Origin of the sequence: Streptomyces sp. NPDC058678, assembly GCF_042714835.1 — a bacterium.
GTDB lineage: Bacteria > Actinomycetota > Actinomycetes > Streptomycetales > Streptomycetaceae > Streptomyces.
In genome coordinates this window covers 1-48379 of the sequence record NZ_JBHXSG010000066.1, presented here as the reverse complement: position 1 = coordinate 48379, position 48379 = coordinate 1, and the positions used below count along the sequence as shown (strand labels likewise).

At 68.9% G+C, this 48379-nt stretch carries 39 protein-coding genes and 8 pseudogenes; 24 read left to right on the top strand and 23 right to left on the bottom strand.

Going from position 1 to position 48379, the window contains the following annotated elements; all coding sequences use genetic code 11:
• Nucleotides 1–409: 409 nt before the first annotated feature.
• Together ACFWWR_RS39425 and ACFWWR_RS39420 are read right to left on the bottom strand one after the other, a co-directional pair.
• Nucleotides 410–715, bottom strand: coding sequence for a hypothetical protein (locus ACFWWR_RS39425; protein WP_383868389.1), 306 nt, complete (start codon nucleotides 713–715; stop codon nucleotides 410–412).
• Nucleotides 716–781: 66 nt separating this feature from the next.
• A complete protein-coding gene (locus ACFWWR_RS39420) occupies nucleotides 782–1783 on the bottom strand; it encodes a LacI family DNA-binding transcriptional regulator (protein WP_383868518.1) in 1002 nt (333 codons plus the stop codon).
• A gap of 236 nt (nucleotides 1784–2019) precedes the next feature.
• On the opposite strand from ACFWWR_RS39420, the pseudogene ACFWWR_RS39415 reads away from it, so the two are divergent.
• From ACFWWR_RS39415 to ACFWWR_RS39385, 7 genes and pseudogenes are all read left to right on the top strand, one after another.
• Nucleotides 2020–2271: pseudogene (locus ACFWWR_RS39415) on the top strand (5-dehydro-2-deoxygluconokinase); the annotation flags it as partial.
• A 279-nt stretch (nucleotides 2272–2550) separates the two neighbouring features.
• A complete protein-coding gene (locus ACFWWR_RS39410; protein ID WP_384308521.1) occupies nucleotides 2551–3501 on the top strand; it encodes a TIM barrel protein in 951 nt (316 codons plus the stop codon).
• 9 nt (nucleotides 3502–3510) lie between these two features.
• Complete coding sequence (locus tag ACFWWR_RS39405) at nucleotides 3511–4932, top strand: sugar porter family MFS transporter (RefSeq protein WP_383868385.1); 1422 nt, start codon at nucleotides 3511–3513, stop codon at nucleotides 4930–4932.
• Nucleotides 4933–4989: 57 nt separating this feature from the next.
• Nucleotides 4990–6006, top strand: a complete 1017-nt coding sequence (locus ACFWWR_RS39400) for a Gfo/Idh/MocA family oxidoreductase (RefSeq protein WP_383868383.1) — start codon at nucleotides 4990–4992, stop codon at nucleotides 6004–6006.
• Complete coding sequence (locus ACFWWR_RS39395; protein ID WP_383868381.1) at nucleotides 6003–6872, top strand: sugar phosphate isomerase/epimerase family protein; 870 nt, start codon at nucleotides 6003–6005, stop codon at nucleotides 6870–6872. The genes ACFWWR_RS39400 and ACFWWR_RS39395 overlap by 4 nt, the downstream gene beginning before the upstream one ends.
• A 413-nt stretch (nucleotides 6873–7285) precedes the next feature.
• A complete protein-coding gene (locus ACFWWR_RS39390) occupies nucleotides 7286–8290 on the top strand; it encodes a sugar ABC transporter substrate-binding protein (protein WP_384308518.1) in 1005 nt (334 codons plus the stop codon).
• A pseudogene (locus ACFWWR_RS39385) lies at nucleotides 8290–8604 on the top strand (hypothetical protein); the annotation flags it as partial. The gene ACFWWR_RS39390 and the pseudogene ACFWWR_RS39385, both read left to right, overlap by 1 nt.
• Nucleotides 8605–8611: 7 nt before the next feature.
• Here the strand turns inward: ACFWWR_RS39385 and ACFWWR_RS39380 are convergent.
• The 4 genes and pseudogenes from ACFWWR_RS39380 to ACFWWR_RS39365 form a co-directional block, all read right to left on the bottom strand.
• Nucleotides 8612–8704, bottom strand: a pseudogene (locus ACFWWR_RS39380) (IS5/IS1182 family transposase); the annotation flags it as partial.
• An 89-nt stretch (nucleotides 8705–8793) separates the two neighbouring features.
• On the bottom strand, nucleotides 8794–9486 hold the full coding sequence (locus tag ACFWWR_RS39375; RefSeq protein WP_383868377.1) for a 3-oxoacid CoA-transferase subunit B: 693 nt from the start codon (nucleotides 9484–9486) through the stop codon (nucleotides 8794–8796).
• Complete coding sequence (locus ACFWWR_RS39370) at nucleotides 9483–10178, bottom strand: 3-oxoacid CoA-transferase subunit A (protein WP_383868375.1); 696 nt, start codon at nucleotides 10176–10178, stop codon at nucleotides 9483–9485. The genes ACFWWR_RS39375 and ACFWWR_RS39370 overlap by 4 nt, the downstream gene beginning before the upstream one ends.
• Nucleotides 10175–11380: a thiolase family protein gene (locus ACFWWR_RS39365; RefSeq protein WP_384308516.1), complete on the bottom strand. Its 1206-nt coding sequence runs from the start codon at nucleotides 11378–11380 to the stop codon at nucleotides 10175–10177. Before ACFWWR_RS39365 ends, ACFWWR_RS39370 begins: the two co-directional genes overlap by 4 nt.
• A gap of 71 nt (nucleotides 11381–11451) precedes the next feature.
• On the opposite strand from ACFWWR_RS39365, the gene ACFWWR_RS39360 reads away from it, so the two are divergent.
• Entirely contained in the window at nucleotides 11452–12333 is an 882-nt protein-coding gene (locus ACFWWR_RS39360; RefSeq protein WP_383868371.1) for a LysR substrate-binding domain-containing protein, read from the top strand.
• 408 nt (nucleotides 12334–12741) lie between these two features.
• Here ACFWWR_RS39360 and ACFWWR_RS39355 read toward each other — a convergent pair.
• Nucleotides 12742–13809, bottom strand: a pseudogene (locus ACFWWR_RS39355) (RNA-guided endonuclease InsQ/TnpB family protein).
• A 309-nt stretch (nucleotides 13810–14118) separates the two neighbouring features.
• Here ACFWWR_RS39355 and ACFWWR_RS39350 point away from each other — a divergent pair.
• Both ACFWWR_RS39350 and ACFWWR_RS39345 read left to right on the top strand, forming a co-directional pair.
• Nucleotides 14119–15183: a ferritin-like protein gene (locus tag ACFWWR_RS39350; protein ID WP_384308515.1), complete on the top strand. Its 1065-nt coding sequence runs from the start codon at nucleotides 14119–14121 to the stop codon at nucleotides 15181–15183.
• Between the two features lie 656 nt (nucleotides 15184–15839).
• Nucleotides 15840–16268 (top strand): VOC family protein, encoded by a 429-nt coding sequence (locus ACFWWR_RS39345; protein WP_383868367.1) that lies wholly within the window; start codon nucleotides 15840–15842, stop codon nucleotides 16266–16268.
• 17 nt (nucleotides 16269–16285) lie between these two features.
• Here ACFWWR_RS39345 and ACFWWR_RS39340 read toward each other — a convergent pair.
• Nucleotides 16286–17092, bottom strand: a pseudogene (locus ACFWWR_RS39340) (transposase family protein).
• A 134-nt stretch (nucleotides 17093–17226) separates the two neighbouring features.
• Complete coding sequence (locus ACFWWR_RS39335) at nucleotides 17227–17685, bottom strand: carboxymuconolactone decarboxylase family protein (RefSeq protein WP_384308512.1); 459 nt, start codon at nucleotides 17683–17685, stop codon at nucleotides 17227–17229.
• Nucleotides 17686–17771: 86 nt separating this feature from the next.
• Between ACFWWR_RS39335 and ACFWWR_RS39330 the strand changes: the two genes are divergently transcribed.
• Complete coding sequence (locus ACFWWR_RS39330; RefSeq protein ID WP_384308509.1) at nucleotides 17772–18647, top strand: sigma-70 family RNA polymerase sigma factor; 876 nt, start codon at nucleotides 17772–17774, stop codon at nucleotides 18645–18647.
• Nucleotides 18648–18746: 99 nt separating this feature from the next.
• On the opposite strand, the pseudogene ACFWWR_RS39325 reads toward ACFWWR_RS39330, so the two are convergent.
• Nucleotides 18747–19109: pseudogene (locus ACFWWR_RS39325) on the bottom strand (IS5/IS1182 family transposase); the annotation flags it as partial.
• Between the two features lie 103 nt (nucleotides 19110–19212).
• On the opposite strand from ACFWWR_RS39325, the pseudogene ACFWWR_RS39320 reads away from it, so the two are divergent.
• Nucleotides 19213–19523 (top strand): annotated as a pseudogene (locus ACFWWR_RS39320) (GNAT family N-acetyltransferase); the annotation flags it as partial.
• A 241-nt stretch (nucleotides 19524–19764) separates the two neighbouring features.
• Here ACFWWR_RS39320 and ACFWWR_RS39315 read toward each other — a convergent pair.
• Nucleotides 19765–20121: an antibiotic biosynthesis monooxygenase family protein gene (locus ACFWWR_RS39315; RefSeq protein WP_384308506.1), complete on the bottom strand. Its 357-nt coding sequence runs from the start codon at nucleotides 20119–20121 to the stop codon at nucleotides 19765–19767.
• A 355-nt stretch (nucleotides 20122–20476) separates the two neighbouring features.
• Between ACFWWR_RS39315 and ACFWWR_RS39310 the strand changes: the two genes are divergently transcribed.
• A complete protein-coding gene (locus ACFWWR_RS39310; protein ID WP_384308504.1) occupies nucleotides 20477–20713 on the top strand; it encodes an XRE family transcriptional regulator in 237 nt (78 codons plus the stop codon).
• A 332-nt stretch (nucleotides 20714–21045) separates the two neighbouring features.
• Here the strand turns inward: ACFWWR_RS39310 and ACFWWR_RS39305 are convergent, their stop codons facing one another.
• The 5 genes and pseudogenes from ACFWWR_RS39305 to lgt form a co-directional block, all read right to left on the bottom strand.
• A complete protein-coding gene (locus ACFWWR_RS39305; protein WP_384308502.1) occupies nucleotides 21046–21609 on the bottom strand; it encodes a VanZ family protein in 564 nt (187 codons plus the stop codon).
• A gap of 438 nt (nucleotides 21610–22047) precedes the next feature.
• The gene (locus ACFWWR_RS39300; RefSeq protein WP_384308499.1) at nucleotides 22048–22863 is read right to left on the bottom strand and encodes an SAM-dependent methyltransferase; all 816 of its coding nucleotides are present in this window, start codon (nucleotides 22861–22863) and stop codon (nucleotides 22048–22050) included.
• 99 nt (nucleotides 22864–22962) lie between these two features.
• Nucleotides 22963–23346, bottom strand: a pseudogene (locus ACFWWR_RS39295) (transposase); the annotation flags it as partial.
• Between the two features lie 266 nt (nucleotides 23347–23612).
• The gene (locus tag ACFWWR_RS39290) at nucleotides 23613–25418 is read right to left on the bottom strand and encodes a protein kinase (RefSeq protein ID WP_384308496.1); all 1806 of its coding nucleotides are present in this window, start codon (nucleotides 25416–25418) and stop codon (nucleotides 23613–23615) included.
• Between the two features lie 450 nt (nucleotides 25419–25868).
• On the bottom strand, nucleotides 25869–26741 hold the full coding sequence (gene lgt / locus ACFWWR_RS39285) for a prolipoprotein diacylglyceryl transferase (RefSeq protein WP_384308493.1): 873 nt from the start codon (nucleotides 26739–26741) through the stop codon (nucleotides 25869–25871).
• Nucleotides 26742–26919: 178 nt separating this feature from the next.
• Between lgt and ACFWWR_RS39280 the strand changes: the two genes are divergently transcribed.
• Entirely contained in the window at nucleotides 26920–28167 is a 1248-nt protein-coding gene (locus tag ACFWWR_RS39280; RefSeq protein WP_384308490.1) for a sensor histidine kinase, read from the top strand.
• Nucleotides 28164–28811 (top strand): response regulator, encoded by a 648-nt coding sequence (locus ACFWWR_RS39275; RefSeq protein WP_383860246.1) that lies wholly within the window; start codon nucleotides 28164–28166, stop codon nucleotides 28809–28811. Before ACFWWR_RS39280 ends, ACFWWR_RS39275 begins: the two co-directional genes overlap by 4 nt.
• A 432-nt stretch (nucleotides 28812–29243) precedes the next feature.
• On the opposite strand, the gene ACFWWR_RS39270 is transcribed toward ACFWWR_RS39275, so the two are convergent.
• Together ACFWWR_RS39270 and ACFWWR_RS39265 are read right to left on the bottom strand one after the other, a co-directional pair.
• On the bottom strand, nucleotides 29244–30671 hold the full coding sequence (locus ACFWWR_RS39270; RefSeq protein WP_384308488.1) for an RICIN domain-containing protein: 1428 nt from the start codon (nucleotides 30669–30671) through the stop codon (nucleotides 29244–29246).
• Nucleotides 30672–31298: 627 nt separating this feature from the next.
• Complete coding sequence (locus ACFWWR_RS39265) at nucleotides 31299–31565, bottom strand: hypothetical protein (RefSeq protein WP_384308485.1); 267 nt, start codon at nucleotides 31563–31565, stop codon at nucleotides 31299–31301.
• Between the two features lie 387 nt (nucleotides 31566–31952).
• On the opposite strand from ACFWWR_RS39265, the gene ACFWWR_RS39260 reads away from it, so the two are divergent.
• The 5 genes from ACFWWR_RS39260 (at nucleotide 31953) to ACFWWR_RS39240 (ending at nucleotide 36104) form a co-directional block, all read left to right on the top strand.
• Complete coding sequence (locus ACFWWR_RS39260) at nucleotides 31953–32081, top strand: ATP-dependent DNA ligase (RefSeq protein WP_383860237.1); 129 nt, start codon at nucleotides 31953–31955, stop codon at nucleotides 32079–32081.
• 827 nt (nucleotides 32082–32908) lie between these two features.
• Nucleotides 32909–33391 (top strand): hypothetical protein, encoded by a 483-nt coding sequence (locus ACFWWR_RS39255; protein ID WP_383860234.1) that lies wholly within the window; start codon nucleotides 32909–32911, stop codon nucleotides 33389–33391.
• 259 nt (nucleotides 33392–33650) lie between these two features.
• Nucleotides 33651–34028: a hypothetical protein gene (locus tag ACFWWR_RS39250; RefSeq protein WP_384308482.1), complete on the top strand. Its 378-nt coding sequence runs from the start codon at nucleotides 33651–33653 to the stop codon at nucleotides 34026–34028.
• A 241-nt stretch (nucleotides 34029–34269) separates the two neighbouring features.
• On the top strand, nucleotides 34270–35100 hold the full coding sequence (locus ACFWWR_RS39245; RefSeq protein ID WP_383860231.1) for a transglutaminase-like domain-containing protein: 831 nt from the start codon (nucleotides 34270–34272) through the stop codon (nucleotides 35098–35100).
• A gap of 149 nt (nucleotides 35101–35249) precedes the next feature.
• A complete protein-coding gene (locus tag ACFWWR_RS39240; protein ID WP_384308479.1) occupies nucleotides 35250–36104 on the top strand; it encodes an alpha/beta hydrolase in 855 nt (284 codons plus the stop codon).
• Nucleotides 36105–36298: 194 nt separating this feature from the next.
• Here the strand turns inward: ACFWWR_RS39240 and ACFWWR_RS39235 are convergent, their stop codons facing one another.
• The 4 genes from ACFWWR_RS39235 to ACFWWR_RS39220 form a co-directional block, all read right to left on the bottom strand.
• Complete coding sequence (locus ACFWWR_RS39235) at nucleotides 36299–36577, bottom strand: DUF6959 family protein (protein WP_384308476.1); 279 nt, start codon at nucleotides 36575–36577, stop codon at nucleotides 36299–36301.
• A gap of 175 nt (nucleotides 36578–36752) precedes the next feature.
• Nucleotides 36753–37619, bottom strand: a complete 867-nt coding sequence (locus ACFWWR_RS39230; RefSeq protein WP_383860221.1) for a GyrI-like domain-containing protein — start codon at nucleotides 37617–37619, stop codon at nucleotides 36753–36755.
• Between the two features lie 479 nt (nucleotides 37620–38098).
• Nucleotides 38099–38995: an RNA polymerase sigma-70 factor gene (locus ACFWWR_RS39225; protein ID WP_383860218.1), complete on the bottom strand. Its 897-nt coding sequence runs from the start codon at nucleotides 38993–38995 to the stop codon at nucleotides 38099–38101.
• Nucleotides 38996–39287: 292 nt separating this feature from the next.
• Nucleotides 39288–40493 carry an NAD(P)/FAD-dependent oxidoreductase gene (locus tag ACFWWR_RS39220; protein ID WP_383860215.1) on the bottom strand — a complete coding sequence of 402 codons (1206 nt, stop codon included), beginning with the start codon at nucleotides 40491–40493 and terminating at the stop codon, nucleotides 39288–39290.
• A gap of 910 nt (nucleotides 40494–41403) precedes the next feature.
• On the opposite strand from ACFWWR_RS39220, the gene ACFWWR_RS39215 reads away from it, so the two are divergent.
• A complete protein-coding gene (locus ACFWWR_RS39215; RefSeq protein WP_383860213.1) occupies nucleotides 41404–41565 on the top strand; it encodes a hypothetical protein in 162 nt (53 codons plus the stop codon).
• Entirely contained in the window at nucleotides 41566–42471 is a 906-nt protein-coding gene (locus tag ACFWWR_RS39210; RefSeq protein WP_384308473.1) for a helix-turn-helix domain-containing protein, read from the top strand. It abuts the gene before it with no gap.
• Nucleotides 42472–42879: 408 nt separating this feature from the next.
• Here ACFWWR_RS39210 and ACFWWR_RS39205 read toward each other — a convergent pair whose 3' ends face one another.
• Nucleotides 42880–43560, bottom strand: coding sequence for a cinnamyl alcohol dehydrogenase (locus ACFWWR_RS39205; protein ID WP_383860207.1), 681 nt, complete (start codon nucleotides 43558–43560; stop codon nucleotides 42880–42882).
• Between the two features lie 241 nt (nucleotides 43561–43801).
• Here ACFWWR_RS39205 and ACFWWR_RS39200 point away from each other — a divergent pair, with 241 nt between their 5' ends.
• Both ACFWWR_RS39200 and ACFWWR_RS39195 read left to right on the top strand, forming a co-directional pair.
• A complete protein-coding gene (locus ACFWWR_RS39200; RefSeq protein WP_384308524.1) occupies nucleotides 43802–46138 on the top strand; it encodes a Tat pathway signal sequence domain protein in 2337 nt (778 codons plus the stop codon).
• 191 nt (nucleotides 46139–46329) lie between these two features.
• Nucleotides 46330–48246 carry a glycoside hydrolase family 97 catalytic domain-containing protein gene (locus tag ACFWWR_RS39195; RefSeq protein ID WP_384308471.1) on the top strand — a complete coding sequence of 639 codons (1917 nt, stop codon included), beginning with the start codon at nucleotides 46330–46332 and terminating at the stop codon, nucleotides 48244–48246.
• The last annotated feature ends 133 nt before the right edge of the window (nucleotides 48247–48379 follow it).

Sequence of the window (48379 nt, the reverse complement as noted above, 5' to 3'; positions counted from 1 at the left end):
CACGGCTTCCGCCGTGCCATGGTCACCCCCAAGCAGCACGAGATCACATACCTCTCCACCGTGCCACAAGAAGATCATTCTGCAAGGAACCCTTATCGGTCGGCAGGGCCTGTCCGTCCGGCCCGAGACGCGCCGACGCGTCCGCCTGGGCGCTCGGCTGCCGACCGCACCCCGGGGCCCGGGCGCCGACCGGCGCGGCACCCACGCCATGGCGCTGCCGGTCCCCGCCCTCGGTAACCCCACGTACGTACCATCGCCCGCGGCGCTTACCAACGGGCCCGCGAACCTGTCGGTCTCTCCCTCTCTGCCTGCCGGCCGAGGACTTCGACAGGCGGAAAGCTGCCCGCCCGAGCCGCAGCTCAGTCCCCCATGTTTCCTCAACCGCCCCGTCGAGGGACCGGCCGCAACGTCACCATGGGCGTCGCCCGCTCCAGCCCCAGCAGGAGGTGGCCGGGGCGTGGGGCGAGGCTATGAGCAGCCCGTCGACCCCGCTCTCGCCGCCCGGGTCGGTGAAGGACTCGTCGGCTTCCTCCCTGCCGAAGTCCTCGGCCTCCCGAGTCGGCAGCCGAGCAGGTCGCCAAGGGCATGACGGCGGTCGAGCCGAACCCATGAGGCCGGCTGCAGCCGCTCCCGCCGCGATCAGCGCGATCGCGGCGGGAGTGAGCGCGGCCGCGAGGCCATCGGGCCGGAGCGCGACCTGGCGCTGAACTTCCACGGCCGCTTCAGCGGCCGCCCTCCGCAGACAGAAGCAGCAACGTCTCCTCAGGGAGAACCACGCAACTCAGACTTGCGACACCGGAGCCGGCCCGCTGGTTCCCCTGATGACCAGTTTCGGATCCAGCACAGCCTCCCGCGGTGACACGTCCCCGTCTTCCAGCCGTTCCACGGCGAAGCGCACCGCGTGCTCTGCCATGAGGACCGCGTCCTGGCGCACCGTGGTCAGGCCGATCGGCATCAGGTGGGACAGATGGCTGTCGTCGTAGCCGACGACCGACATGTCACGGGGGACGTCGACCCCCGCCCGCGTCAGCGACATCAACAGGCCCCAGGCACACCGGTCGTTGCCCGCCAGGACCGCGGTAGGCAGGGGCTGCCCGCGGTCGCGCTCCGCCAGAAGCGACTTCCCCGTCTCGATGCCCGACAGCTCGGTGTGGTCACCGGGAATGACCCGCGCCTCGGCCTCCAGCCCGTGACGGCGCATCGCGGCCCGGTAGGCACGCCGCCGCTCGGCCGACCCCGGGCCACGGCCGCCGTCGATGTGCACGATCCGACGGTGCCCCAGCTCGACAAGGTGATCCATCGCCTGTCGCACTCCCTTGCCCTCGGCGGAGTGCACGAAGTCGACCTGGGCATGGGGCACTCGGCGACTGATCGACACGGTGACCGTGCGACGCCCGAGTTCGTCGAGGTAGGCAGCCTCCGCGTCTGGGCCGAGCAGGATCACCGCCTCACAACGGTGGCCGAGGAGCGCCTCGATCGCCTTGGCCTCCGCCCGGCTGTGCGTGGCCGCGGAGAGCAGCACGTCGTAGCCGCGTCGTTCGGCCTCGGGGTAGATGCCCGCGATGAGGTCCGAGTGGAAGGTCTGGTGCACGGTGAACATCACGCCGAGGGTGCGGCTGCGGCCCCGGGCGAGCAGCCGGGCGGCGCTGTCGGGGTGGTAGCCGATCTCGTCGGCGACGCGCAGGACGCGTTCCCGGGTCTCCTGGCTGGCACCCGGCTGGCCGCGGAAAATGATCGACACCAGGGCCCTGGACACGCCCGCCTTCGCGGCGACGTCCGCCATCGTGGGCCGCTGCTTGGCCGACGCATCCACCCGTGAACCTCCCCGTTCGACGCGCCCCACCTTACGGCCGACCGCGAAATCTCCCAGCAACACGCTATTGACATGACATTTGGACTGGGCTCATCGTACTTGCCTAGAGCGCGCTAGTAGAGCGCGCCAGAACGAAAACATCCCCCGAGAACTCCCCGGTGTCTCCGGAGCGAAGGGAACCAGCGTGATGCCGTTCGAAGTGCTGACCATGGGCCGTCTGCGAAATCTTCCCGCCGGACGACTTCCCGCTGTACTTCTACCGGCTGCCGAAGGCACCAGACCTGGACGTCGACCCCGGCGACCTGGACGGGGACACCGTGCGCGACGCGCGGATCTCCTGGGTCACCGGCACGGGCCTGAGCGAGGAGCCGAGCCGCTCGGCCACGCTCGCCGCGCCCACGTACCGGGCGAAGGCGGGGCCGACGGTCTTCGACCTCGACTGGCGGCCGATCTTCTGGTTGATCGGCATGATCGGCGCCAAGGTGCCCGTGCCCGTGCCGATGTCGCACTACTCCTTCGGCGGCTGGAAGGACTCCCTCATCGGCGACTCCCCCATCCACGGACCCCAAGGCATCCGGCGGTGAGTCCGCCGACGGTCCCGAACAGACCGCGGCGGCGTTCTGCACCCGCCCCGAGGTCGTCACCACCCGCCGGCCCCAGCCGACCCAGCAGGTCGCCGCCGGGTTCGGCTTCCCCACCTCCCTGAAGGCCTCGCCCCTCCCCGCAAAGGACACACCATGGCAACGGCGCCATCCTCCCTCCGCACCACCGCGGGCAACCTGTGCCTGGGCTCCGCCCCCGACTCCTGGGGCGTCTGGTTCCCCGAGGACGAGCACCAGGTGTCGTACACCCGCTTCCTCGACGAGCTGGCCGAGGCCGGCTACCAGTGGCTCGAACTCGGGCCGTACGGCTACCTCCCCACGGATCCGCAGCGGCTGAAGGCCGAGCTGGCCTCCCGTGGGCTGCGGGTCTCAGGCGGCACCGCGTTCGGCGCGCTGCACCGGCCCGAGGTGTGGGACGCGATGCTCGCCCATGTCCGGCAGGTCGCCGCCCTGACCGCCGCCGCGGGCGCCCACCACCTGGTCCTCATCCCGCCGATGTACCGGGACGAGAAGACCGGCGCGTTCACCGAGTCGCCGGAGCTGACCGCCGAGCAGTGGGCGGGCTTCGGCCGGAACGCCGACCGGCTGGGCAGGCTGCTCCTGGACGAGTACGACGTACGGCTCGTCGTCCACCCGCACGCCGACAGCCATATCCAGACGCAGCCGGAGATCGAGCGGCTGCTCAACGAGTCGGACTCCCGCTACACCAACCTCTGCCTGGACACCGGCCATGTGGCCTACGGCGGCGGCGACAACCTCGACCTGATCCGCCGCTTCGGCGAGCGGGTGGGCTACGTCCACATCAAGCAGATGGACCCCGAGATCCTCGCCCAGGTCGCCGCCGAGGACCTCTCCTTCGGCGAGGCCGTCAAGCGCGGGGTGTGCGTGTCGCCCCCGGCCGGTGTGCCGAACCCGGCCGACGTCGTAGCCGAACTCGCCGAGCTCGACGCCGAGTTGTTCGTGATCGTCGAGCAGGACCTGTACCCGTGCGCACCCGAGGTACCGCTGCCCATCGCGGTCAGCACCCGTGAGCACCTGACCGGCTGCGGGCTGACGGGTACCCGGCGCCCGACTCACGACAGGTAGGAGGCGCCCATGGACGTCAGGGACGACATCACACAGGCCACCCCGGGAGCGGAAGACTCGCCGCCGGCGGTTTCCCGCCGGCTTCGGCTCATCACCGTCATCGCCACCTTCGGCGGGCTCCTCTTCGGTTACGACACCGGCGTCATCAACGGCGCCCTGCCCTACATGACCGACGATCTGGGCCTGACCCCCTTCACCGAGGGCATGGTCACCAGCTCGCTGCTGCTCGGCGCCGCACTCGGCGCGGTCACCGGCGGCAGGCTGTCGGACGCGCGCGGACGCCGCAGTACGATCCTGATCCTCGCCGTGGTGTTCTTCGTCGGGGCACTCGGCTGCACGCTCGCGCCGAACACGGCGGTCATGGTCGTGGCCCGGTTCGTGCTCGGCCTCGCGGTGGGCGGCGCCTCGGTGACGGTGCCCGTCTACCTGGCGGAGGTCTCGCCCGCCGAGCGGCGCGGCGCCCTGGTCACCCGCAACGAACTCATGATCGTCAGCGGCCAGTTGCTCGCCTTCACCTCCAACGCGATCATCGCCCGGGTCGGCGGCGAGTCCGGCGGTGTATGGCGCTGGATGCTCGTCCTCGCCACCGTCCCGGCCGTGGTGCTGTGGTTCGGCATGCTGGTGATGCCGGAGAGCCCGCGGTGGCTGGCCTCGCAGACCCGCTTCAGCGAGGCCCTCGAAGTACTCAAGCAGGTCCGCTCCCGGCAGCGGGCCGAGGCCGAGCTTGCCGAGGTGTCCGCCCTCGCCGTCAAGGAGGAGCGGGAGAATCTCGGCGGCTGGCAGGACATGAGGGCCACACCGTGGGTGCGCAGGCTGATGTTCGTCGGCTTCGGCATCGCGATCGTGCAGCAGATCACCGGCGTCAACACGATCATGTACTACGGCACCCAGATCCTCACCGATGCCGGTTTCGCCTCCGACAGCGCCCTCACCGCGAACATCGCCAACGGCGTGATCTCGGTACTGGCGACCTTCGTCGGCATCTGGCTGCTGGGCCGGGTCAACCGCCGTCCGATGTTGATGACCGGTCAGATCGGCACGACGGCCGCCCTCTTGCTGATCGGCGTCTTCTCCCTGGTACTGCCCTCCGGCGACGGCCGCGCCTACGCCGTACTCGCCATGACCGTCACGTTCCTCGCGTTCCAGCAGGGCGCCATCTCCCCGGTGACCTGGCTGATGCTCTCGGAGATCTTCCCGATGCGGATGCGCGGCTTCGGGATGGGCGTGGCCGCGGTGGTGCTGTGGCTGACCAACTTCGCGATCGGGCTGGTCTTCCCGTCCCTGGTCGACGGGATCGGGATCTCCAACACGTTCTTCCTCTTCGTGGTGGCGGGTGTCCTCGCCCTCACCTTCGTCAAGCGCCACGTCCCCGAGACCAGGGGCCGCACCCTCGAAACCCTTGAAGCCGAACTCCGTACGCGCTTCTCCTGACTCCCCCTGTCCCCGGGCCGACGGCGGTCCGGGGAGCGCAGAAAGGAACCACCACCCATGACTGTGCGCGTAGGCGTCATCGGCGCCGGCTGGATCGGCAAGGAACACATCCGGCGCCTCACCGACACCGTCACCGGCGCCCGCGTCACCGCGGTCACCGACCTCGACGCCGCCCGCGCCGCAGAGGCAGCGGCGCCGGTCGGCGCCCGAGTGCTGCCCGACGGCTCGGCCCTGATCGCGGCGCATGACGTCGACGCCGTCCTCGTGACGTCCTGGGGCCCGACCCACGCCGAGCACGTGCTGAACGCGATAGCCTCCGGGAAACCGGTGTTCTGCGAGAAGCCGCTGGCCACGACCGCCGAGGACTGCCTGAGGATCATCGAGGCCGAGACGGCCCACGGCCGCCGCCTGGTCCAGGTCGGCTTCATGCGCCGCTACGACGCCGGGTACCGGCAGATGAAGCAGGTCATCGACTCCGGCCGCATCGGCGAGCCGCTGATCGTGCACTGCGCCCACCGCAACCCGACCGTCCCGGAGTCCTACACCTCCGCGATGGCCGCCCTCGACACAGCCGTGCACGAGGTGGACGTACTGCGCTGGCTGCTCGACGACGAGATCGTCTCCACCCAGGTGATCACTCCACGTTCCACGAGCAAGCGGTTCGCGCACCTCAAGGACCCGCAGATCATGCTCTTCGAGACCGCCAAGGGCGTCCGCATCGATCTGGAGGTCTTCGTCAACTGCCAGTACGGCTACGACATCCAGTGCGAGGCGGTCGGCGAGGAAGGGCTGGTCCGGCTGCCGGACCCGGCCGCGGTCGGCCTGCGCAGCGCGGGACAGCACAGCACGGAGGTGCTTGAGGACTGGGTGGGACGCTTCGCGGACGCCTTCGACACCGAGTTCCGCGAGTGGATCACGGGCCTCACCGCCGGCCATGAGCCCACCGGTCCCTCCGCCTGGGACGGCTACGCCGCCACTGTCATCACCAGCGCGACCGTCGAGGCCCTTGAGTCGGGCCGCGTCGTCGCCACGGACCTCAAGCCCCGCCCCACGCTCTACGGAGGTACCGCATGAAGATCGCCCTCGACCCGTACATGTTCCGCGCCCTGCCCATCGACGACATGGTGCGCACGGTCGCCGAACTCGGATACGGGTACATCGAGTTGTCTCCGCGCGAGGACTTCATGCCGTTCTTCCTGCACCCCCGAGCGGACGACGAGCGGATCGCGCAGCTGAAGAGCTCCCTACGCACCCATGGCGTCAAGCTCTCCTCGGTCCTGCCCCTCTACAAGTGGTCCTCACCCGACGAGAGCGAACGGCAAGCCGCCGTCCGCTACTGGAAGCGGATGATCCAGATCACCGCCGAGCTCGAATGCCCCCTGATGAACTCGGAGTTCAACGGCCGCCCCGAGCACGCCGCAGCGAGCGAGGCCGCCTTCTGGCACTCGTTGGAGGAACTGCTGCCGATCTTCGAACGCGAGGGCATTGCCCTCAATCTGGAAGCCCATCCCGACGACTTCTGCGAGGAGAACACCCCCGCGGTCGACCTCGTCCGCGCGATCAACAAGCCGTGGGTGAACTACCTCTACTGCGCCCCGCACAGCTTCCACCTCTCGGGCGCCTCGCAGGTCGGTGCGGACATCGCGGCGATGATGCGCTACGCCGGCGACAAGCTCCAGCACGTTCACATCGCCGACTCCTTCAACCACAAGGGCTCCTCGGGCCTGCGCTACATCCTCAACCCACCTGGCACCACGGCCCGTATCCACCAGCACCTCGACATCGACCAGGGCGAGGTCGACTGGGACGTCTTCTTCGGCACCCTGCGTGAGTTGGACTTCGACGGCGTCGCCACCGCGTGCGTCTTCGCCTGGGAGGAACGGGCCCGCGACTCCTCTGCGTTCATGCTCGACCGCATCATCAAGGAACTGGCCGTCTGAACGAGACCTGTCGTGTCCTCAGGACCGCGATCAGCAAGACGCAAGCCATGTCGATACGTCCTGACAAGGATATTGACACCGCCGATGAGCCGATCCATAGTACGAGCCACAGAGCCACTAGAGCGCGCTAATAAAGCGCTCTAGTGACGTACCGGTGATCCCTACCAGGACCGCCGAGCACCGTATGCGCCACCAGAAGGGTGCGCTCGTTCCACTGCCGGCCCCACAGGCCCCGCATGACACCCCTTGGTCACGGATACGGACCCACAGCTCAGGGTCCGTCGCTGGACCCCGCGGCATCAGCCCCGCGTCCGCCATCCACCCGGCCGCAGCGACCGGCCCACCTGCACCCCGAGCCGTTCCACACCAGCCGGCACAAACCATCCTGACCAGCACAGTGAGGTGCGAGGGACATGCACAGACACCACCGAGCCGCCACCCTGGCCGCCACCGTTCTCACCGGCGCACTGCTCGCCACCGGATGCTCCAGCAGCTCCGGCGGCAAGAAGTCCGAAGAAGGCGAAGCCGCCGTCTCCGCGGGCAAGGCCACCACTCCGCGCATGACGGTGGCCGTGATCACCCACGCCGCCCCGGGCGACACCTTCTGGGACCTCATCCGCAAGGGTGCCCAGGCCGCCGCCGCCAAGGACAACATCAAACTCGTCTACTCCAGCGACCCCAGCGCCGGAAACCAGGCCAACCTCGTGCAGAACGCCATCGACCAGAAGGTCGACGGCATCGCGCTCACCGCCGCCAAGCCGGATGCCATGAAGGACGTGGTCGCCAAGGCCAAAGCGGCCGGCATCCCGGTCGTCGGCTTCAACTCCGGGGTGGACGACTGGAAGAGGCTCGGCATGCTCGAGTACTTCGGCCAGGACGAGAACATCGCGGGCCAGGCCTTCGGCGAACGCCTCAACGAGCTCGGAGCCAAGCACGCCCTCTGTGTCATCCAGGAGCAGGGGCAGGTCGCCCTGGAGGCCCGCTGCGCCGGCATGAAGAAGGGCTTCAGCGGCCAGACGGACATCCTCTACGTCAACGGCACCGACATGCCGTCCGTGAAGTCGACGATCACCGCCAAGCTCAAGCAGGACTCCTCCATCGACCAGGTGGTCACCCTCGGCGCCCCGATCGCGCTCACCGCCGTGCAGTCACTGTCCGACGCGGGCACCAAGGCCAAGATCGCGACCTTCGACCTCAACAAGCAACTGGTCAAGGCTGTCCAGGACGGCACGATCGAGTTCGCCGTCGACCAGCAGCCGTACCTCCAGGGCTATCTCGCCGTCGACTCCCTGTGGCTCTACAAGAGCAACGGCAACGTCAGCGGCGGCGGCACCGCGCCCGTCCTCACCGGTCCGGCCTTCATCACCAAGGACAACGCCGACAGCGTCGCCGAGTTCGCCGCGAAGGGCACGAGGTGATGAGCGTAACCCCGCTCGCCGAGCCGGCGGTGAACCACACCGCTGGCCTCCGGCGAAAGACCGACGGCCGGACCTCCCAACGGCCCCTGGCGCTACGGCTGTTGGACCGCCCCCAGGTGGGTGTTTCCCTCGGCGCCATCGCGATGTACGTGTTCTTCCTGATCGCGGCACCGCCGGTGCGCGACGGCAGCTCCATGGCCAACGTCCTGTACCAGTCGTCGACCATCGGCATCATGGCCCTGGCGGTCACCAAGCTGATCAGCGGCAACGTGGCCACCGATGACATCAGCGACATGGACGGCTTCGACCGGGCCTCGCGCCCGCCCTCACGTGGGCGGCGTCGAGGACGACGCGGGTGACGTCGGTCAGACCGGCGTCGTCCAGTCTGTGCAGGACGGCTTGGTGCAGGCTGCCTCGCGATGTCCCACGATCCGTCCGGCACGATCCAGTTCCGTGTCCACGGCCCCGTACCGGGTCGACGTCCACGTCAGCAAGGACACGGGTCAAGACAGCGTGATGCCGAGTCCCTCCGCGAGTTCGTGGGCGCTGACGCCGTACGTCTCCCGGATCCGCACCCCGTCGGGGCCGACGTCGAAGACGCCGCAGTCGGTGTAGACACGGCTGACGCAGCCGACGCCGGTGAGCGGGTAGGTGCACTGCGGCACGAGCTTCGGCTCACCGGAGCGGGTGAAGAGCGTCATCATCACGTAGACGTCCTTGGCGCCGATGGCGAGGTCCATGGCGCCTCCGACGGCGGGGATGGCGTCGGGCTTGCCGGTGTGCCAGTTGGCGAGGTCGCCGTCGAAGGCGACCTGGTAGGCCCCGAGGACGCAGACATCGAGGTGCCCGCCGCGCATCATCGCGAAGGAGTCGGCGTGGTGGAAGTACGCCGCGCCCGGCAGCTCGGTCACCGGGACCTTGCCGGCGTTGGTCAGGTCGGGGTCGACCGCGTCGCCCTCGGCCTTCGGCCCCATGTTGAGCATGCCGTTCTCGGTGTGCAGTACCACCCCGGAGTCGGCCGGCAGGTGATCGGCGATCTTGGTGGGCTGCCCGATTCCGAGGTTGACGAAGGCGCCGGCCGGAATGTCGCGTGCGATGACGGCGGCCAGTTCGTCCATCGAGAGCCGGTGTTCGGCGCTCCTCGGCGCCCCGGCGTACGCCTGGCCGCTCGACGTGGTGGTTGACGTGGTGGTCATCGGGCCCCCTGCACGGTGTAGTGGCGGGCCTTCACCTGGACGACCCGGTCGACGTAGATGGACGGGGTGACGACGGCCTCGGGGTCGAGCGTTCCGGGCTCGACGACCTCGTCGACCTGGACGATGGTCGTCGTCGCGGCCGTGGCCATGACCGGTCCGAAGTTGCGGGCCGTCTTTCGGTAGACGAGGTTGCCCATCGCGTCCGCGACGTGCGCGCCGATCAGTGCGTAATCGCCCTTGATGGGGTACTCCAGCAGATACTTGCGACCGTCGATCTCACGCTCCTCCTTGCCCTCGGCCAGCGGCGTGCCGACCGCGGTCGGGCAGTAGAACGCGCCGATACCGGCACCGGCCGCGCGCATCCGCTCGGCGAGGTTGCCCTGCGGCACCACCTCGAGCTCGATCTTTCCCTCGCGGTAGAGGCCGTCGAAGACCCAGGAGTCGGCCTGGCGCGGAAAGGAGCAGAGCACCTTGCGCACCCGGCCGGCGGCCAGCAGCGCGGCCAGCCCGACGTCACCGTTACCGGCGTTGTTGGACACGATCGTGAGGTCTTTCGCACCCTGCCGGATGAGCGCGTCGATCAGATCGAACGGCATGCCCGCCAGGCCGAAGCCGCCGACGAGAATGGTGGAGCCGTCTTCGATACCGGCAACCGCCGCGTCGGCGCTCTCGACAATCTCCGCCCGGCTCACTGGGCCGTCTCCGTGACATCGCAGTTCTCGAGCACGACGGCCAGCCCCTGACCGACCCCGATGCAGATCGCGGCGACGCCGTAGCGCTGCTTCGTCTCGCGCAGCACCTTGGCCAGCGTGGCGAGGATGCGGCCGCCCGAGGCGCCCAGCGGATGCCCGATCGCGATGGCGCCGCCCTTCTGGTTGACGATGCCGGGGTCGACCTTCCACGCGTCGAGGCAGGCGAGCGACTGTACGGCGAAGGCCTCGTTGAGCTCGACCGCGCCCACCTGGTCCCAGCCGATCCCGGCCCGCGCCAGCGCACGGTTGGCGGCCTCGACCGGGGCGTAGCCGAAGGCCTGCGGCTCCAGCGCCATCACGCCGCGGCCGGCGATACGGGCGATCGGGTCGGTGCCCATGGTGGCCGCGGCCTTCTCGCTGCCCAACAGCACCACGGAGGCACCGTCGTTGAGCGGGCTGGCGTTGCCCGCGGTGATGGTGCCGCCCTGCTCCGCCGTACGGAAGACCGGCTTGAGCCCGGCCAGGACCTCCGGCGTGGATCCGGCTCGGATGCTCTCGTCACCCGAAAGGGCGACGCCTTCGACCGGCACCACCAGGTCGTCGTAGAAGCCCGATTCCCATGCCTGGTGGGCGAGTCGGTGGGAGCGGGCGGCGAACTCGTCCTGCCGCTCGCGGGAGATCCCGAAGCGCTCCTGGAGCTGCTCGTTGGCCTCGCCGAGGCTGACGGTCCACTCCTTCGGCATCCGCGGGTTGACCAGCCGCCAGCCGAGCGTGGTCGAGACCGCGGTGACATCGCCGGCCGGGAACGGCTTCGCCGATTTGGGCAGCACCCACGGCGCACGCGTCATCGACTCCACGCCGCCGGTCAACACCACTTCGGCGTCGCCGGACTCGATCGTGCGACTGGCCGTCATCGCCGCGTCGAGGCTCGATCCGCAGAGCCGGTTGACCGTGGTGCCGGGCACGCTGACCGGAAGCCCGGCGAGCAGCGCCGCCATGCGGCCGACGTTGCGGTTCTCCTCACCGGCGCCGTTGGCGTTGCCCCACACCACGTCGTCGATCGCGGCAGGGTCGAGGCCCGGCACCCGGCCGAGCGTCGAGGTGATCGCGGCGGCGGCGAGGTCGTCCGGGCGGACGCCGGCCAGCGCGCCGTTGAAGCGGCCGAACGGCGTGCGGGCCGCGGCGTAGATGAAAGCACTCATGGGAGCGACGCTATCCCCGGGTCACGATATTCTGAAGTACGCATATCCGAGCCAATTGATACGGACAACATATGGATCTGCGCCACCTGCGGTATTTCGTGGCGGTGGCCGAGGAGCGCCACTTCGGTCGCGCCGCCGAGCGGCTCCACATGGCCCAGCCGCCGCTCTCCACCCAGATCCGCCAACTCGAGGCCGAAATCGGCGTCGAACTGCTCCACCGCACCACACGCCGCGTCGACCTCACCGAGGCCGGCCGGGCCTACCTCGAGCGAGCGCGGGCGATCCTCGCCGACGTCGACGAGGCCGCCCACCACGCACGGCTCGTCGCCGCCGGCACGGTGGGCCACCTCGCGATCGGATGCGTGGGCTCGGCGACGTACAGCCTCCTGCCCGCGCTGTCGCGGCGGCTCACGGAGGAACTTCCCGGCGTCGACTTCTCCTTCCGCGGGGAGATGCTCGCGCCCGACCAGGTCGAGGCGCTGCGCACCGGCGCGATCGACGTCGCACTGCTGCGCCCTGTGGCGGCCAACCTCTCCCTCACCGTGCACACCCTGCGCCGGGACCGGCTCGTCGTCGCCGTACCGGTCGACCACCCTCTCGCCCGCCGGAAACGGCTGCGGGCGGCGGACCTGGCCGGTGCCGACCTGATCGTGCACTCCGCCGACCGCCGGTCGGTGATGTACGACGTGGTACTGGGCCTTCTGCGCGACGCCGGCGTCGAGCCGCACATCCGCCACGAGGTCGGCGAGACCTCGACCCTGGTCACGCTAGTAGCCGGCGGCCTCGGCGTCGCAGTCGTGCCCGAGCCCGTGACCGCGTTGGCGCTCGACGGCGTCGCCTACCTACCGCTGGCTGGGCCCGACGCACGCGTGGAGCTGGCCGTCGCCCACCGCGCGGACCGCTCCGAGCCGCACCTGGCGCGCACCGTGGGGATCATCCGGGCGATGTTCTGAGCTTCCACCGACGCCGCCAAGGTTCCCCGCCTGGCGCGACAGCCTTGCTTGGCGACGTCGGGTGGCTCAGGGGGCCCGGTGGGCACCGGCCTGCGGAAGCGCCGCCCTAAAGCCGGCCTCCTCCTGCTCCGGACAATGAGTCCAATAGAGCTCACCTGCTGAACAACCGGATGCGGAGCAACGGCGCCGTGTGGCCGGACGCGGATGGGTTTTCGTCCCCCGCGGCGTGGCGTGCTTTTGTGGAGGGCAGTTCTGCTGGGCTTCATGCCGCGGTGTGGAGGTCAGTTGGCGAACACACCGCTCTGAACATTCCCAGAGGGGCGGTCGAGTCGGGTGACCTTCCTGTGGCGTTGCTACTGGATCCGTTCATTTGAATCCTCCCTTCCCCGAAGGGAGGGGATTCCTGGCTCAGGCCGCCTCCCGGAGCAGCGCTCCAGGAGCTCTTCCGCCATCAGCACCAGCCGGGTTGAAACCAGCCCGGACGAGCATCACGCGTGCGGAGTTCTTGTCCCGTGGGGACACGGCCTGGCACGCGGTGCAGGTGTAGGTGCGCTCACCCAGCGGCAGTGCGTGCTTGGCTCTCGCATCGCAATGCCCGCAGTCCATCGTGGTGTACGCGGGGTGTACGAGGCGGATGTCCCGCCCGTGCTTACGGCCCATCTCGATCAGAGGCCTTGGTGGCGCCGATGGCGGCGTCAGCGGCCTTGCGGGACATGGTGGTCTTGGCCAGGAACTTCGGGCGGAAGTCCTCGACAGCGATGGCGTCGTGGTCGCGGACAACCCTCTTGGCCCACTTGCGGCCGGTGTCGTCACGCTGCCTCGCGACCTTGTTGTGCACCTTCGCCCGTAGCTTCTACGCCTCGCGGTAGCCCTTCGATGCCGGTTGTCCCTTCTTCAGCTTGCGGCGGGCCATCATCCGGTCGTACCGGGCCAGCTTCGCCCGGGCCCTCTTGCCGTGCTCAGCGTGCGGCAGGTCGTGCGCGTCGGACGTGGTGGTCGCGGTCTCCACCACACCCCAGTCGACGCCGAGTGCGTGGCCGGTCTGCGCCAGGGCTGGACCTGGGCGGGGACGACGAACGACCAGTACCAGTACCAGTGCCAGTGCCAGTGCCAGTGCCAGTGCCAGTGCCAGTGCCAGTGCCAGTGCCCGAGGCTGTCCCCTCTTCGATGCCCTTGGGGCGCCTTAACGCGGGAGCGGCCAGAGCCGCGGATGACCTGCTGCTGACCGATGAGCCTGCACGCAGCCACTGCGTACGGCGCGGGCTTCGGTCAGCATCCTGTCCATCTGGGCTGGGCAGCACATGGCCTTGTGGCCGGTGGCCTTGTTGTGCAGGTGCCGGCCCTGGACTTGGCGGCACATTCGTTCCACCCCCAGCGGCACCGACCCCACTCCGCCGCCAGAGCGGTGCGGGCAGCGGACGGCACTCGCAGCCGGTAGCGGTACCGGGCATGCCCGCCCTCCGCAGCCACCCCAATGAGTCGAGTCTCCTTTGAGCGTCGCCGTCCCAGAAGTTGCAGTGGTCGGTGCGCCGTAAGTCACAAGCGCCCGCCGTCCGGGCCACAAAGTGATCGCCATATCCTCGACGCGCCACCGCTGCCTCACTGACGTAACGTGGAAAGTACCTGCTCAGCTCGTCGCGCTGTCGAGGCAGACGATCCATTCCGTCCCCTTCGGCTGTGACGCTGGTGCATGTGGATGGTGCACCATCGCGCACCGGCTCCCGCGCCGTCTTCACGGGCACGCTAGGTCGCACTGGCATCGACGCGGACGGAAGGGGACTCTCCATGACCACACTTCCCGGATACAGAAGCAACAGGATCGTCGAGTTGTTGGACGAACCTGCCGAAGTGCGCGGCGCCGACTGGCTCAAGGACGCGTTGCAGCAGGCCGTCATGCTGGAACTCGCCACGCTGCCGCCGTATTTGTGCGCGATGTGGTCCATTGAGGACCAGGACGGGGACGTATTCTCGGCGCTTCAGGAGATCGTCTTTGACGAGATGTCCCATCTGGGGCTTGCCGGGAATCTGCTCACCACTATCGGCGGCGCTCCACGTCTCGCCGACGTGAGAACAGTCCCGACGTATCCGGGGCCGCTGCCCGGCGGGGTCCGGCCCGGACTGATCGTCTCCCTGAGCGGGCTGACGAAGGAGTCCGTGGACCTATTTTCCCGGATCGAGGAGCCCGACGTCCCGGTCGCGAAGGCAAGGACACACACCTCCATCGGTGCGTTCTACACGGCGATCCTCGACGTACTCCGCGACCATACGGATCTGATCAGCGGTACCCGGCAGCTCGTCCGAAACATGGCGCACCACGGCGCGGGCAACAGCATCGTGGCGATCACCTCGTTCGCTGACGCCGACATGGCCATCGACGTCATCAAGGAGCAGGGCGAGGGAACGACGGCGTCACCGGAGAATCCGCACCCCGGGGAGCAGGGCGAGCTCGCCCACTTCTATGTCTTTCGGGAAATCTTCCACGGCCGCAGACTGATCAGGACTTCGGAAGATCCCGATCGGTGGGAATTCGCCGGAGACGCGATTCCGATGCCCCCCACGTTCCCCATGGGCACGGTGCCGCCCGGCGGCTGGGGCGCATCGGGCAGTGCTGTGCCCGACGCTGAGACCAAGGAGCTCCTCGACGCCGGCAACCACGCATTCAGCACGATGCTCCGGCTATTGGAACAGGCATGGCACGCTGATGAGCCCGCTGCGGCAAAGCAGCTGCTCAACAAGGCCGTCGCTCAGATGTTCTCCCTGCAGGACCCGGCCCGGGCGCTGATGAGCCGCGAACTAAGCGACGGTAGCGGCAGGACCTACGGACCGGAATTCCGGTACACGGACGCATAGAGGCAATGGAGCCCCCCACCGACCCCGCGGTGGGTGGCCGGAGTTGAGAGGCGGCGGCCGCCGGAGCCGGCATCCGACCGCACGACTGTGCGGTCCACGGCGCCGCCGCCACCCGGGGATCTATGGCATCTACAGCCCCCCCCCCCCCGGAGCAGAAGCTCCGCCTCCCGCTCCGCCTCTGCCGCGATCTCGGCTTCCGTCTGGATGGCCTCGCCTCGATCACTTCGCGTCGTTCTCCGCGACCGTCGCGGCTATGTGCACGGCCAGGGCGCTGCTGCTGCCGGGCTGTCCCCGGTGATGTCCGGCAGCAGCGCACCGCAACCGGCTCCGGCCGTGCACACGCGTCACTGGGCGCTCATGGCGGGCTCAACACGACGGTGGCGCGACAACAAGATGGACGTCGGTATCCGCCGAGGCGTCCGCAAGAGAGGTACCTCACGATGAGGCAGAGGGTGGCGCGCTGGTGGCCAAGCGCGCTTCCGGACTCTCCCGCCCAGAGCCAACGACAGCACACACGGTGCCTCACCTGATCTTTGGCACGCGGGTAGTTGGGCAGGGCTGCATCCCTGGGGCCAGCCGTGGGATCCGCCACGAGGGTTGCGTCGTCCTCGTGGGCCGTCCGGCAGAGTCCTGAGTCCCCTTGTTACGGTGCACCAATGTCAGCGATCAAAAAGTTCCAAGTCACCTTTGACTGCGCAGAACCTGAGCGACTCGCTCGTTTCTGGTGCGAGGTGCTGGGCTACGTCGTACCGCCGCCACCAGAGGGGTTTGCCACTTGGGATGATTTCAAGCGTTCGCAGCCACCCGAGCAGAGGGATTCATGGTTCGCCTGCATAGATCCCTCAGGTGTGGGCCCGCGGCTGTACTTCCAGCGCGTCCCCGAAGGGAAGACCGTCAAGAACCGGGTGCATCTTGACGTGCGGGTCGGCACCGGACTCGTGGGTGAAGAACGCCTCGCCGTACTTGAGGCCGAATGCGCACGACTGGTCCCGCTCGGCGCAGTACACGTGCAAACGCTGTATGACGGCAATGATTCGTGCATCCCGATGCTGGACATCGAGGGCAACGAGTTCTGTATCGACTGAGGTTTTCTCAGTGAAGATCATTTCCAGTGCCCATCGAGAACGAGTGCGGCGCGGGCTATGTCGCCGATTCTGCTCGGGCTGAGGGTGACGTACTCAAGGGCTCGCCAGCGTTCCTTCAGTTCCGCCGCGGTCCGCTCGCCGCGCGCTCTCACGTGTCTGATCAGCGCATTCGTGGCGCGGGTTCCTCGGTCCAGGCGGTCTCGGAGTGGCCTTTGGGGCGGCGTACGGGCACGTGAATGCCGATGCCGGCGCCGATGTAGCCCTTGTCGGCGAGCGTGGGAAGTCCGTCGGCGGCGGCCTTGTCCAGCGCGGGCAGCACGTGGATACGGGCCGCGGTGACGTCCGGGGTGGAACCCGGCTCGACATCGGAGACCCACAACGGGGTGCTGTCCGGCGCGGCCAGGAACCGAATTGTGCCGCCGAAGCTCTTGTGTTTCTGGGAGAACCACAGCTCGTTGCCGTTCTCGCGGACCCGGCCGGCCGGTCGCAGGCGATCAGCGTGCCGTCCAGCACCACGTGTGTCATCCCCTCGGCGCAGCAGAGGTGCAACACCTCGTGCAGAGCAGGAGATTGGGCGGCCAGCACGCTGATGCCCTCATGGAGATGGCGGTACCGGTGGCCTGCGAGATCCCGGCGTCCCGGGCCAGGCAGTGCACGCAGCCGTGTTCTCGGAACCAGCGCAGCACCAGTACCGCCTGGCGGAACGGGCCCAGGGCGCGAGAGCCCTTCGGCGTGCCGATCCCCGCGCCGGTGGCGGCCAGCAACCGCGCGAGGAACTCCACGACGTGGCGTGGGACGTCGAGCGCGGCAGCATAGGTGACCAACGTGAAGCCTCTGGTTCGAGCGGACATGATCTTGGCAGACCAGTCCTACCAGGGGCTTCACGCCTGCCCGGCCTCGTGGGCCACCCGGAGATCATTTCGCTGGCGAAGCCTCAGGCGTAAGAGCCGCGCTGGGCTCAGCCCCAGGTCTTGCCGGCCTGTTCCTTGATGGTGCGGTTGATCCGGTTGAAGAAGTTGGTCAGCGCGATCTCCAGATTGATCGCGCCGATCTGCTCCTCGGTGAAATGGGCGCTGGCCTCTTCCCAGATCTCGTCGGTGACGCCCGGTGCACCGTCCTGCAACCGGGTGGCGGCCTCGGCCAGCGCCAGTGCCGCGCGTTCCCCGTCGGTGTAGAACGGCGCCTCGCGCCACGCTGCGACGTTGTGCAGCCGCTCGTCGGTGTCACCGGCCTTCTTCCCGCCGGCGACACTGGCGTAGACGCACGCCGAGCAGCTGTTGATCTGGCTGGCGCGCAGGTGGACCAGCGCGAGCAGCTTCGGGTCGACGCCCCCGGCGGCGATCGCCTTCTGGAGGTGCTGGATCGCGGTCCACACATCGGGGTTGTTCGTGTTCTTGTTCTTGAGCCGGTTTTCCATGTGGGAGTGCTCTCCTTCATCGGGTTACGTTGTGGCGCCTGTGCGCGTCATCCCTATGACGGAGCAGCTCCCACGGAGGTAACAACATGGCCGGCACCCATCCCGCGGACCCGATCGTCGATGCCTTCGAGTCCCACCGTGACCGGCTCAGCGCCGTCGCCTACCGCATGCTCGGATCACATGCCGATGCGGAAGACGTGGTCCAAGAGGCGTGGCTGCGTCTCTCCCGCCAGGACACCGACACCATCGACAACCTCGGCGGCTGGCTGACCACCGTGGTCGGCCGCATCAGCCTCGATGTCCTGCGGTCGGGCCGGACGCGCCCAGAAGTCTCCTTCGACGACCAACTGCCCGAATTCACCGTGACGCTCGACGACGCTCCCGCTCCGGAAGACCTTGTGGCACTCGGGGACTCCGTCGGCCTCGCGCTCCTCACGGTCCTCGACTCGCTGCGCCCTGACGAACGACTGGCGTTCGTGCTGCACGACGTGTTCGCCGTGCCCTTCGCGGAGATCGGCACCATTCTCGGAAAATCCGCCGACGCGACCAAAATGCTCGCCAGCCGCGCCCGCAGGAAGGTACAGGCCGCCCAGCAGCCGGCAAGCGCCGGACGACAACAACGCGAGGTGGTCCAGGCCTTCCTGGCCGCGGCCCGCGACGGCCGGTTCGAGCAGCTGCTGCAGGTTCTCCACCCCGAAGTGAAGTTCACCGTCCACACCCCGAATGGCAAGTTCGTCACGCTCGGAGCCACCGAAGTCGCCACTCGCGCGCGGGTGGCCGGCAGTGCGGCACGAGGACATGCGGCGACCGTCAACGGCCTCCCCGGCGTCATCTCCTGGAGCGAGGACGGAACCCCGCTTTCCCTCCTGGCCTTCACTGTCGCCGACAGCCACATCACCGAGATCACCGCCGTGGTCGACCCGGCCAAACTCGCGCTCATGGACCTGCCGGACCCGGTGTGACCTCTACCGGCGAAGGCCGCGCATACTCGAAGTGGACCACGCCTGATCCCGCAGAGACGTTGGCCTCTGAGTCAACCTCACTGAGCGTACGGGGCGGAGTCATCCCGTGAGGGCGAGGTTGTGCAGCCGTGCGATGCCGAGCATGGCGGTGTGAACGCCGCCGCCTTTCAGGCGGCAGTCGCGAAGGATCTTCCAAAACTTCATCCGCGCGAAGACGTGCTCGACGCGGGCCCGGACTTTGCGGTGGCAGGTGTTGTGCTCCTCCTTCCAAGGCCGGTACCCCGGTAGCCGCCGTCCGCAATGACCGTGGCCCGACCGACGGCGGCTTCGCACCGGAAGTCCCCAAGCCTTGCAGCATTGCGGTTGCCTGTGACCGACCGACCGACCGACGGCGACGACGACGAGTCGGGTGTCGGCGTCGATGACGACCTGATGGCTGGTCGAGTACCGGTAGTTCTTGCTAGTTCATCGGTGAGCTCGAGTGAGTGAGTGCAAGGGCCGCCGGGCGAGGTGGAAGCTTGGGCTCCACCTCGCTCGCGCCCTGCCGGGCGGAGACGGTGCACGGTTGCACCGCGGCTACCTCTTGCCCAAGCATCGCCGCCAGGGCATGGGTTCAGCCATGCTGAACTGCGTGGAAGAGCGGATCCGCCAGCTCGTCGAACAACATGGAACGGCGCGGACGGCAGTGATCGGCGCGAACGCCATGGCCTCCGAGCAGGACGCCACGCCGCTTCTCCTCGCAGTCGGCTACCGACGTGTCTTCAGTGCCTGGTCGAGCTGCAGCTGGGCGATCTGCAGCAGTTGCCCGAGCACGGCAGCGAACTGCCAGCCGGGACAAGAACGGGACTGATCGGGACAACCCACTACCGTGCAGCCTGAAGGACGATCGTCGATTCGTATGCGGACACCTGTTTCACTCAGATACCTGGAATCCGCTGAATGACCATGCGCTGCGGACCATGGTGACGCCCCTGCGCGACAACGCGTACCGGCCTTCACAGCCAGTGCGTCTGTTCTCCCTGCCGGTGTGATGGGGGGTCCTGCCGCACCGTCCCCGAAGGAGACCCGGGGCGTGACCAGCTCCACGTCCCCGGACCTTCGGCCGACAGGCTCCGCGTCAACTGGCGGTCGGGGCCCCTCCCTGGTCGCGGGTGTAGGCGTAGGCGCGCTCCACTCGCGCGACTTCCACGCTGTATGAGGAGTACCAGCGTTCACGTCCGAGCCGCTGTGCCTGGAGATGTTCGGGGTGGGCCTTCCACGCCGCTATCGATGCCTCGTCTGCGTAGTAGATGACGACGAGGTCCCGGCCGTCCTCGTCCGTCAGCGACTCGCGGCCGAGATAGCCGGGCTGCACCTCGCCAAGTTCGGCCATGCGCTCGCTCATCGCCGCATAGCCTTCGAGATCCGCGGTCGGCCGGGAGGTGATGATCACTGCGTAGTACGGCGGTTCAGGACGGACGAACGAGGTGGTCATGCTGGAAGCCCTTCGACAGTAAGGAGCGAATGGCGCCAATGCTACTGACGTGATTCTTCGGTGGCCACCGCGTTACACGATGAGCAGTCAGGTCCGCCGACGGAACTGGCCGGCGAGCCGGCCCGGCTCCTGGTCGTGGTCGTCCTCCGGCTCCGGCGTCGCGGCGGACTGAGGCGAGCGGCTCCGGCAGCGGCTTCGTTCCAGGCGGCGAGCGAATCTGACCACCACGCCGCCCGTGACACTGCGGCGGGATGCCCGCGCTCCGCACGGGTCAATGGCCGGTCGGCCGTGTCTCAGAGTCACCCATGCAGGTGAAGGCGGCTATAAGTCGGAGAGTTCAGGGCAGGTGAATGAAATGGCGGAACTCTCACAGCTGTTGAAACAGACCATGCGACGCAGGCACCTGAACGCACAGGACCTCGCCGACCGTACCGGTATTCGCACCCCGCGGATCCGCGTCTTCGCCGAGGACGGGGCCCTCGGTCCCGTGCGGCCCACTCCGGCGGAACTGGCGGAGCTCGCTGACGCTCTGGCGCTGCCCCTCTCCGATGTCCAGGAAGCTGCCCGCACCACTGCACCGGCGCCGGCCTGACCGCTGCCACGGGACTCCCCGTCGAGCCGGAGGCCCCAGACCTCAAGATGCCGTTGTTCGCATTCGGGGCCTGATCACTTCGCCCCGCCGGTTGGCCGGCGGGGTGAGGTACTGCCAGGTGGGGGCTGGGCCGGGGCGTGTTAGCGGTGGTCCATGCGTCGAGGCGGCGCAGTTGCTCGCGGCTGCGGTGTGCTGGTCCTGGAGCCGGATTTCGGCGAGTCCCGCGATATTGCCCGCACGGAGCGCGGCCGACCGGAGTTGCCCCGCCCCTCGGGAGGCCCTCCGGCCGGATGCGACGTGACAGTTGCCTCACTCCGCCTGTCGGCCGGACCTCAGTGGGCGGCCGTGGTCGGCCGTTTGGTGAAGCGGTGCCACCAGTGGCGGCGCCTGGGGTGCACAGCGCGGCCGAGCCGACGGCCGATCAGCAGGTAGCCCAGCAAGGCGCCCGACGTGTTGAGCAGGACGTCGTCGATGTCGAAGGCCCGCCCGGTTATCAGGGCGCCTTGGACGAGTTCGACCAGCATCATCACCAGCGCCGTGAGCGCCGCCACCCGCAGCAGCCCGCGGACTCTGGGAACCAGCACCGGCAGCAGCACGCCGAACGGGATGCCCAGCACGATGTTGCCGCCGAGCTGCTTGACCGTGTCACGGAAAGCGGGCTGCGCGAGGTAGTTGCGGATGGAATCTCCGGGGCGCAGATTGCTGTGCGTCAACGACGCGGAGGCGGCCGACGGTTCCAGAGTCAGCCGGGCCAGCACCACCGCGAAGGCCACCGCCGCCGCGAAGGCCACCAGCATGGCAACCCCCCGGCCCCACCACGAGAGAACGGGCTTGCCAGGTCCCGCCCGTCTCCTTGCTTTCTTCGCGGCTTTGTCGAACAGAACTGTGCGCGCCATCAAGGCCCCCAGTCAGGGTTGGTTGCACGTCCGTTACCCCCGATGAGAAACGACACGCACTCGGCGGTTCACACGCGTTCCGTACGGCCGACAAGCCGACGTGCCCCGGCGGGGTCGGCGATCGCGGACGAGATTGTCGGGCGCGGCTGCTCGTCCTCAAGGAAGTCGCCACGGCGATCCCCGATCCGGCGGTCGGCGAGGTCGCCGAGGCGATGCTCATGCTCGGGCAGAGGACGGCGCGGTGCCGCGCGGGTATGGCATCCGCACGGCAACGGGCGTCGGAAGCTCGGCCCGGCCGCGCACCCGCGATCGGCGGCCCGCGCGTGATCGGCTTTACGGAACAGGCCACCGACGTCCCTGACCAGCGATCTACACGGCGGTGGTCTACATCGACCACGAGCGGCTGCCGTACGGCAGCGGCTTCCCTCCCGGTGTCAGTTACGCCTTTCGAGCGAGTCCGCCGTGCTCGGCGATGACCTCCGGGGTGGGCGAACCGGGCTCCGGGCGCCACTGCGTCACCGAGACGACGCCAGGTTCGAGGAGTTCCAAGCCGTCGAAGAACGTGGTGATCTCGTCGACGGTGCGCAGGTTGTACGGGACGGCGCCGCTGTTGTTGTAGGCGTCCTGGGCCTGCTCGAAGATCGGGTCGATGCCGCGTGACCCGTCGTTGATGGAGAGGTGACTGCCCGAGGGCAGAGCCTCCATCAGCCGGGTGACGATGGAGCGGGCCTGATCGTAGTCGGCGACGTGACCCAGGATGTTGCTGAGGATGAGCGCGGTGGGGCGGCCGAAGTCCAGCGTCTCGGCGGCGGCCGCGAGGATGTGATCCGGGTCCGTCACATTGGCGTCAATATAGGCCGTCGCGCCCTCATGAGTGGAGTAGAGCAGGGCGCGGGCGTGGGCGAGGACCATCGGATCGTTGTCGACGTAGACGACCCGTGTCTCGGGGGCGAGCCCCTGCGCGACCTCGTGGGTGTTCTGAGCGGTCGGAAGGCCAGTGCCGATGTCCAGGAATTGCCGGATGCCCGCCTCGGACACTAGATAGCTGATGTTGCGGCGCAAAAAGGCACGGCTGCAGCGAGCGATGGTGACGATGCCTGGGAAGACTGCGGTGTACGCGTCACCCGCCTCCTCGTCGACGGGATAGTTGTCCTTACCGCCGAGCCAGTAGTTCCAGATGCGGGCGGAGTGCGGAAGCGACGTGTCGATCTTCTGATGCTTCGCTGGTTCGGGCGTCGTCACAGGGTCGGTCATCACTCGCCGTCCTTCAACCGAGGGGGTGGATCATTCACGGCACAACCTACGTCCGAACACCGGGCATCTACCTACTAGTTCAGGTTTTCCGGCTGGTCCGTCAACGACGCCTGGACCCCCGACCGACCCGAGCCGTTCCGCCGCTCCAAGGACTCCTGACAAGACCGCCGCCCGGGAGAAGTCCAGGGCGTTCGCGCCGCGCAGCCGGGCGAGCCGAACCTCGTGCAGCCGGGGCCACACCCCGGCCTCGGTCCACTCGGCCAGCCGACGCCGGCAGGTCATGCCCGAGCCGAAGCCGAGTTCCTGCGGCAGGTTCTCCCAGGAGATCCCGGTGTGCAGTACGAACAGGCTGTCCTGGAACACCGGCCGGTCCGGATGCCGCTTGCGCCCGGGATGCCGGGCCTGACGCTCCACCTTCGGCAGCAGCGGCTCCATCGCCGCCCACAGCTCGTGGTCGACTTCCCACGGCTTCGACCGCACCACCCTGCGCCCCCGGATCATCAGTGCCGGAGTGATCCGGCCACCTCGAAGATCATTTCGTTAGGAGTTCTGAGTCACCTCGGCGACGGGCGACCTGGCTGAACCGTCGCGCCCCGTGGCGAGGCGTCACGCCACTGGCTTGTACGAAGAGCACTCCGATGGGACGCGCTCGGCACTGCTCTGCCGTGGCTGCGTCTCCCGGGCAGCGATCCCATTCGCAGGCGACGGGCGCCCGGAGCAGACGGGGCGGCTGCGTGAGCGGTGAGTCGTCAGTCCTCCGCGGGCAACACCCTGGTCACCTTGCCTTGGGTGTCGGTCTCCAGGTAGCCGGCCTCGTTGTACTGGCCCGTCAGGTAGACGGCCATTCCGGCCGGGGTGTCGAAGGCGTCGTTGGGCTGTCTCACCATCAAGTAGCGGGACTCCGGATCGTCGACGTTGAGTTTCCTTTCCGCCTCTTCGAGGAGCGCCGGCACCTTGTCCCAGTTGAATCCGTCGAGACTGACGGGCAGTTCGGAGCCGGGCAGGGTCCCCGAGATGATGCTCTTCTCGACACCCTGTTGGGGGCGGTAGGTATAGGAGTCGAACTTGCTGGTGCTTCCGTTGACCATCAACCGGGCCGACACGTACTCCGGGTAGACGGTGAAGTCGCCGAACGTGTCCCGGCCGGTCTCCTCCTTGAACGCTGCGATAGCGGTGCGAATGCCGTCCGGGGTCAGCATGTTGGTGGTCTCGGACTCCTGCGACTGCTGTGCGGCCGGGGACGCGGTGGTCGGTGAAACGGTCGCCTTCGGAGCTGACCTGGAAGGCGAGGCACCCGCATCCGGGCCACCTGAGTCGCCCCCGAAGGGCAGCGCCCACCACAACAGGGCCAGGGTTCCGGCGAGCGAGGTCCCCGAGAGGCTCAGCAGGACAGTCGAGCGGGGGTTGCGTCGGCGTCCGGCTCGAAAAGGTGCGGTCACCGGCTGGGGCGTGGCCTGTCCCGGTCCGGGGTGGACGGGCGGCGGCCCGAACCCAGCGGGGGTGGCCGCACGCGCAGGAACGGCCGTGCCGAAGCCGACCGGAGTGCCCACTCCGGCCCCGGCAACCGGCAGCGCTGGGAAACCTGTTGGGCCGAACACGGGCGGCGGGGCAGGAACCCCAGGGAGTGAATCAGCCGGGGAGGTGGAGACCGACGGCGGGTTCAGCGGGTAGGAGGTGGGCTCCTCGCGCGAGGCCGCCGGACCGGCCGGCCCCGACTCGGCCTGGGCCAGCAGGCGGTCCAGCACGGCGGCGGACGGCCGCGCCGACGGGTCCCGCACGAGCACCCTCGTCAGGGCGTCCTGCAGGGCACCGGCCTGCACCGGCGGCGGCACGTCGTCATGGAGGACCGCGGCGAGGGTGGCCAAGGTGGTGCCCCGGCGCAGTGGGTGGTGACCCTCTACGGCGGTGTACAGCATCATCGCCAGCGACCAGAGGTCGGAGGCGGATCCGGCCTCGTGCCCCGAAATGCGCTCCGGCGCCATGAAGTCGGGCGTACCGATCATGGACCCGGTGGCCGTGAGGCTGGTCGTCTCGCGGATCGCGGCGATGCCGAAGTCGGTGAGGACGGGACGCCCGTCCGGCCGGAGCAGAACGTTGGCAGGTTTGACGTCCCGATGGTGGACACCGGTGTCGTGCGCGGCGACGAGCGCGGCCAGCACTCCCCTTCCCATCCGCGCCGCCTCGATCGGCGGCATCGGTCCCTGGGCCAGCCGGTCGGCCAGCGAGCCGCCGCTGACCAACTCCATGACGATCCACGGGTACGTGCCGTCGCCGCCGTCGACTATGTGGTGGATGGTGACAACGTTCGGATGGTCGATCCGGGCGAGGGCCCTGGCCTCGCGCAGCACCCGTTCCCGCAGCATCCGCGCGCTTTCGGGATCGTATTCGGCCAAGTCCCGGTCGGGCGGGCGGACCTCTTTGACCGCCACCAACCGGTGCAGCACCAGGTCCCTGGCCCGCCAGACCGTTCCCATCCCACCGCCACCGAGGCGGCCCTCCAACTCGAAACGGCCGTCGACGACTCGTCTACCGGCGCTTCTGTCTGCCTCACTCATGGGCGGGAGCTTAGTTCCCGCCACCGACACCGATCGCCGCCCCGGACGGGTCCAGCGAGCGGACCGGCTCTGCACGGTTCGGCTGATGTGCGCCGCCTGATCCGGCCATCATGCGTGGGGGGGGCGGGATCAGTCCACGATCAGGATGGTCCTGCCGCACACGCCAGGCGCGGTCTGAGCCGAAAGCCCCTGCCGGATACGGCGACGGGAATGCTGCCCCCCGGGCCCGTCCGCACGGAATCAGTCCCGGGGCACGCGGGTAGACGGCGCGGGCGCTGACCAGGCGGGCGGCTGCTGTGCCGGTGAGGGCAGCGGACAGCAGGCAGGTCAGCCAGAAGGCGAAGCGGTGGCCGGTCCAGCTCGGGGTGCCCGCTGGCGGGATGGCCAAGCCGTTGAGGCATAGCAGCACTGCACGGCCGTGCCCGGGACGGGGTTCCGAAGGGGACACGGTCAGCTCGTGGGACTACTGGTCGCGTCCACGCTCTGAAGGAGACGGTCGGCGTCGGCGCGGGCGTCGCCACGACTGTCGGCCGCCCGCCGTGTCGCAGCGATGAGGTAGGCGACGGAGACCACGAAGACCAGCAGCGCGGTCCAGTCGTTCAGGCGCAGGCCGAGGATGTGGTGCGCCTCGTCCACCCGCAGGTACTCGATCCAGAAGCGGCCGACGGTGTAGGCCGAGGCGTACACCGCGAAGGTCCGGCCACGGTCGAGCCGGAAGCGGCGGTCCGCCCACATGACCAGCGCGACCACGGCGAGACACCACAGCGACTCGTACAAGAACGTGGGGTGGTAGGTGGCCAGTTCGGGAGTGGCCTCGGGCCGGTGCGCGGGGTCGATCTCCAACGCCCAGGGGAGGGTGCTGGCCCGCCCGTGGAGTTCCTGGTTGAACCAGTTGCCCCAGCGGCCGATGGCCTGGCCCAGGGCGATGCCGGGGGCTACGGCGTCGGCGAACGCGGGCAGGGGGATGCCGCTACGGCGGCAGCCGATCCAGGCTCCGACGGCACCGCCGGCGATGGCGCCCCAGATGCCGATGCCCCCGTCCCAGATGAAGAGGGCTTTGAGGGGATCGCCGTCCTTGCCGAAGTACGGCTCGCTGGATGTGACCACGTGGTAGAGGCGAGCGCCGACCACACCGAAGGGAACGGCCCACAGGGCGATATCCGTCACGACGGTCTTCTCCCCACCGCGGGCGGCCCAGCGACGGCCGCCCAGCCATACCGCCGCGGCGATCCCGAGGATCAGCATCAGCGAGTAGCCGCGCAGCGGGAGCGGGCCCAGGTGGATCTCGCCGATGGAGGGGCTGGGAATGAGGGCCAGGGGCACTGTCGGTTCCTCACTGGGTGCGGTGGAGCTCGGGCGGCCGGGTGCGGGGCTGATCTTCGCCGCCCGCACGGGCCTCGCACATCGACCGATCGACGCATCATCCGCCCACCGATCGGTGGATGCGTTCGCACTGATCGGTTGATCCTCCGGCTACTCGGCTGCGCGTACGCTCAGGCCCATGGCACTGCAACGGGTATGGGAGCGGGAACGGTGGAAGGCCGTGGGCCAACACGCCTTCTTCGCCGTCGTGCTCACCCTGTCCGTGCTGGGTGCGCTGGCCGGAACGGACCTGACGACCGGCACGGCACTGCCGCGGATCGGCCCGGCGATGGGACTCGCCGCCTGGTACGCGTACTGGATCGTGCTGCAGGGCGGCGCCAACAGACCGCCACTGCCCTACCTCGTCGGGGCGTTGGCGGGGTGGGTGGCCATGTCCGTGGTGGACCCCGCGCTGCTCCCGGTCGCCGTGGCCGTGCTGATCCCGTACTGGCTGCGAAGGGCCTGGTGGTCCGCCGGAGGGGTACTGATGCTGGGCGGCGCCTGGTCGTGGCAGCGCTTCACCACGGACGGCTCCGTCGGCCTGCGGACGCTCACGGGCTGCGTGCTCGCCACCGCGGTGGCGGTCACCATCGTCTGCTACGTCGCCACCCTCGACCACGAGAGCCACAAGCGCCAGCGGCTCCTGGACGAACTCACCGCCACCCAGGCCGAACGAGCAGCGGCGGAACGTCAGGCGGGCACCCTGGCCGAACGTCAACGCCTGGCCCGAGAGGTCCATGACACGCTGACCCAGGGCTTCGCGTCCATCTCCCTGCTGCTGGACGCCGCACGCGACGACCTGCCACCCAACTCCTCCGCGGCCCGGCGCGTCGAGCAGGCGATGCGGACGGCCCGGGACAACCTGGCCGAGAGCCGCCGCCTCGTGCAGGCCCTTCGCCCGGCACCGCTGGACCGCACGCACCTGGCGGAAGCGGTCCGCGAACTCACCGCCCGACTGACGGAGGAGACCGGCATCGAGGCTTACGCGGTCGTCACCGGCGAACCGATTGCTCTGCCTCCCGGCAGCGAGGGCGAGTTGCTGCGTGTCGTGCAGGAGGCACTGACCAACGCCCGGCGCCATGCCCACGCGGTGAGCGTGTCGGTCACGCTGTCCTACCTCGGAGACCTCCTGGCCATCGACATCCAGGACGACGGCACCGGTTTCGCACCCGCTGCCCGGCATGCCGGCATCGGGCTGACCACCATGCGGGAGCGCATCGCTGCTCTGGACGGCACGTTCGCGGTGGAAAGCGGCGTGGGCGAGGGTACGACCGTCGCTGTCACGGTGCCGCTCCCGGTCGCGCCTTCGGTGACCGTCCCGGTCGCCCCTTCGGCCGCCGAAGCCTCACCCGTGGCCGGTACGGAGCGGATGGTCCCGGCACCATGAGCACATCGGCCGGTCCCAAGATTCGTGTCCTCCTGGCAGATGACCACCTCGTCGTCCGCGAGGGGCTTGCCGCCATACTCGCCACCCAGTCCGACCTCACGGTCGTCGGCGAAGCAGCCAGCGGTACCGAGGCAGTGCACCAGACCACCTCACTCGCACCCGACGTCGTCCTGATGGACCTGCAGATGCCCGGCATGGACGGCACCGCCGCGACCGCCGCCATCCGGGCCGCTCACCCTCAGGTCCAGGTCGTCGTCCTGACCACCTACGACACGGACGCCGACATCACCGCAGCCATCGACGCCGGCGCGGTCGGCTACCTGCTCAAGGACACCGGACGACACGAGCTGTGCGAGGCCGTGCGCACCGCCGCCCGGGGAGGAGCGGCACTGTCACCCACGGTGGCAGCCAAGGTCCTCGCCCACATACGCGGCGACCGGGGCGCCGGCCTGTCCGGCAGGGAACTCGAAGTTCTGTCCGCCCTGGCCCGCGGGCAGAGCAACAAGCAGATCGCCCGCGCCCTGCGCCTGTCCGAGGCAACGGTGAAAACGCATCTGCTGCACATCTACGCCAAGCTCGACGTCGCCGACCGCACCGGTGCCGTCACGGCCGCACTGGGCCGGGGCATCATCCGCATTGACTGAACGCCTCATCCCGTCAACCAGGCACGGGATGTGCCGGATCCATCCGGCGGATCGCCGTGCGCGCCGACGTACCGGGAGCCGTCCTGTCCGAGGATCAGCCGCGCGCTCATACACAGCGTGCTTCGGCGGACCTTCGGGCAGGAGTCGGGCGACCACGGGGTCGCATCCCCGCTCCAGCAGCAACTGATCTCCTTCCGCCGATCAGCGCACTGAGCGTTCGCCGTTCGGCGGCGTCGGGAACCTTCAACGCTGTGAAGCACACCGGCGCGGTGCTGGGCAGCGCGGCTTGTGCCCTTCGCCGCGCATCAGGACGGTGTCTGCGATCAATAAGGCCAGGGGGGCGAACGCAACTTTCAGCAGACCCGGTCCGGTCAGGACCCTGTGGGCGGCCCGCCGGAGGTCCGGTCGGGCCGCCCTGGTGCGGTGGCGGGGTCAGCTGCCGCGCGTGAACTGCTGGTTGGTGCCGGTTCCGCAGGTGTACTGCACGAGCTTGGCGCCGTTTGCGGTGGAGGCGCCGCTGACGTCGAGGCACTTGCCGCTCAGCCGGGAGACGAGGCGGACGTAGCCGTCGCCGGCGTCCTGCAGCTGCCACTGCTGGTTGGTGCCGGTGGAGCAGGGCCACTGGATGATCGGGTTGCCGTTGGCGGTGGAGTTGTTGGCCACGTCGATGCACTTGCCGCTGTGCTTGGCCATGAGCTGGACGTATCCGCCGCCCATGTCCTTGAACCAGAACGCCTGGTTCATGCCGCCGTTGCAGGTGTACTGGGTGAACTGGACATTGTCGTCCACCGACGAGCTGGGCATGTCGACGCACTTGCCGCTGTGACGTGCGGTGAGGGTTTCCCACGGGCCGCCCACACCGTCGACCTTCCCGGTCGCGGTGTCGACGTTGACCTGCGGATACCAGTCCATGGTCATGGTGGTGTCGGTGGGGAACTCCAGCGGCAGCCAGACGTACTTCGAGGCGTTGACGTTCTGGCCGAACGAGTTGCCCCAGCGGTCGCCCATGTAGAGGTACTCGGTGCCGGAGGTGCCCTGGACGGGCAGGACGAACGTGGTCTGGGAGCCGTACGCGGTGGAGTCACCGACGTTCTGCAGCCCGCTCCAGGTGCCGGTGATGCTGGAGGCGGTGGCGTACTTCTGCTGGTTGGGTCGCCAGCCGGTGGCGCCGGAGGTGAGCAGGAAGTAGACGCCGTTGCGTTTGAACATCGCGGGGGCCTCGCGCAACTGGCCCACCCACAGCACCTGCACGCGGCTCTCGACGGTGAGGTAGTCGGGGCTCAGGCGGTAGACGTGCAGGTCCCGGTTCTCGTTGGCGGCGGAGATCATGTAGCCGGTGCCGTCGTCGTCGACGTAGGCGGTGATGTCGCGGGACATGTAACCGAGAGGCCGGAAGCTGCTCTGGTAGTCGTAGTCGCCGTCGACGGTGTCGGAGACGGCGACCGCGGCACGGGCCTGGGAGTAGTCGGTGGCCAGTTCCTTGTGCATCCACATGACGAACTTGCCGGTGGCCGCGTTGTAGATGACCTTGGGCCGCTCGATGTTGGCGGACGCCAGCTCCGGGTCGGATGCCTGGGTCAGGACGTGGCGTCTGAACTCCCAGGTCTTCATGTCCGTCGAGCGGTACGCGGACACGTACCGCAGGGAGTTGTCCTCGTTGCGGTTCTCACCGAACCAGTAGTAGTAGGACCCGACCTTGATCACGCCGCCGCCGTGGGCGTGCACGACGGCTCCCGTGGTGTCGGTGAACTGGGTTCCGTTGGGAATGGTGACGGTGGCCGCGTGGGCGGTACCGGTCAGGAGAGCCTGTGGCAGCAGAGCCGCCAGTACGACGAGAACAAGGAGCCAGGCGCGGCGCATGGGTGTGTTACCTCCGCTTTGAGCTGCCCGGTCGCGTGCCAGAAGCAACAAGTAAGACCACAACCGAGCAAAAGTTGGCTGAATCCAACGCTGTCGCACATGAGACGGCTGATGACGGTTGCGTGTCAATGGTGTTGACACGGCGGATTCATGTAGCGCCCCGAACCGGTTCAAGGTCCTGCCGCCCCTACGGACGATCCGGGCCGCCCGCCAACGACTGGTCGTCGGCCGGGTGGTGACCGACGACCGGCTACGTCACCGGCCCCGACATGCCTGCCCCGCACGTGCTGGACCGTGTCGGTTCCGGCGACGCCTTCGCGGCCGGGCTGATTCACGGGCTGCTCAGCACCGCCCGCCCGACCCAGTCGCTCCTACCGAGCGGCATGCGTCAGGCGGCCGCCCCACCAGACCGGACCCGTAAGCGCAGGCCGCCCCCTTCACGCGGGCGCGGCCCACGCTGGTCGGTCCGGCCAGCTCGATGACCTCGTTCACCCGACGGCGGGGAATGCCGTGGGCACCGGTGCCAGGGGCCGTCGACGAGACAGCTATGCACCGGACGGCGCACCACCGCCTCCGGGTCGGTGACGGCCTCGCGCACCGCCACCACCCGGCCGGTGAAGTCGGCCATCAATTCCCGCATGCAGTGTGCGAGTTGGTGGTTGGCAGCGGATCCGGGGGCACGCCGTCCTCGGTGAGGAAGGTGTGGGCCTGCGTCTGCGAGATCGGGATGAGGTCGGAGGTGCACACAGGGCCGGCGGAGGTGTACGGCGCGGTCGCGCACGCGGGACGCGGTACGGTCGCCCGACACACCATCTGGCCGGTGTACTCCAACTTGCACGGGACGCCCAGCAGGTCACGCGTCCAGGAACGGATTCCGTCGGCGCCGACGACCACGTCGACGCTGCTTCGCGGTCAGGCCCCCCATCGGGACACCGCAGGGACAACGAGGTCACCGTCACCCTGGGCCGAAGTCCGCAGTAGCGGTGGCCAGGCCGTAGACGAACCCGCTGCACGCGGCACTGAGATCGAATGCCGCCACATGCTCCAGGCCCCGAGGCGATCGTCGGTGCGATCACCGGCCCTCCGGCCGCCCCGCACCCTGCTGATCGGCAGGTACGACACCCAAGGCCGCCTTCAGTACGCCGACCGGACCACCGCCCTCGCCCGGGCGGCAGGTGCTGCCGGTCGCCGGCCTTCTCGGCCGGGGACGGCGCGGTCATCCATGGACAGGCGTCCTTCTCCGCCGAGTGGGGCAGCCGGCAGACGCTGAACGTCACGCTGGTGGAACCCGAGCTGGTGGCGGAAGGCGGCGTCGACGTCGCCCGTGACGCCTCCGGCCGGTGGCGCCACCCCACCCGCCTGCACCGCGCCCGCCCCGGGCCTCTCCCCCGCCGATGGTCCCCCACCTGACGTCGTCGCTCTGACGGCGGCGTCAGGTGGGGGATTATCGGCCGTCGCCGCTCTGCCGACGACGCAGCGCGGCGGCGCCGGCCGATGCGCGAGGAGTACCGGTGACACCCAATCCTCTCGCCCGCCGCCCGGGACCTGCCCCGCCACGCCCCACTTTCCTCGTTCGTCCTGCTGTGGAGCGCGGTCCGAGGCCGCAGAGGGGATGTCGACCTCCCGACCACGACCTGACCGGCGTGGGTGACCTGCGGGTTCGCGGAAAAGCGCGGCAGACCGTGGCGGACGGTGCGGACGGTTGTCAGCCGGGTCGTCGGCGGGGATTACGGCCTGGTCAACTGAGGCTTGCCGCGTCGTGACCGTGGTCGGGCCTTCGTTGTCGGGGCGCTGCTGGGGTCGGCTACTGCTGTGACCGGTGCGCGCGGTGCCGGACAGGCCGGTGCCGCACCGGGCGGGAAGCGCAGCCTCCGGCCTCCGGCGTCTCGCGCATCGCGGCACTCCCACACTTCCCGCCACCAGGCCGTTGACCAGGACAAATCCAGAAGTTCGCCGAGTGGCTAGCCGCTGTGCCGAGCGTTATCAATGCACGACACGCCGACAGCAGTGTGAAAGAGCGTCAGCCCCGTCCCGGGCGGCTCAGCTTCGTATGCAAGTGGTGTTCTCTGACGCCTATTTGATGGATCATCACACCAAAATATTGACCCCACGAGCACTCGATCGGCCCTGTTCCATCACCCCTGAAAACGTCTCTGAGGTGCCGACGGAAATAGGCATCAGTATGTTCATTCACAGTTGGCCGCTCAGCTGACACCCCTGAGAGACGGAGAAACGGAATGCCGGAGAAAAAGAGAAGTGGAACGCGTAGGCGTACCGTTGTCGCGATCGCAGCATCGCTGGGCATCGCGGCCCTGGCTGTGACCAGTGTGAACTACGCCTCGGCTTCCAGTTCCGTCCCGAAGTCCGCCCCGCCGGTGCAAGATGCCGCTGCTCCCCTCGGAGGCGACGGCCAGACGAACTACAACAGCTACCGGAACGACAACGACGGACGGATCCACGTCAACGAGCGAACCTATTCGGCCGAGTCGGGTGTGTGCACCGCTGTGATCAGCAGTCCAGCCACCAGCTTCAACGTCCGAAACGACAGTGACAGGACCGTCGAATTCTTCAGCGGAATTACCTGCGACACCGGCGCTCCCATCGCCACTATCGGGCCCCGAAACTCCAGCAGCGCAATTCCCGGCACGACGGTCTTCGACGGGGCCGTGGTGCCGTTCGCACTTGTCGGCAGCTTCCGAGCCGTCGACAAACGCCACTGACCCCACGCGGACCAAGGACACCGACAAGCCTGCCTGTGTGGCACACGGCCCCCGGACCGCCGCAACCGGCCCGGGGCCCGTGCGTATCACCTCGACGCTCTGCACGGCACCCAGGCCGCCGACAATGGCCGGTTCGCCGAGTTGGAAAAGGAGCCTCGGGCTTTCGTGTCGGTTCTCTGCTCGGCGCCGGCTGCCGCTGTGCCCGGTACGCGCGTGGCCGGGCAGAACGGTGCCGCGCCGTACGGGAAGCGAGCGGGCCATGACGTTCGTGATTGCCGTCGGGCTCGTGCCGTTCCTCCAGTCGATCGCCACGCAAGTCGCGCAGCGCTCGTTCGACACCGCGCATGCCATGATCCGGGAACGATGCCGGAGCGGTGGCGGCCAAGTATCCGGACCGCACCTGGTGATGCAGGAGCCTGGCGGCCGTATGGAGTTCCGTGTACCCAGGACATCCCTGATGCGGCATGGAATGGAAGCGCTCGTCGCCCTCGGCGCCGACGGTCTGGAAGACCTTGCCGAGCAAGACCCGCACGGCCAGACCGTGACCGTGGCATGGAATGCTGACAGCCGAGATGAGCGACCCGGAAGTGTTCAGCTCCCGTTCGCAGGGTTGGTCCTGGGAAAACGCGCCGGATAGCGAATCAGGTCAGGGCAAAGCCGCGCTGCTGGCGCCCGGACAAGGCGTCGGCCGGCCGCCCGGCGCAGCCGGGTTCCGGGCGGTGCGCAGGACGATCCGGCGTATCCGGTGCGGTGCGCATCTTCCGCGCGAGGCCCTTCGCGAGCACGCCGCCAGGCTTGCTGGACGGATTGACCGTCCCGGTTGAGAAGCGGCGCCGAGCCGGTCCAGATGTCAGACCACGCCCTTACGATGCCCGGTTATGACCGACGACGTGCTCAACTACTCGCAGCCCGGGCCCTTCACGACCTTGGATACGGCACAACTCCCGCTCATCGAGGGCCTGCCGGACGACCCCGTCGGCATCTGCGCCGCCGTTCAGGGCCTGGTCATCCAGCCCACGGACGCCACGGCATCAGGCATTTCCGAGGACCGGATCGCGGAGAAGAACATCCGGCCGGTCAACGAACTGATTGCCGCGCTGACTGCCCTGGACCCGTCTCCACTGCACCGGCCTCGAACGCCCGAAACGCGCGTGATCGGCACCTGCCGTCACTTCGCCACGATCGCCTGCGCGATCCTGCGGGCGCGAGGTGTCACCTCGCGCGCCCGGTGCGGTTTCGGCACCTACTTCCAGCAGGGCCGCGGCTTCGACCACTGGATCACCGAGTACTGGGACGATGACCAGCGCCGATGGGTGCGCGTGGACACCGAACATCTCGGCAAGGACTTCGTCGCCCGCCCGGACGACCTTGCTCCCGGTGAGTTCCTCACGGGCGGTGAGGCATGGGTGCAGTACCGCGGCGGCGTGATCGATCCGCTCACGTTCGGCACGGCCGGCACCGATCACGCCTGGGGGCCGCATGAGATCAGCGGCAACGCCGTCCGCGACCTTGCCGCGCTCTGCAAGCGGGAGACCTTGAACTGGGACGAGTGGGGCCGCATGACCGCGGCCTACGAGGGCAAGACCGGAACCGACTACGACCAGCTGATCGACGCGGTCGCCGATGCCTGCTCCAAGGACGATCCGTCGGCCTTTACCCGCCTGTCCAGCCACCCGGACCTTGCGGTCCCCCGGCACATCCTCGGTTGAGGCGGCGCGGCACGCCCGAGCAGGTCAACGTTGAGCACCGAAGTGGCCGGCTGAAGTACTCACTGGCTTCCCAACGGAGAAGTCAAGCCGTCTGGGACAGGTCCTAAAACCCTTTGAGACGGTTCGAGATCTCTCCTAGGTTGGCCCGCGTGACGATCGAGGTGCCCTACCAGTCGATTCCGGTTGACCAGTCCGACGTTCGCTACGCCCACGGCCCCGACTCGGCTGTACAGCCGGACGTGCCCGTCGGGGAGACGCTCGAGTTCGACTGGAACGACAGCTCGACCTACCCGGGCACGTCACGGAAGTTCTGGGTGCATGTGCCCGCGCAGTACGACCCCGCCGAGCCGGCGTCGCTGATGGTGTTCCAGGACGGATGGTGGTATCTGGACCCCGGAGGGGAGGTCCGCGGCTCGATAGTCCTGGACAACCTCGTCCACCGCGGGGACATCCCGGTCACCATCGGCGTGTTCGTCGACCCTGGCGTCTTCCGCGACGCTGAGGATCCGAAGAACCGCAACACCGAGTACGACGCATACGACGATTCGTATGTCGGCTTCCTCCTGAACGAGATCATCCCCGAAGTCAGGAAGCACTACTCGATCGCCGAGGACCCTGATCAGTGGGGCATCTGCGGTGGCAGCAGCGGCGGCAACTGCGCCTTTACCGCGGCGTGGCTACGCCCGGACAAGTTCCGCCGCGTCATCGGGTACCTGTCCAGCTTCGCGCAGATGCCGGACGGCAACCCTTACCCCGAAGTCATTCCCCGCGTTCCCCGCAAGCCGCTGCGGATTTTCCTGCAGGCGGGCCATCGTGACCTGCGCTGGAACGAGCCCGAGGCGAACTGGCTCGCCGACAACCTGCGCGTTGCGGCAGCGCTCGCAGAAGCCGGCTACGACTTCCGCCTCGTCCTGGGTGATGGCGGCCACAGCCCCAACCACGGTGGTGTCCTGCTCCCAGATGCGTTGCGCTGGTTGTGGCGGTCTGATGATCGCCCGAACTAGCCGGTGGGCTTCGGTGGAGCGACTTCGTGGAAGCGGCCGTCCCGGATCAGGGCCCACAGGGCGTTCCTCTTCGGCGGGCAAGGGCGATCACGGCTCATGTCCTTACACAGCGATCTTGCTCGCAGTGATCCCCAGACGGAACGGTCCTGCAATCTGCGACCTTCAGCGCACACTGCGAGGCTGCAACCTAGCGCTCAGGGAGCCTGGTAGAAGGGGATCGGGATGTCGTGAGCCTTCAGAGCCGCTGTGTAGCGGGCCAGCAGTTCGTCGAGGTTGGACAGGAGGATGGCCGCCGCCTCGCGAGCCTCACCGACGTCGCCCTGGTCGCAGGCTTCTACGATTTCGGCGATGTCGGCGCGAATGATCGAAAGGGAATCGCCCTGAATCAGGACGCCCGGGAAATTGCGCGAGGGCAGACGGACGACCGCGCCGTTCCCCGGATCTGTGAACAGCTCAGCCTCGACACGTTCCATCCGTTCATCCAACCTGAGACCTGCCCCCTTCTCCAGGCGTAGTCATCACGGAAGAGCGGTCAGAACCAACTGAGGCGCGCTCAGTCATCACAAGAGGGTGCTGAGTGCTTCAGTTGGCCTGTCCGGCCAACTGAAGCACTCACAAGGTTCGGCGCCTATGAGCTTCGCGGGTTCTTCAGCCCCGTTCTCGCTCCACCGGAAGCCACAGCTCGGCGTCGGCTTCGGTCTTGTCCGGTGACAGACGGGTGCGCAGGATCTCCGGGCCGGGACGGCTGCGGTACGGGTTGGACGGGAACCACTGCGTGAACACGTCCCGCCACAGATCCTGGATGGCCTGCGGCGCCGGCCCGGAGGTGGTGAAGACGGCCCAGAACCCGGCCGGGACAGGCAGGACGGTCGTGCCTTCCGGAGCGGACGCTGACGTGATCACCCCGTGGTGGTAGTCGAGTTCGGTGCCTTCGGCACGGCTGGGGTCCAGGTCGTCGCAGACCGCGACGATGCCCTGCGGCTCCTGGTCCGACAGCTTCTCCAGGCGCTCCGAGGTCTGCGGGTCGATCCCGCGAACGAAGTCGATGATCGCCTGGTTCGGCCCCACGTGCACCAGTGGCACCCGGGCCTTGAGGCCGACGACGGTGAAGGCCGGCTTCTCCACTACGCGATAGCGCATGCTACTGCTCCCCTCGACGGTGAGACGGAAGGTCAACCGGGGCTGGGAGACGAGCGCGGTGCCGGTGCGTCGGGCCTCGCCCGGCCCGACACCGTGCATGGCGCGAAACGCCCGGGCGAAGGCCTCGCCGGAGCCGTAGCCGTAGCGGACCGCGATCTCCAACAGCGACTCGCGCCGGGCAAGTACCTCGGCACCCGCGACCGTGAGCCGACGGCGTCGGATGTACTCCGACAGCGGCATTCCGGCGAGCGCGGAGAACATCCGGCGCAGGTGGTACTCCGAGGTGGCCGCAATACGCGCCAGCTCGGCCACCTCGATGGACTGGTCGAGGTGGCGATCGATGTGCTCCATGATCTGGTTGAGCCGCTCCAGCACGCCCGGTCTCCTTCCTCTTTACGATCACCACGCTAGGCAGCACTCATCCTGCCGGACCCGACATCCTGTGCCCGATCAGGTCGGGTGCAGCCACATGTCACAACGGGTGCAAGGAGCGCTTCATTCGGCCCTGCTGAGCGTCACGTCTGGCCGACAGGGCAGCGTCCTCTTGCACCTGCAGGGCTTCGGGATGGAATCAGCCCGCTCCTTGTGGGCCTGCACAGCCCGTTGTGCAGGGCATGGAGCAACGCCGCCCCGGACACCGTCTTCGACGCTGTCGCGGGCGTGCCCACCCCGCAGGCCGACGCCGCCGAGCAGAGAACGTGGCATTGCGCTCTCAGCCGCTGGGAGCGCGAAGCCGTACGGCAAGGCGAGCGTGGCTTGGCGTGCCCTGACAGGCGATGGTGCGACACGCGGGGTGAACCGTATGTGGTTCCGCGCTGGGCCTGACCTCCAAGTGGCCGACCGTCACCTTGAATTCATCGCAGGGTGAGCGGGGTCTCGGATGCGACGCGGGACAGCTTCTCCGGGTTGCGGACGAAGTAGAGGCCCGTGATGCGGGCCTCCTCGACCCGGATCGCGATGATGCCGTCGATCTCGCCGTCCAGGTGTACGAGGAGTGCCGGGTTGCCGTTGACCAAGGTGGGGCCGAGGGTGAGCGCGATTCCGGTCCTGCCGGTTCCGCCGACGATGAGGCGGGCCACCTTGTCGGCGCCGATGATCGGCCGCAGCGCGGCGTGCTTCACGCCGCCGCCGTCGCCCATGTAGACGACCTCGGGGGCGAGCACGTCGAGGAGGCCCTGAAGGTCCCCGGTTTCGAGCGCGCGCTGGAACGACTCCAGGGCCGCCCGGGTCTCACCCGGGGAGACCACCTTGCGAGGGCGGCGGGCGTCGACGTGCTGGCGGGCGCGGTGCGCGATCTGACGGACGGCCGCGGGGCTCTTGTCGACGGCGGCCGCGATCTCCTCGTAGCCGACATCGAAGGCCTCACGCAGCACGAACACGGCGCGCTCCGTCGGCGACAGCGTTTCCAGGACGAGCATCATCGCCATCGACACGCTCTCGGCGAGCTCCACGTCCTCGGCCACGTCCGGCGCGGTGAGCAGCGGCTCGGGCAGCCAGGGCCCGACGTACGCCTCCTTGCGGCGCGTCATGGTGCGCAGCCGGTTGAGGGCTTGCCTGGTCGTGACCCGGACGAGGTAGGCGCGGTGGTCGCGCACTTGCTCCAGGTCGACCTTGACCCATCGCAGCCAGGTTTCCTGGAGGACGTCTTCGGCGTCGGCGACCGATCCGAGCATTTCGTATGCGACGGTGAAGAGCAGGTTGCGGTGGGCGACGAACGTCTCGGTCGCCGGGTCAGCGGTGTGGTCGCTCATGTCTCGGCCCCTCTCCTTCGCGGCCGGCCCAGGTTGGCCAAAGCCTTCGAGCGTGCATCCACAGGAAGTCCTTTTCGTTGACAGTCGTCGATCTTGGCCCATCTGTTCGGTGTGATCGAGAGTGGGACACCGCCCGGCGCACGGTTGTGACACGCCAGGTCGACGACGATCCGTCACTGAGAGGGCCGCTGATGAGCGCGTGAGTACAGCAGCGCCCCGCGGTAGGGGCGTTGCCGCACGACATGCGCTCCACATCCGTTGTGGCCGGACCGGATCCACCACGAGTGCTTGGCTAGGCTGCCCGTTCAGCGGTGGCCGGCGCCTCGCCACGCTCGGCCTGCAGCAGCTGCCGGCGCTTGGCACCTCCTGACATGAGGTGCAAGTTGTACGAACCAGGCTTGCCTGCCTCGTGGGCCAGGTGCTTGGTGATGCCCTTGCACACGAACTCCTTGAGCCTGGCGCCCGGGCGGCCGTCGATGTGGAACCACACCGCGACGTCGTACCGGTGGGCGAACTGGAAGATGCCGGCGCGTCGGCCCAGGCTGATGCACTGGCCCGCGAACGTCTGGTTGAGGGGCGCGGGCTGCTCACCCGCGATACGGCTGAGCACCGTGTCGGCGGCGCGCGCGCCAAGCGGTATCGCTGCCTGGCAGCTCATCCGCAGTGGCAGGCCCGACGGCGCCGCCGAGTCCCCGGCCGCGACGATGCGCCCGTTGTCCATGCTGGTCAGGGTCTCGTCCGTGAGAAGGCGGCCCAGGGCGTCGGTGCTCAGCCCGCTGCGCACGGCCAGGTCCGGCACGCCGAATCCGGCGGTCCAGATGGTCACCTGGCTCGGCAGCTCGCGGCCGTCAGCGAGCTGCACGGCGTCGCGGGTCACCGCCGTCACCTTCGCGTCGGGGCCGTCGAGCACGGTCACACCGAGCTTGGCCAGCCGCCCGGCCACCGAGCGTCGGCCCCGAGGGTGCAGGTACGGGCCAAGCACCCCTCCGCAGACCAGGGTCACGGCGCGGCCGTCCTCTGCCAGCTCGGCGGCGGTTTCGATGCCGGTCGGACCTGCTCCCACGACTGTCACCGCGGCCGTCGCGGGGGCGGCGTCGAGAACCGGCCGCAGCCGCCCCGCCTCCTCGAAGGTGGCAATCGGGTAGGCAAACTCGGCCGCCCCGGGCACACCCGGGTCGGCGCTGCCACTGCCCACCGCGTACACCAGGTAGTCGTAGCCGACCGTGCCCCCGGCCGCCAACGTCACGCTGCGCCCGGCCGCGTCGATCCGTGCCACGGTGTCGACCACCAGCCGGACACGCTCGCCCAGGATCTCCCGGTAGTCGACGACCGCGCCGTGGGACCCGCCAACCAGTTGGTGCAGGCGGACCCGATGGACGAAGGTCGGGCGCGGGTTGATCAGCGTCACCGTCACGTCCTCACGCTTCGTCAGTCGATTGGCCGCCATGACGCCGGCGTACCCGCCGCCGATCACGACCACATCGGTGTTCTCAGCCATGGTGTCTCCTCCGCTTCAAGGGGTTCGGACACAAGACACCGCCTCCTCGACCACTGTGACAGCCTGTGAGGCAGATCACTCCCCGGGCGTGGTCGCCTGGACGGATTCCGGGCCTGACCGATGGAACGCCACCGGGCGCCGTCATCTGATTGGCCGGCGTCGCCACCGCGCGGCTCGTGACGACCAGCGGCTGCGCCGAGAACGGAGGCGAGGCCCTGACGGCGCGGTATCACCGAGACCTGGACCGCAAGGGTGCAGCCCGGTTGCCGGCGGGACACCCGTTGAGACCGTCCGGCCAGTCGCGTTGTCCGGAGGCGCGGTCCAAGGTGCGGGGCGGCGTCAGGCGTGTTGGTCGAGGCCGCGCCTCGCTCCGGTTGTGGGCGAGATCCATGCGAAGACGGTGCAAGGTGCGTTGCCCCTTGCCTCGCAGCCGTGCGCTGAGCGAGGAGAGGAATGGCGAACGGCCGCGCCTGCCAGCACGGCCGTTCGGAGCCCGACGTTGGGTTCGCATCGGGACGGTCCACGGTGATGTGGTCCGGTGCGAAGGCTCACTCACGAGCAGCTGCCGGTCAACCGACAATTGGGCCGAGGGCGCATGAACGGTGCTCTGTGTGTCTGTGACCAGGGTCGGCTCGGCGAGGGGGCGCCAGATCCGTTACGAAGACGCCGGGCCGCGGGTGCATGAACGGCCCCTGCAGTCGGTCGGCCTGGTGGACCGGGGCCCGGTGCGCGCTCCACCATGGTGCATCTCGCTACGGGATGCAACGAGGCTGCCACCTCTCTTCCTGTCGTACGGCGAGGAGTTGGGTTCGCATCGACGATCGGAGTTGTGATGTCGCGTCCGTTGTTTCCGCGCCGTTGGTGCGGGGCGAGTGGGGATGCTTCCAGGACGGGGGCACGGAAGGTGTTCGTGGCCGTCGTGGTGGTCTTCGGGGTGGTGCTGGCCGCCTGCGGCGCACCGGATGAAGTGATCGCCGCGCTGTGGACGTGCGTGGTGCTCGAGGTGGCCGGCCAGACGGCTGCCGCCCTGACCGCACGCCCGCCTGCGGTGTCGCGGTGGGGGGTGAGGTGAGTGACGGGGCGGGCCAAAGTGCCGCTGCGGACGGTCGCGTGCGCCTCGCTGCGGGCGCTGGTGGTCTGGCTGCGCGGCCAGAAGGAACGGGCCGGGCTGACCTACGCACAGATGGCCGAGCGGCCGGAGTGCACCGTCACGCCCACCACGCTGTCGCGGGCCGATGACGGCTCCCGTCTGCCGACCTGGCAGGCGGCACGGGCCTACGCCGAGGCCTGCGGCGCCGACCTGGTGCAGGCCGAACGCCTGTGGTGCCGGGCCCGCTATCGGGCCCGGCAGCAGCATCAGTCAGGGCGCGCCGGTTCCCGGCCCGAAACGGTCATGGACTTCGCCGATCTGCGCCAGGCCATGGTGGAACTGCGCGAGCGCTGCGGGGGTTGGTCCTTGGTGACGCTGTCTCAGCGCGCTCCCACCGGGCTGCTTCCGCGCAGCACGCTCGGCGCCGTCCTGAGGGGGACGGCTCTGCCGCGCAGGGATCTGCTGATCGCGTTCGTCATGGCCTGCGGTGTCCAGGACATCCGGCCGTGGGAGCGGGCCTGGGACAAGGCGGCGCAGACACGTGACCAAGTGCGGCAGGCCGACCCCTGGCACACCGTGGTGGATGGCAACAAGATCTACCTGCTGTTGCACCCGCACGCGCGAAAGGACGCGGAGGGGGTGCCGTCGTATCGCTCGGCCGAGGGCCTTCGGTCCCAGTTCAGGGAGCGGCTACGGCGGGACACGGGACACGATCGGCGGGAGGTGGAGCCGCAGCTCACCAACCGTGATCTCAGTTGGTCTGACCAGTGGTGGCCGCTTCCCCCTCTCAGCGCGCCTGTGAACACTGCCCGCACCGTCCAGCCTGATCTGATGCCCGGTATGCAGCTGCTGCAGGTGAAGGGGGCTGCACCGCGCGCCCAGGAGTGATGCAGGGCGCTGCTGCCGGGCTGTCCCTCGTGATGTCCGGCAGCGGCGCAGGCCACAGCCAGACGGCCCGAGTTGCTGGGCACGCGACGGCGAGACCAGAGTGGTCCTCTGCTCTGGGAACGCCGAGCCTGGCGCGTTCCGCCCTTCAACTCAGTGGAGCGGCACGCCTCGAAAGCTGCAGATGTCCCCTCTCCAGCGAAATCAGCGCCTGGATCAGCACCGCTGCGCCCATCAGGACGAAGAGGGCAGGGAACACCACGGTCGTCTGAACCTTCTGGTATCGGCGGTTGCGGGAGGAAGTCTCATGGCGCGAGCCGTGAGAATCTCTCCCGTTCACGGGGAGCGAGCGTCAAGACTGCGTCCGCTGCAGGACAGGGTCCACCCCGCTCGGATCTACCTGCGCTGAGGTCACCTCGTCCAGTAGCGGATGTTGCGGAAGCGGGCCTCGGCGCGGCCGGAGCCGTGGTGGTACACGCCGTTCTTGAAGTAGCGGGTGGCGGGGCCCCGGTCGTCGACCGTCAGGACGAGGGAGTCGTCGAAGTAGACCTTGATGGTCCCGGTCCCGCTGCTCGCCTGGTGGGCGATCTTCACGTTGAACCAGGTGTCGTACGCACCCGTCCTGAGCACCGTGCCGTCGTAGCGCCGCACGGTCCCGCCGTTGGTGTTGTAGGCGTTGAGCATGATGTCGGTGGCGGGGGTGCCCGAGGGGCGGACGCTCCGCAGGGTCTGCACGAAGGAGGCTCCGTCGGTGCCGGACGGGAGGTAGACGTCGGCGTCCCACATGTGGTTGCCCGTGGTGTATTCGGCCCTCCAGCGCATCTCGGTGCGTGGGTCGGTGGAACTGCCCTCCTCGAACGGCTCGTCGGTGGCGTACACCCACATGCGGTGGACGCCACCGCTGTAGCTGTGCCGGTCACCGAGGTCGAGGTTCCAGGGCTTCTGCCAGCTGTACGTGAACGAGGTCTGCGTCCAGCCGTCGGTCGGGTCGGCGGACGGCGCGGCACCGGCGAGCGGGGCCGGCGGCAGGGCGAGCGCGGCGCCGCCGGCCAGTAGGCCGGCTCCCGCGCGTAAGACGGTTCTCCTGTTCATCGAGTGTCCTTCCGGTGAGGGAGCGGGGTGGGAACGCGAACGCAGGCAACCCCAATACATCGGAGGAGTCAAGGCCTTCGACCAAGGCTGACGATGTGGGCATGAAGTCCGGGTCCGCCCACCGACGCATAACCCGTGCCCGAAATAGATGACTGTTAAGGTCATTGACAGATGCATGGCACATGCTTAGGTTCCCCATACACCCGATGTATCGATGATCCGTCAGGTCTGGAGGACGATGATGACCTCGCAGCCGGGGAAGCATGCGCCGGTGCCCCGCAGGGCCCTGCTCGGCACCGCGCTGGGCGGAGCGGCAGCGGCGGCCCTGCCCGGAACGGCCCACGCCGAACAGCCCGTAGCGGCAAAGCGGTCGGCCGACGCCACTCCCGTGGCCGGGGGCGGCAGACGCCCATGGAGACTCCGCGACACCATGACCACCGACCGCGCCTGGGACACGTTCCTGCGCGGCCAGGACCTGCTGTGGAGCAGGCTGCCCACCCGCTGGTACGAGGGCCCGTTCCTAGGCGACGGACTGCTCGGCAGCATGGTCTACCAGGAGCCGGGCACCAACCACATCCGCTTCACCGTCCAGCACGGCCGGGTCCAGGACCACCGGCCCGAGCTGGGCAGCAGTTGGGGCACCTGCCGTCTGCCGGTCGGGCACCTCACCCTCGAACCGGTCGGCACCATCACCTCCCTCGACTGGCGGCTGAGCCTGTGGAACGCCGAGCTCACCGGCACCGTCACCACCACCGCGGGCACCCTCACCCTCTCCGCCCTCATCCACGACGAGGTCCTCGCCGCCCGCGTGACGGCCGACGGCGGCGAACAGGTCACCTGGACGTTCCATCCCGAGGAGGCCGTCAGCCCGCGGCGCATCAGCGAGGCCCCGCCCGCCGACTACACCGCCAACCCGCCCTGGACCACCCGGACCGCCACCGACGGTACCCAGCAGGTGCTCCAGCCCCTCATCGGTGGCGGCCAGACCGCCACCGCGTACCGCCGCACCGGCGACGAGCTGCTGCTCAGCGTCGGACACAGCTTCCCCTCCGCCACCGCCGCCGAGGCCGCCTCGCTGCGCAACCTCCGGCGCGCGACGTCGTACGGGGCCCTCAGACGACGGCACACCCCGTGGTGGCACGCCTTCTACCAGAAGAGCTTCGTCTCCTTCCCCGATCAGCGGCTGCAGAGCTTCCACTGGATCCAGCTCTACAAGGTCGCCTGTGCCAGCCGCGCGGGCGGCCCCGTCATGGCCACCTCCGGGCCGTGGCTGGAGCCCACCCCCTGGCCCGCGGTCTGGTGGAACCTCAACGTCCAGCTGGAGTACTGGCTCATCCACGGCGCCAACCACCTGGAGCTCGACTCGCTCGCCACCACCCTGCGGCAGAACCAGGAACAGCTCATCGCCAACGTGCCCGCCGCCTACCGTACGGACAGCTCCGGTGTCGGCCGCAGCTCGGACATGTTCGCCACCCGCGCCGTCGGGGTGCCGGGCACCGGTAACGAAGCCGGCAACCTCACCTGGGCGCTGCACAACGTGTGGCTGTCCTACCGGCACTCCATGGACGAGTCGCTGCTGCGCGACACGGTCTTCCCGGTGCTGCGCCGGGCGATCAACTACTACCTGCACTTCCTCGCCCCGGGCAGTGACGGCAAGCTCCACCTGCCGAGCACGCTCTCGCCCGAATACCCCGTCGTGCCGCCGCAGGACACCAACTACGACCTCGCTCTGATCCGCTGGGGCTGCCAGACGCTCATCGAGTCGGCGGAACTGCTCGGCCTCGACGACGAGTTGGTCCCGCGTTGGCAGGAGGTGCTGGCCAAGCTCACCCCGTACCCGGTCGACGACAACGGTTTCATGATCGGCGTCGGCACCCCTTACGCGCAGTCCCACCGGCACTACTCGCACCTGCTGATGGTGTACCCGCTGTACCTCGTCAACTGGGAGCAGCCCGAGAACCGCGACCTGATCACGAAGTCGGTGGTCCGCTGGCAGGCGCTGGCCAATGCCCACCGGGGCTACAGCTACACCGGGGCCGCCTCCATGTACGCGATGACCGGCGACGGCGACACCGCGATCACCTACCTGCGCAAGTTCTTCGACCCCACGACCCGCTACCCGTGCCAGGCCAACACGCACTACACCGAGGCCGGTCCGGTCATCGAGACGCCGCTGTCCGCCTCGCAGTCCCTGCACGACATGTTCTGCCAGAGCTGGGGCGGCGTGATCCGCGTGTTCCCGGCCGTCCCGTCCGCCTGGGCGGACGTCACCCTGCACGACTTCCGTACCCAGGGAGCCTTCCTCGTCAGCGCCGTCCGAAAGGCGGGGGCGACCCGGTTCATCCGCGTCAGGAGCCTGGCGGGCGAGCCGCTCAGACTCCGCCACGGCCTCAGCGGGACCCTCACCGCGCTGCTGGACGACGGCACCCCGGCCCGCACCCAGGACCTGGGCGACGGCACCCTCGCCATCGACCTGCCCCAGGGCCGCGAGGTGCTCGTCCACTCCGGCTCACGGCCCGACCTCTCCATCGCGCCCGTCGCCGTCGGCGAACCGGGCCCGGCCTGGGGCCTGCCGTAGCGGCCCTCCGCACGCACTCCCGTTGCGGGGGCCTGCCGTAACGGCCGTCCGCACGCACTCCCGTCGTGGGGCCCGCCGTAGCGGCGGTGGGCCCTGAACGTCCCCCCGTCCGGCCGCCGTTGCGTCCCGCACCCCGGTGAGCCGGGCACACCCTTGACCGACACCCCACCTCATCCCCCGGGAGGGCTCCCATGGCGGTTCCCACCAGAACCGCGGTCGCCGCGCTCTGCGCCGGACTGATGGCCACACTCTTCACGACCGTGCCCGCGCGGGCCGACCAGGACGCCGGCTCCGCCGCGCGCGTCTGGGCGGTGTCCGGCCCCGAGCGCGCGGCAGCGGCGCGCGAACCCCGCGCGCAGGTGTCCCTGGACGCCACCGCCGGCACGCTGAGCCTGTCGGTGTCCCGCGGCGGCCGGACGGTCATCGAACCGTCGCCCGTCGGCATCGTCACCGAACAGGCCGACCTGTCCCAGGGCCTGCGCTTCCTGCACCGCAAGGACCGGCTCGTCGACGAGCGGTATCGGACCAGGTCCGGCAAGCGGCTGGAACGCCGGGCCCTCATGAACGAAACCCGCCTGTCGTTCGCCACCTCCTCCGGCGCCCGCCTCGACCTCGTCGTCCGCGCCTCCGCCGACGGCGTCGCCTACCGGTACGTCCTGCCCGCCGGGTACGGCGACGTGCTCGGGGAGACCTCCGCGTTCAACCTGCCGCTTGACGCGAGCGCGTGGCTCGGCACCTACCGGGTCGACAACGAGGGACAGTTCAAGCAGTACACCGCCGCGACCGCGCCCACCGGCGAGTACTCGGACCAGGCGTTGTTCGCGACCGACGGCGGTTACACCCTGCTCGCCGAGTCCGACCTCACCGGCGCGTACTCCGGCGCCCGGCTCGCCCACGACCAGGGCACCGGTACCTACCGGATCAAGCTCGCCGACGACCGGGTGAGGACCGACGGCCCGCTCGCCACTCCCTGGCGGGCCATGGTGACCGGCGACCTCGCCACCGTCACCCGGTCCACCTTCACCGACGACCTCGCCCCCGCCTCCCAGGTCGCCGACTCCTCATGGGTCCGGCCCGGCACCGTGCTGTGGACCTGGCTCGCCGGTGGCCGCGCGGCCGGACAGAGCCTCGCGGCACAGAAGGCCTACGTCGACTACGCCGCCGAGCGGAACTGGCCCTACGAGGCCGTCGACGCGGGCTGGTACTTCAAGACCGACGAGTGGGACACCACCGACCCGAACTGGCAGAGCAACAGCTGGATGCCCCAACTCGTCGAGTACGCAAGCGCCAAGGGCGTCGGGATCATCGTCTGGATCCACCAGCGCGACCTCGACACGCCCGAGGAACGCGCCCAGTGGCTGCCCACCCTGGAACGGTGGGGCGTCAAAGGCGTCAAGATCGACTTCATGGACTCGGAGGCACAGTCCACACTCCAGTGGTACGACGCCGTCCTCCGGGAGACGGCCGCCCACCGCCTCATGGTCAACTTCCACGGCTCCACCATCCCCAAGGGCATCCAGCGCACCTGGCCGCAGGTCATGACCCTGGAGGGCGTCAGCGGCGAGGAGAAGCGCACCAACACAGCCGCCCACCTCACCACCCTGCCCTTCACCCGCAACGTCATCGGCTCGATGGACTTCACCCCCGGCGCCTTCCAGCGCGTCGGCCTGCGCCCCAACTCCGACGCGGCCGAGGTCGGGCTCAGTGTCGCCTACGAGTCGGGCCTGCAGATGTTCGCCGGCACCCCCGAGTCGTACGACGCACGGCCGCTCGCCCGGGACTTCTTCGACCAGGTCCCCGCCGCCTGGGACGACACCCGGCTGCTCGCCGGCCGGCCCGGCCAGGAGTCCGTCCTCGCCCGCCGCAGCGGCGACCGCTGGTTCCTGGGCGGGGTGTACGCCGGCGCCGCCCACACGGCGGAGGTACCCCTGGCCATCGGCCCGGGACGGTGGCTGGTCGAGACGGTCCAAGACGGCACCGACGGGCTCGTGAAGGACCGTCAGGTGCTGCGCGGCGGTGACACGTTCAGCGTCGATGTCGTCGCCAACGGCGGCTTCGCCGGGATCGCCTGCCCCTGGCGCCCGGGCCTCACCACCTGCTATCGCTGAGCTCTTCGCCGGCCGCGGGGGGGGGCGGTGGCCCCCCCGCCCGCCGCCCCCCCGCGGCCGGGCGAGTTTAAAAAAAAACCAACCCACCAGCCCCCAATCGTAATCGGTTTGGGGGGGGTGGGTGTAAAGATGG

Excerpts from the sequence above, each read along its gene's own strand:
- ACFWWR_RS39420 (WP_383868518.1), bottom strand. The coding sequence starts at position 1,783 with ATGGCGGACGTCGCCGCGAAGGCGGGCGTGTCCAGGGCCCTGGTGTCG.
- ACFWWR_RS39410 (WP_384308521.1), top strand. The coding sequence starts at position 2,551 with ATGGCAACGGCGCCATCCTCCCTCCGCACCACCGCGGGCAACCTGTGC.
- ACFWWR_RS39405 (WP_383868385.1), top strand. The coding sequence starts at position 3,511 with ATGGACGTCAGGGACGACATCACACAGGCCACCCCGGGAGCGGAAGAC.
- ACFWWR_RS39400 (WP_383868383.1), top strand. The coding sequence starts at position 4,990 with ATGACTGTGCGCGTAGGCGTCATCGGCGCCGGCTGGATCGGCAAGGAA.
- ACFWWR_RS39395 (WP_383868381.1), top strand. The coding sequence starts at position 6,003 with ATGAAGATCGCCCTCGACCCGTACATGTTCCGCGCCCTGCCCATCGAC.
- ACFWWR_RS39390 (WP_384308518.1), top strand. The coding sequence starts at position 7,286 with ATGCACAGACACCACCGAGCCGCCACCCTGGCCGCCACCGTTCTCACC.
- ACFWWR_RS39375 (WP_383868377.1), bottom strand. The coding sequence starts at position 9,486 with ATGACCACCACGTCAACCACCACGTCGAGCGGCCAGGCGTACGCCGGG.
- ACFWWR_RS39365 (WP_384308516.1), bottom strand. The coding sequence starts at position 11,380 with ATGAGTGCTTTCATCTACGCCGCGGCCCGCACGCCGTTCGGCCGCTTC.
- ACFWWR_RS39360 (WP_383868371.1), top strand. The coding sequence starts at position 11,452 with ATGGATCTGCGCCACCTGCGGTATTTCGTGGCGGTGGCCGAGGAGCGC.
- ACFWWR_RS39350 (WP_384308515.1), top strand. The coding sequence starts at position 14,119 with ATGACCACACTTCCCGGATACAGAAGCAACAGGATCGTCGAGTTGTTG.
- ACFWWR_RS39345 (WP_383868367.1), top strand. The coding sequence starts at position 15,840 with ATGTCAGCGATCAAAAAGTTCCAAGTCACCTTTGACTGCGCAGAACCT.
- ACFWWR_RS39335 (WP_384308512.1), bottom strand. The coding sequence starts at position 17,685 with ATGGAAAACCGGCTCAAGAACAAGAACACGAACAACCCCGATGTGTGG.
- ACFWWR_RS39330 (WP_384308509.1), top strand. The coding sequence starts at position 17,772 with ATGGCCGGCACCCATCCCGCGGACCCGATCGTCGATGCCTTCGAGTCC.
- ACFWWR_RS39315 (WP_384308506.1), bottom strand. The coding sequence starts at position 20,121 with ATGACCACCTCGTTCGTCCGTCCTGAACCGCCGTACTACGCAGTGATC.
- ACFWWR_RS39310 (WP_384308504.1), top strand. The coding sequence starts at position 20,477 with ATGGCGGAACTCTCACAGCTGTTGAAACAGACCATGCGACGCAGGCAC.
- ACFWWR_RS39305 (WP_384308502.1), bottom strand. The coding sequence starts at position 21,609 with ATGGCGCGCACAGTTCTGTTCGACAAAGCCGCGAAGAAAGCAAGGAGA.
- ACFWWR_RS39300 (WP_384308499.1), bottom strand. The coding sequence starts at position 22,863 with ATGACCGACCCTGTGACGACGCCCGAACCAGCGAAGCATCAGAAGATC.
- ACFWWR_RS39290 (WP_384308496.1), bottom strand. The coding sequence starts at position 25,418 with ATGAGTGAGGCAGACAGAAGCGCCGGTAGACGAGTCGTCGACGGCCGT.
- ACFWWR_RS39280 (WP_384308490.1), top strand. The coding sequence starts at position 26,920 with ATGGCACTGCAACGGGTATGGGAGCGGGAACGGTGGAAGGCCGTGGGC.
- ACFWWR_RS39275 (WP_383860246.1), top strand. The coding sequence starts at position 28,164 with ATGAGCACATCGGCCGGTCCCAAGATTCGTGTCCTCCTGGCAGATGAC.
- ACFWWR_RS39270 (WP_384308488.1), bottom strand. The coding sequence starts at position 30,671 with ATGCGCCGCGCCTGGCTCCTTGTTCTCGTCGTACTGGCGGCTCTGCTG.
- ACFWWR_RS39255 (WP_383860234.1), top strand. The coding sequence starts at position 32,909 with ATGCCGGAGAAAAAGAGAAGTGGAACGCGTAGGCGTACCGTTGTCGCG.
- ACFWWR_RS39250 (WP_384308482.1), top strand. The coding sequence starts at position 33,651 with ATGACGTTCGTGATTGCCGTCGGGCTCGTGCCGTTCCTCCAGTCGATC.
- ACFWWR_RS39245 (WP_383860231.1), top strand. The coding sequence starts at position 34,270 with ATGACCGACGACGTGCTCAACTACTCGCAGCCCGGGCCCTTCACGACC.
- ACFWWR_RS39235 (WP_384308476.1), bottom strand. The coding sequence starts at position 36,577 with ATGGAACGTGTCGAGGCTGAGCTGTTCACAGATCCGGGGAACGGCGCG.
- ACFWWR_RS39225 (WP_383860218.1), bottom strand. The coding sequence starts at position 38,995 with ATGAGCGACCACACCGCTGACCCGGCGACCGAGACGTTCGTCGCCCAC.
- ACFWWR_RS39220 (WP_383860215.1), bottom strand. The coding sequence starts at position 40,493 with ATGGCTGAGAACACCGATGTGGTCGTGATCGGCGGCGGGTACGCCGGC.
- ACFWWR_RS39205 (WP_383860207.1), bottom strand. The coding sequence starts at position 43,560 with ATGAACAGGAGAACCGTCTTACGCGCGGGAGCCGGCCTACTGGCCGGC.
- ACFWWR_RS39200 (WP_384308524.1), top strand. The coding sequence starts at position 43,802 with ATGACCTCGCAGCCGGGGAAGCATGCGCCGGTGCCCCGCAGGGCCCTG.
- ACFWWR_RS39195 (WP_384308471.1), top strand. The coding sequence starts at position 46,330 with ATGGCGGTTCCCACCAGAACCGCGGTCGCCGCGCTCTGCGCCGGACTG.